Source organism: Sphingomonas aerolata, assembly GCF_003046295.1.
Classification (GTDB): domain Bacteria; phylum Pseudomonadota; class Alphaproteobacteria; order Sphingomonadales; family Sphingomonadaceae; genus Sphingomonas; species Sphingomonas aerolata.
Genome location: NZ_PZZN01000003.1, coordinates 171,926 through 229,596, shown reverse-complemented (window position 1 = coordinate 229,596; position 57,671 = coordinate 171,926). Strand labels below are relative to the sequence as shown.

At 67.9% G+C, this 57,671-nt stretch carries 37 protein-coding genes, 1 tRNA gene and 1 pseudogene (2 of these 39 running past the window's edge); 30 read left to right on the top strand and 9 right to left on the bottom strand.

Annotated features, from left to right (window positions below):
• The 3 genes from acs to C8J24_RS13555 form a co-directional block, all read left to right on the top strand.
• On the top strand, nucleotides 1–583 hold the end of the coding sequence (gene acs, locus C8J24_RS13565; protein WP_107933171.1) for an acetate--CoA ligase. Its footprint begins 1,373 nt before the window's first position; the window shows 583 of its 1,956 coding nt (coding positions 1,374–1,956); its start codon lies off the left edge, out of view; it ends in the stop codon at nucleotides 581–583.
• Complete coding sequence (locus tag C8J24_RS13560; protein ID WP_107933169.1) at nucleotides 580–1,206, top strand: response regulator transcription factor; 627 nt, start codon at nucleotides 580–582, stop codon at nucleotides 1,204–1,206. Before acs ends, C8J24_RS13560 begins: the two co-directional genes overlap by 4 nt.
• Before the next feature lie 82 nt (nucleotides 1,207–1,288).
• A complete protein-coding gene (locus C8J24_RS13555; protein ID WP_107045886.1) occupies nucleotides 1,289–2,077 on the top strand; it encodes a hypothetical protein in 789 nt (262 codons plus the stop codon).
• A gap of 18 nt (nucleotides 2,078–2,095) precedes the next feature.
• Here C8J24_RS13555 and C8J24_RS13550 read toward each other — a convergent pair whose 3' ends face one another.
• On the bottom strand, nucleotides 2,096–5,419 hold the full coding sequence (locus C8J24_RS13550; protein WP_107933167.1) for a hybrid sensor histidine kinase/response regulator: 3,324 nt from the start codon (nucleotides 5,417–5,419) through the stop codon (nucleotides 2,096–2,098).
• Between the two features lie 155 nt (nucleotides 5,420–5,574).
• Here C8J24_RS13550 and C8J24_RS13545 point away from each other — a divergent pair, with 155 nt between their 5' ends.
• The 12 genes from C8J24_RS13545 to C8J24_RS13490 all read left to right on the top strand — a co-directional run bounded on the left by C8J24_RS13545 (nucleotide 5,575) and on the right by C8J24_RS13490 (nucleotide 20,241).
• Nucleotides 5,575–7,209, top strand: a complete 1,635-nt coding sequence (locus C8J24_RS13545) for an NAD(P)/FAD-dependent oxidoreductase (RefSeq protein WP_107933165.1) — start codon at nucleotides 5,575–5,577, stop codon at nucleotides 7,207–7,209.
• Between the two features lie 60 nt (nucleotides 7,210–7,269).
• The gene (locus C8J24_RS13540) at nucleotides 7,270–8,250 is read left to right on the top strand and encodes a cell wall hydrolase (RefSeq protein WP_107933163.1); all 981 of its coding nucleotides are present in this window, start codon (nucleotides 7,270–7,272) and stop codon (nucleotides 8,248–8,250) included.
• Nucleotides 8,251–8,344: 94 nt separating this feature from the next.
• On the top strand, nucleotides 8,345–8,572 hold the full coding sequence (locus C8J24_RS13535) for a hypothetical protein (protein WP_051916613.1): 228 nt from the start codon (nucleotides 8,345–8,347) through the stop codon (nucleotides 8,570–8,572).
• 110 nt (nucleotides 8,573–8,682) lie between these two features.
• Nucleotides 8,683–9,975, top strand: coding sequence for a dicarboxylate/amino acid:cation symporter (locus C8J24_RS13530; protein WP_107933161.1), 1,293 nt, complete (start codon nucleotides 8,683–8,685; stop codon nucleotides 9,973–9,975).
• Nucleotides 9,976–10,119: 144 nt separating this feature from the next.
• Complete coding sequence (locus C8J24_RS13525) at nucleotides 10,120–11,715, top strand: isocitrate lyase (protein WP_107933159.1); 1,596 nt, start codon at nucleotides 10,120–10,122, stop codon at nucleotides 11,713–11,715.
• A gap of 397 nt (nucleotides 11,716–12,112) precedes the next feature.
• Nucleotides 12,113–12,790, top strand: a complete 678-nt coding sequence (locus C8J24_RS13520) for an ABC transporter ATP-binding protein (protein ID WP_107933156.1) — start codon at nucleotides 12,113–12,115, stop codon at nucleotides 12,788–12,790.
• Nucleotides 12,787–15,297, top strand: a complete 2,511-nt coding sequence (locus C8J24_RS13515; protein ID WP_107933154.1) for an FtsX-like permease family protein — start codon at nucleotides 12,787–12,789, stop codon at nucleotides 15,295–15,297. The genes C8J24_RS13520 and C8J24_RS13515 overlap by 4 nt, the downstream gene beginning before the upstream one ends.
• Nucleotides 15,297–16,358, top strand: coding sequence for a lipocalin-like domain-containing protein (locus tag C8J24_RS13510; protein WP_107933152.1), 1,062 nt, complete (start codon nucleotides 15,297–15,299; stop codon nucleotides 16,356–16,358). Before C8J24_RS13515 ends, C8J24_RS13510 begins: the two co-directional genes overlap by 1 nt.
• 96 nt (nucleotides 16,359–16,454) lie before the next feature.
• Nucleotides 16,455–17,480: a sulfate ABC transporter substrate-binding protein gene (locus tag C8J24_RS13505; RefSeq protein ID WP_107933150.1), complete on the top strand. Its 1,026-nt coding sequence runs from the start codon at nucleotides 16,455–16,457 to the stop codon at nucleotides 17,478–17,480.
• A 30-nt stretch (nucleotides 17,481–17,510) separates the two neighbouring features.
• Nucleotides 17,511–18,377 (top strand): sulfate ABC transporter permease subunit CysT, encoded by an 867-nt coding sequence (gene cysT / locus C8J24_RS13500; RefSeq protein WP_244180717.1) that lies wholly within the window; start codon nucleotides 17,511–17,513, stop codon nucleotides 18,375–18,377.
• A complete protein-coding gene (gene cysW, locus C8J24_RS13495) occupies nucleotides 18,374–19,213 on the top strand; it encodes a sulfate ABC transporter permease subunit CysW (protein ID WP_031395573.1) in 840 nt (279 codons plus the stop codon). The genes cysT and cysW overlap by 4 nt, the downstream gene beginning before the upstream one ends.
• A complete protein-coding gene (locus tag C8J24_RS13490; protein WP_244180716.1) occupies nucleotides 19,210–20,241 on the top strand; it encodes a sulfate/molybdate ABC transporter ATP-binding protein in 1,032 nt (343 codons plus the stop codon). Before cysW ends, C8J24_RS13490 begins: the two co-directional genes overlap by 4 nt.
• A 53-nt stretch (nucleotides 20,242–20,294) precedes the next feature.
• Here the strand turns inward: C8J24_RS13490 and C8J24_RS13485 are convergent.
• Together C8J24_RS13485 and C8J24_RS13480 are read right to left on the bottom strand one after the other, a co-directional pair.
• Nucleotides 20,295–20,379 (bottom strand) — tRNA-Leu (locus C8J24_RS13485).
• A 154-nt stretch (nucleotides 20,380–20,533) separates the two neighbouring features.
• Nucleotides 20,534–23,602, bottom strand: a complete 3,069-nt coding sequence (locus tag C8J24_RS13480; protein WP_107933144.1) for a TonB-dependent receptor domain-containing protein — start codon at nucleotides 23,600–23,602, stop codon at nucleotides 20,534–20,536.
• A 203-nt stretch (nucleotides 23,603–23,805) separates the two neighbouring features.
• On the opposite strand from C8J24_RS13480, the gene C8J24_RS13475 reads away from it, so the two are divergent.
• From C8J24_RS13475 to nagE, 6 genes are all read left to right on the top strand, one after another.
• A complete protein-coding gene (locus tag C8J24_RS13475) occupies nucleotides 23,806–24,819 on the top strand; it encodes a glycosylasparaginase (protein ID WP_107933142.1) in 1,014 nt (337 codons plus the stop codon).
• A gap of 4 nt (nucleotides 24,820–24,823) precedes the next feature.
• Complete coding sequence (locus C8J24_RS13470; protein ID WP_107933140.1) at nucleotides 24,824–25,591, top strand: copper homeostasis protein CutC; 768 nt, start codon at nucleotides 24,824–24,826, stop codon at nucleotides 25,589–25,591.
• A gap of 85 nt (nucleotides 25,592–25,676) precedes the next feature.
• Nucleotides 25,677–26,747, top strand: coding sequence for an SIS domain-containing protein (locus C8J24_RS13465; protein ID WP_107933138.1), 1,071 nt, complete (start codon nucleotides 25,677–25,679; stop codon nucleotides 26,745–26,747).
• Entirely contained in the window at nucleotides 26,744–27,886 is a 1,143-nt protein-coding gene (gene nagA / locus C8J24_RS13460) for an N-acetylglucosamine-6-phosphate deacetylase (RefSeq protein WP_107933136.1), read from the top strand. Before C8J24_RS13465 ends, nagA begins: the two co-directional genes overlap by 4 nt.
• A gap of 43 nt (nucleotides 27,887–27,929) precedes the next feature.
• Nucleotides 27,930–30,431, top strand: coding sequence for a phosphoenolpyruvate--protein phosphotransferase (gene ptsP / locus C8J24_RS13455; RefSeq protein ID WP_107933134.1), 2,502 nt, complete (start codon nucleotides 27,930–27,932; stop codon nucleotides 30,429–30,431).
• Nucleotides 30,428–32,161 carry an N-acetylglucosamine-specific PTS transporter subunit IIBC gene (gene nagE, locus C8J24_RS13450; RefSeq protein ID WP_107933131.1) on the top strand — a complete coding sequence of 578 codons (1,734 nt, stop codon included), beginning with the start codon at nucleotides 30,428–30,430 and terminating at the stop codon, nucleotides 32,159–32,161. The genes ptsP and nagE overlap by 4 nt, the downstream gene beginning before the upstream one ends.
• 62 nt (nucleotides 32,162–32,223) lie before the next feature.
• Here the strand turns inward: nagE and galA are convergent, their stop codons facing one another.
• Nucleotides 32,224–35,145, bottom strand: a complete 2,922-nt coding sequence (gene galA, locus C8J24_RS13445; RefSeq protein ID WP_107933129.1) for a beta-galactosidase GalA — start codon at nucleotides 35,143–35,145, stop codon at nucleotides 32,224–32,226.
• Between the two features lie 22 nt (nucleotides 35,146–35,167).
• Nucleotides 35,168–35,905, bottom strand: a complete 738-nt coding sequence (locus C8J24_RS13440) for a GntR family transcriptional regulator (RefSeq protein WP_031396151.1) — start codon at nucleotides 35,903–35,905, stop codon at nucleotides 35,168–35,170.
• Nucleotides 35,906–36,190: 285 nt separating this feature from the next.
• Here C8J24_RS13440 and C8J24_RS13435 point away from each other — a divergent pair, with 285 nt between their 5' ends.
• The 8 genes from C8J24_RS13435 to C8J24_RS13400 all read left to right on the top strand — a co-directional run bounded on the left by C8J24_RS13435 (nucleotide 36,191) and on the right by C8J24_RS13400 (nucleotide 51,805).
• A complete protein-coding gene (locus C8J24_RS13435; protein ID WP_107933127.1) occupies nucleotides 36,191–38,506 on the top strand; it encodes a beta-N-acetylhexosaminidase in 2,316 nt (771 codons plus the stop codon).
• Nucleotides 38,506–41,091 (top strand): beta-mannosidase, encoded by a 2,586-nt coding sequence (locus C8J24_RS13430; RefSeq protein ID WP_107933125.1) that lies wholly within the window; start codon nucleotides 38,506–38,508, stop codon nucleotides 41,089–41,091. The genes C8J24_RS13435 and C8J24_RS13430 overlap by 1 nt, the downstream gene beginning before the upstream one ends.
• Nucleotides 41,088–43,625, top strand: a complete 2,538-nt coding sequence (locus tag C8J24_RS13425; RefSeq protein WP_107933123.1) for a glycoside hydrolase family 3 C-terminal domain-containing protein — start codon at nucleotides 41,088–41,090, stop codon at nucleotides 43,623–43,625. Before C8J24_RS13430 ends, C8J24_RS13425 begins: the two co-directional genes overlap by 4 nt.
• Entirely contained in the window at nucleotides 43,622–45,043 is a 1,422-nt protein-coding gene (locus C8J24_RS13420; protein WP_107933121.1) for a glycoside hydrolase family 125 protein, read from the top strand. Before C8J24_RS13425 ends, C8J24_RS13420 begins: the two co-directional genes overlap by 4 nt.
• Nucleotides 45,040–47,337 carry a GH92 family glycosyl hydrolase gene (locus C8J24_RS13415; protein WP_107933119.1) on the top strand — a complete coding sequence of 766 codons (2,298 nt, stop codon included), beginning with the start codon at nucleotides 45,040–45,042 and terminating at the stop codon, nucleotides 47,335–47,337. Before C8J24_RS13420 ends, C8J24_RS13415 begins: the two co-directional genes overlap by 4 nt.
• A gap of 18 nt (nucleotides 47,338–47,355) precedes the next feature.
• Nucleotides 47,356–49,272, top strand: a complete 1,917-nt coding sequence (locus tag C8J24_RS13410; RefSeq protein ID WP_107934204.1) for an alpha-L-fucosidase — start codon at nucleotides 47,356–47,358, stop codon at nucleotides 49,270–49,272.
• A 98-nt stretch (nucleotides 49,273–49,370) separates the two neighbouring features.
• Nucleotides 49,371–49,634: a hypothetical protein gene (locus tag C8J24_RS13405; protein ID WP_146163686.1), complete on the top strand. Its 264-nt coding sequence runs from the start codon at nucleotides 49,371–49,373 to the stop codon at nucleotides 49,632–49,634.
• 104 nt (nucleotides 49,635–49,738) lie between these two features.
• Nucleotides 49,739–51,805: a catalase gene (locus C8J24_RS13400; RefSeq protein WP_107933115.1), complete on the top strand. Its 2,067-nt coding sequence runs from the start codon at nucleotides 49,739–49,741 to the stop codon at nucleotides 51,803–51,805.
• A 125-nt stretch (nucleotides 51,806–51,930) separates the two neighbouring features.
• Here the strand turns inward: C8J24_RS13400 and C8J24_RS13395 are convergent, their stop codons facing one another.
• The 4 genes and pseudogenes from C8J24_RS13395 to C8J24_RS13380 all read right to left on the bottom strand — a co-directional run bounded on the left by C8J24_RS13395 (nucleotide 51,931) and on the right by C8J24_RS13380 (nucleotide 56,877).
• A complete protein-coding gene (locus C8J24_RS13395; RefSeq protein ID WP_031439260.1) occupies nucleotides 51,931–52,182 on the bottom strand; it encodes a hypothetical protein in 252 nt (83 codons plus the stop codon).
• A gap of 7 nt (nucleotides 52,183–52,189) precedes the next feature.
• Nucleotides 52,190–52,984: pseudogene (locus C8J24_RS13390) on the bottom strand (formate/nitrite transporter family protein).
• Nucleotides 52,981–55,341 (bottom strand): FdhF/YdeP family oxidoreductase, encoded by a 2,361-nt coding sequence (locus C8J24_RS13385; RefSeq protein ID WP_107933113.1) that lies wholly within the window; start codon nucleotides 55,339–55,341, stop codon nucleotides 52,981–52,983. The pseudogene C8J24_RS13390 and the gene C8J24_RS13385 overlap by 4 nt, the downstream one beginning before the upstream one ends.
• Nucleotides 55,342–55,497: 156 nt before the next feature.
• Nucleotides 55,498–56,877, bottom strand: a complete 1,380-nt coding sequence (locus C8J24_RS13380; RefSeq protein WP_107933111.1) for an ABC1 kinase family protein — start codon at nucleotides 56,875–56,877, stop codon at nucleotides 55,498–55,500.
• A gap of 108 nt (nucleotides 56,878–56,985) precedes the next feature.
• Between C8J24_RS13380 and C8J24_RS13375 the strand changes: the two genes are divergently transcribed.
• Nucleotides 56,986–57,671, top strand: partial view of a lactonase family protein gene (locus C8J24_RS13375; RefSeq protein WP_107933109.1) — the 5' portion only. 442 nt of this gene lie beyond the right edge of the window; only the first 686 of its 1,128 coding nucleotides appear in the window; the start codon lies at nucleotides 56,986–56,988; its stop codon lies beyond the right edge, outside the window.

Here is a 57,671-nt window from a genome sequence, read left to right as displayed (position 1 = left end):
CGAGGGCAATCTCGTGATCGCCGACAGCTGGCCAGGGCAGATGCGGACCGTGTGGAACGATCATGCGCGCTTCTTCCAGACCTATTTCTCGACCTATCCGGGCAAGTATTTCACCGGTGACGGCTGCCGCCGCGACGCGGATGGGTATTACTGGATCACCGGCCGCGTCGACGACGTGATCAACGTCAGCGGCCACCGCATGGGCACCGCCGAGGTCGAGAGCGCGCTGGTCGCGCATTCGAAGGTCGCCGAAGCCGCGGTCGTCGGCATGCCGCACGACGTGAAGGGCCAGGGCATCTATGCCTATGTCATGCTCAACGCGAATGCCGAACCCAGCGAGGAGCTGCGCAAGGAACTCGTCCAATGGGTCCGCCGCGAGATCGGTCCGATCGCAACGCCCGACGTCCTGCAGTTCGCCCGCGGCCTGCCCAAGACGCGCTCGGGCAAGATCATGCGCCGGATCCTGCGCAAGATCGCCGAGAACCAGCTCGACGGTCTGGGCGATACCTCGACGCTCGCCGATCCGACGGTCGTCGACGCGCTGATCACGGGTCGCGAAAAGGCCACCGCCGCCTTCGCATGACCGCGCGCACGATCCTGATCGCCGACGACCATCCGCTTTTCCGCCAGGCGCTGAAGCTGGCGGTTGGTCGCGCGGCCCCCGATGCGACGATCCTCGAGGCGGGGCAGCTCGGCGAGGCGATCGAGGCGGCGCGGGGCGCCGCCCGCCTCGATCTCGTCCTGCTCGACCTGCGGATGCCGGGGTCGGAGGGCTTTGCGGGTGTCGCCCTGCTGCATGCCGAGCGTCCCGACACGCCGATCGTCGTCATCTCGTCCGCCGACGAGGCGGAGGCCGCGCCGCGCGCGCGCGCCTATGGCGCGGTCGGCTTCGTGTCGAAGACCGCCGATCTCGCCACGCTCGAAAATGCGGTCGCGCGCGCGCTGGCGGGCGACCGCGATGCCCCCGTCGCCGCCCTGCCGGCCGATGACATCTCCAATCGCGTCGCCAGCCTGACCCCGACCGAATTGAAAGTATTGCTCGGCGTTCTCGCGGGGCGACTCAACAAGCAGATCGCGTTCGACCTCGGCGTTTCGGAGGCGACCGTAAAGGGCCACATGACCGCGATCCTGCGCAAGCTCGGCGTCCAGAACCGCACCCAGGCGGTGCTTGCCGCGCGCGCGCTCGACATTCGCTTCGCCGACTAGCCGACCGCCTCCCACTTGCGAGACGAGCCGCACGGCAATCGACGTCTTGCGACACCACCTTGCGCGGTCTAGGCGACCATCAATGGCTTCGACGTCCTACCTGTCCGCGTCGAACCGATCGCGCCAGCCGCTCTGGCGGCGCGCGCGTTCATTCCTGCTGGCGATCGCCGCGCATGTCGTCGTCATTCTCCTGCTGCTGCGGCTCGCGCCAACGCCGACCAAGCCCGAGCCGACGCCACCGCCCAGCAGCTTCCGCCTGTTACCCGACCGCGAGACGAAACCCGAGACCCCGCAACGCCCGGTGATCGAAAAGGCGAAGAAGGTCGCCGGCGGCGCCTCGCCCAGATCGCCCCGCCCGCCATCGACCGCGCCGGCGTCGGACCCGCGCCCCGTCACCCCTGCCCCGGCCTTCCCCAAGATGCTGGCGGGCGGCATGGAGTTGTTCGATTCGGCGGACATATCCAAGATCCCGTCGCACCCGGGCGATCGCCAGGCGGGCGGCTCCGACACCGATGGCGCGGGCGCTGGCAAGGACAGCGGCTCTGCCTACGGCCCGGGCGAAGGTCCAAGTGGCGAGCGGCTCTACAATGCCGAATGGTATACCGAACCGAGCCATGCCGAACTTGCGGGCTATGTTCCCAATGGCGCACCCCCGGGCAGCTGGGCACTGATCGCCTGCCGGACCGCGGAGAATTACAGGGTCGAGAATTGCCGGTCGCTCGGCGAATCCCCGGTCGGCTCGGGGCTGGCCCGCGCAATGCGGCAGGCCGCATGGCAGTTCCGCGTGCTGCCGCCCCGGGTCGGCGGCAAGAAGATGATCGGCGCCTGGGTCCGCATCAAGATCGACTTCACGAGCGCCCCGGCCAAATAATCACGCGGAGTTAGCGCCTCATACCGCCGCCGCGGCCGCGGATGCGCGTTCGAGGAATGCCCATAGCTCGCGTGGCACCACCGGCTTGTTCAGCACGGTGATCCCCGCACAGCGCGGATCGTCCGCCGCGCTGCGGTCCGCGGTCACCAGCGCGATCGCGGGCGCCGGCGCCATCGCCGACAAGCGTTCGGCAACGTCCAGTCCGTCCTGCGCCACCTCGAGATGGAAATCGATCAGTGCGACGTCGGGCTCCTCGTCCGCCGCCAGCGTCATCGCCTCCTCGATCGTCGCCGCCAGCAGCGGGACGCAGCGCCGCGACCGGAGCGCCGCGTCGAGCGCGGCGAGAATGGCGGCATCATTGTCGAGGCACAGGACGCGCAGCCCCGGCGGCAGGTCGCGCAGGACCGGGGCCGTCCTGGCACGATCGGGCAGCGTCGCATGCGCCGCCAGCGGAACGCGAACGGCGAAGGTCGACCCCGCACCCGGCTGCGACCGCAATTCGATCCGCAGGTCGAGCAGTTGCGCGATCCGCTGGACGATCGCCAGCCCCAGCCCGACACCGCCGCCCGCGCTGCCCTTGCTCTCCACCCGCTCGAACTCGGCAAAGATCCGTTCACGGTCACCCGCCGCGATGCCCGGCCCGCTGTCCCGCACCTCGACCAGGACGTCACCGCCGCGCCGCCGCGCGCCGATCCAGATCCGCCCCGACGGGGTATAACGCACCGCATTCGACAGGAAGTTCTGCAGGATCGAGCGCAGCAGCGATCGGTCGGTGGCGACGATGTGCGTCCCCGGGTGCGAGGCGAGGATCAACGCGCGTTCGCCGGCAAGCGGCCGGAACTCGGCGGCCAGTTCCTCGATCAGGTCCCCGAGCACGAACTGCTCGATCTTCGGCACGACCCCGCCCGCGTCAAGCCGCGACACGTCGAGCAAGGCCCGCAGCAGCGTATCCGCCGACCCGATCGCGCCATCGATCGCGCGGACCAGGTCGGCCTGGTGCGGCGCCTTGCCCTCGTCGAGTGCGGCGCAGAACAACCGGGCGGCATGAAGCGGCTGGAGCAGGTCATGGCTTGCCGCGGCAAGGAACCGGGTCTTGTCGCGCGTCGCGGTCTCGGCATGCCGCCGCGCCTCGTCGAGCATCGTGTTCGTTTGGGCCAGATCATGCGTCCGCGCCTCGACCCGGGCCTCGAGTTCCGCCTGCGCGGTCTTCTCCGCTGTGATGTCGGTGAAGCTCTGGACATAGCCGCCGCCCGGCATGGCCTGACCCACTGTCTTGATCCACCGCCCCGACGGTCGAAGCCGCTCGAAACTGTGCGGAAGCCCGCGTTCGAGATGCGCGAGCCTGCGCGACACATGCGCTTCGACGCCGCCCGGGCCGCATTCGCCGCGTTCGGCATTGTAGCGGATAAGGTCGGCAATCGGCCGCCCGGCGATCACATAGTCCTCGGGATAGTCGAACATCTCGACATAGCGCGGATTCCACGCGACGAGCCTCAGATTGGCGTCGATCACGCTGACGCCCGGGTCGATCGTCTCGAGCGTTGCCGACAGCAGCGACCGCGAGAAGCGCAGGCTGCGTCCCCGCTGGTCGAGCAGCCGGACGACGTCGCCTACTTCCATCGCCGAACCCGCCAGGCTCGACGTCACGATCAGCCGCGCCGAGGGTGCGCCGATCACGCCCGCGATCAGCCGTTCCGCCTGACGGGCGGCGCGTCCGTCGATCGGCGCGCCCGGATCGCGTGACAGCGGGTCCAGCCCCTCTGCGGCTTCGGCATCGCCGACGAACCGCGCGACCAGAATCTTGAGTTCGCCAAAGGTCGTGACGTGATCCAGCACGCTGTGCCGTCCCCCGAAGACCCGCCGCCGCGCCGCGTACAGGTGCAGCCCCGCCATCAGCGCGATATTCACGCCCAGGCTCCAGATCGTGCCGTTGACCAGTGGGGACCCGAGCGCGACCCGCATCAGCGCATCGGGATCGAGCAGTCCGCCGCTCGCCTTTGCGAGACTGGCGCCGAAACCACCCAATACCGAGGGCATCAACAGGCAATAGGCCCAGACGACGACGCCGCCGATCAATCCTCCGCGCGCTGCGCGGGTATCGGCGAAGCCCCAGCCGACGGTTGCGATCAGCGCGGGCGCGAACTGCGCGACGCCGGCAAACGCGATCAGCCCGATCGATGCGAGCGACAGCTCGTCGCCGATGCTCGTGCCGTACCACAAAGCAGCGGCGACGATCGCGGCGATGATCACGCGCCGGACACGCAGCAGCCGCCGCCCCAGATCGCCCTCCCCGCCATCGGTCTGCCGCCGCAGCAGCAATGGGGCCAGCAGGTCGTTGGTCGCCATCGTCGACAGCGCGATCGTCTCGGCGACGACCATCGCGGTCGCGGCGGAAAACCCGCCGATGAACGCGAGCAGCGCCATCGGATCATTGTCGCGCGCCAGCGGGACCGCCAGCACATAGAGGTCGGGTCGCGTATCGGCGGGCAGCACCGCCAGCCCCGCGAGCACGAGCGGCAGGACCATCACCGAGATCACCGCGAGATAGGCGATGAACGGCCAGCGCGCGCGCCGCACCGCCGCCGGGCCGCTCGCTTCAAGGATCCCGACATAGAATTGACGCGGCAGGCAGAGTATCGCGCAGGCGGATAGCAGCGTGCGGACGAAGAAATCGGGGGTCAGCGCGCCGGGTGCGAAACCCTCGACGAACCCGGTCAGCGGCGGCGCGATCCGCGCGGCCGGCATCGTCGCAAGCAGCGTCAGCGCGAATCCGCCGAGCGCCACGAAGCAGAGCAGCTTGATCAGCGACTCCGCCGCGATCGCCGCGACCACGCCGGTATTGCCCCCCGCCACTTCATAGCGTCGCGCGCCAAAGCTGATCGCGAACGTCGCCAGCAGCAGCGCGACGAGCGGCCCGACCAGCACCGATCCGCCGATCCCGACCAGCGCGCCGAAGCTGAGCGTCACCGAGCGCAGCTGCAGCGCGATATAGGGTATCGACGCGACCAGCGCGGTCCCCGCGACGATCGCCGCGGTACTCCGGCTGCGACCATAACGCGCCGAGATGAAGTCGGCGATCGAGCTCGACCCTTCGTCGCGCGCCAGCCGGACGAGCTTGGTCAGGAATCCCGGCGCGAGCAGGAACACCAGCGCCGGGCCGAGGTAGATCGACAGATAATCCCAGCCGCGCGTCGCCGCGGTGCCGACGCCGCCGAAGAACGTCCAGCTGCTGCAATAGACGGCCAGCGACAAGGGATAGGCGATCCGTGCCATGCGCGGCGAAAGCCCGCGCCGATCGACGACCCAGGCGATCCCGAACAACGCGGTGCCATAGGCAAGCATCGCAGCAATGACGACGGCGCTGTTGATCGGCTAGCTCCCTTGTTCCCGGATGCCGATACCGTGCAGTCCGGGCCGCCCCAGGGCAAGGCCTGCACGGTCTGCGCTTCGATACCACAGCTCATGGCGAAACCCCGCGGCCCGCGTTACAGGGCCCCATGCTCCGCATCACCGAACTCAAGCTGCCGCTCAACCATGCCGACGAAGCGATCCCCGCCGCGGTCTGCAAGCGGCTGCGCATCACCCCCCGCGAACTGATCCGCTATACCGTCGCGCGGCGCGCGCACGACGCGCGCGACAAGATGGATATCCAGCTCGTCTATTCGATCGACGTCTCTGCCAAGAACGAGGCGGCGATCCTCGCGCGGTTCCGCAAGGATCGTCACGTCAACACGACCCCCGATACCGGCTACCGCCACGTCGCCAAGGCACCCGAGACGCCGGGCGCGCGTCGCCCGGTCGTCGTGGGGACAGGGCCGTGCGGCCTTTTCGCCGGCCTCATCCTCGCGCAGATGGGGTTCCGCCCGATCATCCTCGACCGCGGCAAGCTGGTCCGCGAGCGGACCAAGGACACCTGGGGTCTGTGGCGCCGCAGCGTCCTCAACCCCGAGTCCAACGTCCAGTTCGGTGAGGGCGGCGCGGGCACCTTCTCCGACGGCAAGCTGTGGAGCCAGATCAAGGATCCCCGCCATCTCGGCCGCAAGGTCATCACCGAGTTCGTCAAGGCGGGCGCTCCCCCCGAGATCCTGACCGAGGCGCATCCGCATATCGGCACGTTCCGGCTGGTGACGATGGTCGAGGCGATGCGCGCGACGATCGAGTCGCTCGGCGGCGAATATCGCTTCGAACACCGCGTCGACGATCTCGACATCGCTGTCGATGCGGACGGCACGCGCCGCATCCGCGGGCTACACCTGCATACCGGCGACTATCTCGAGGCGGATCATGTCGTGCTCGCGGTGGGGCATAGTGCGCGCGACACCTTCCACATGCTGCACGATCGCGGCGTATTCCTCGAGGCGAAGCCCTTCTCGATCGGCGTGCGCATCGAACATCCGCAATCCTGGATCGACGAGGCGCGGTTCGGCCCCTGTGCCGGCCACCCCGATCTCGGCGCAGCGGCGTACAGCCTGTCGCATCACTGCACGAACGGGCGCACCGTCTACAGCTTCTGCATGTGCCCGGGCGGTACCGTCGTCGCGGCGACGTCCGAGGAAGGCCGCGTCGCCACCAACGGCATGAGCCAATATTCGCGCAACGAGCGCAACGCAAATTCGGGACTCGTCGTCGGCATCGACCCTGCGCGTGACTATCCCGGCAATCCACTGGCGGGCATCGAGTTGCAGCGCCATTGGGAGTCGCGCGCCTATGTCGCGGGTGGTTCGGACTATAAGGCCCCCGCGCAGCGCCTCGGTGATTTCCTCGCCGGCCGCCCGTCGAGCGCGCTCGGCACGGTCATCCCGTCCTACCGCCCCGGCGTCCACCTCACCGACCTCGCCGAATGCCTTCCCGAATTCGCGGTCACCGCGATGCGCGAGGCGCTGCCGGTATTTGGTCGCGACATTCCCGGCTATGATCACCCCGACGCGGTCCTCACCGGCGTAGAGACGCGTACCTCGTCCCCGGTCCGGATCACGCGCGGCGACGATTTTCAGAGCCTCAACACGGTCGGCCTGTTCCCCGCCGGCGAGGGCGCGGGCTATGCGGGCGGGATCCTGTCGGCCGGCGTCGACGGCATCAAGGTTGCGGAAGCCGTTGGGCTGAGCCTCGTCGGCGCCACGCCGGGGGCTTAACCACTATCTAACATCCGGGTGGTACGCGCAGGCTTCCAGTCACGACGCGCGACCTACCTTATGCTCAAGAGAACAGTGCTCGGTTTCGCGGCGATCGCCGCCAGCACCTCGTGCGTTCCCCCGTCGACGCGCGTGGCTGCACCGACGGCTGGCGTCCCGGTCCGCGACGCAGCAGAAGCGCGTAGCCTGCTCGCCGGGCTCGCGCTCGAGGCGCCCGCCGAACCGCTCGACCGCGCCTTTGCCGCCTCGACCGACGACACCCCGCGCACCCTCGCCGCCGCGCCCGCTTTTCTCGGCGCCGCGCAAAGTGACGACGACCGCCAGCGCGCCATCGCCTGCCTGACCGCCGCGGTCTATTATGAGGCACGCTCCGAACCGACCGATGGCCAGCGCGCGGTCGCACAGGTGGTGCTCAACCGCGTGCGCGATCGCGCCTTTCCGCACAGCGTCTGCGGGGTCGTCTATCAGGGGTCGACCCGGCGCACCGGCTGCCAGTTCAGCTTCACCTGCGACGGTTCGATGAACCACCCCCGCGACGGTGCCGCCTGGGCAAGGGCCGCATCGGTCGCGCGCGCCGCGTTCGACGGCAGCGTCTTCGCCCCGGTCGGCGCGTCGACCTCCTACCACGCCGCTTCGATCCTGCCCTGGTGGGCGCCAAGCCTCAGCCGGGTCGGCGCAGTCGGTGCGCACATCTTCTATCGCTGGCGCGGCGCGATGGAGCGCGCGCTCAGCTTCCGCCAGACCTATGCGGGCGTCGAACCGACCCGCGTTGCGGCGCCCGATACGATCCTCGCCGCGTCCCCGTCCACCTCTACCGAACCCGGTACGGCGGGATCCGGCGTCACCGTCCATCGCGGCCGGACCATGCCGGGGGTGGAGACTGCGATGTCGGCACCATCTGAGTCCTCCGCCGCAACACCACGCGTGCATCTGGCGTCGGGTGTCCGCATTCATATCGGTTCGGCACATGCCGGCCCGGTCCTTGGCGGGGGCGCCCCGCTGCCGGTCGTTTCGATTTCCGAGGAAAGCGATCCGACCTGATCGCCCTTTGGGGGGTGCCACATCGCGACGGGCGCGGTATCGCCGGCCCCATGCTGCTCCACATGCCCTGCCCAATGACCCGTTTCGGACCCCGATGCTGACCGCCAGCGAATTGCGCGATCGGCTCGTGACCGTGCTGACCCGCGACCATCTCGGCGACCGGCGTCGCTGGCGCATGGCGGTCGGCGAGGTCCGGGTCTATTCGACCGACACGCACGCGCATTGCAACTGGTCGGTCACGCCCTCGGGCAGCGCTGAGGACATCGACCGGATCGAGACGCTCGTCGACCGGTTTCGCGAGGAATTCCCGATCATCCGCTGATTGGCGCGCCGCGCGACCGACAAGCTCGGCTATCCCGGCACGGACAGCGTCTTCGTTGCACCGCACCATGCAGAAGCTGTATTTCGTCCGGTTCATACGGGACAGCGGCCATGCAGACATTACGGCGATCGTTCGGATTACAGGTTCTGATCGGGATGATCGCCGGGCTCGCGCTCGGCTTCGTCGCGCGCGGGACCGGCGCGGGATCTGGCCTGGCGGAAACGCTGCGCATCGTCGGCGAGATCTTCGTTCAGTTGCTGAAAACTCTTGTCGTCCCGCTCGTCTTCACCGCGATCATCGCGTCGATCGCCGCGCTGCGCGATCTCGACAATGCGCGCCGGCTGGTCATCAGCACGCTCGCCTGGTTCGCGATCACCGCGCTGATCGCGGTGTCGATCGGCATCGTCCTCGCGCTGGTAATCCAGCCCGGCGTGACCGCGGGGGTCAGTGCCGCCAGCGCGGTCGCGCCGACGACCGCCGGGTCGTGGCTCGACTTCCTGCGCGGGCTCGTCCCTGCGAATATCCTCGGGCTCGAGGCGTCGACCAAGCTGACCGACGACACCGCGCGGACCGCGCTGTCGTTCAACGTCCTGCAGATCATCGTCATCGCGATCACGATCGGGATTGCCGCGGTCCGGATCGGCGATGCGGGCGCGCCGTTCCTCGCCTTCAATGCATCGGCGCTTGCGCTTTTCCGCCGCATCCTGCGCTGGGTCATACGGTTGACGCCGATCGGTACGGGGGCGCTGCTCGGCAACGCGATCGTGCGCTATGGCTGGCAGTCGCTCTCGGCGCTCGGCGCGTTCAGCATCGCGGTCTATGCCGGGCTCGCGATCGTACTGTTCGTGGTCTACCCGCTGCTCCTGCTCGCCAACGGGCTCAGCCCGCGGCGGTTCTTCGCCGCCGCCTGGCCCGCGATCCAGCTCGGCTTCGTGTCGCGCTCGTCGATCGCCGCGCTGCCGGTGACCGAGGATGTCGTCGAACGCGGCCTCGGCGTCCCACGTACCTATGCCGCCTTCGCCGTGCCGCTCGCCGCCACGACCAAGATGGACGGGTGCGCCGCTATCTACCCCGCGGTCTCGGCGATCTTCGTCGCGCAATATTACGGCATCCCGCTGCATGCCGCCGACTATGTGCTGATCGTGCTCGTGTCGGTGCTAGGGTCCTCCGCCACCGCAGGGCTGACCGGCGCGGTCGTCATGCTGACGCTCACGCTGTCGACGCTCGGCCTCCCGCTCGAGGGCGCAGGCCTGCTGCTCGCGATCGACCCGATCCTCGACATGGGCCGCACCGCGGTCAACGTCGCCGGGCAGGCGCTCGTCCCGACGATCGTCGCCAAGCGGCAGGGCTTGCTCGATCCGGCACTGCAAGACGCCGGGACGGCGCAGGCCGCCACGGCATAACTGCGCGCTGTCACAAACGTGACAAGAAGACTCAGGCACGCGCAGCAGTTTGACAGCGCGACGCTGTAGCTGCCCCCTAGCCCCAGGCGATTCGTTGTCATGTTGTGTACCGATCCGTCATCAAACGCGGAACGAGGATGCAGCATGACCTTCCAGACCGACCTTACTCAGATCGACCAGCTGATTGCCGCGCGGAACGGCACCTGGGACGGAATTTCCGCCGAATCGGTTGCCCGGATGCGCTCGCAGAATCGCTTTCGCTCGGGTCTCGACATCGCCCGCTACACCGCGGGGATCATGCGCCGCGACATGGCCGCCTATGACGCCGATCCATCAAACTACACGCAATCGCTCGGCTGCTGGCACGGATTCATCGCGCAGCAGAAGATGATCAGCATCAAGAAGCATTTCGGCACGACGGACCGGCGCTACCTATACCTCTCGGGCTGGATGGTCGCCGCGCTCCGCAGCGAATTCGGCCCCCTTCCCGACCAGTCGATGCACGAGAAGACGAGCGTCCCTGCGCTGATAGAGGAACTTTACACCTTCCTGCGCCAAGCCGATGCGCGCGAGCTCGGCATGCTGTTCCGCGACGTCGATACGGCACGCGCGGCGGGCAACGCGATCGAGGAGAAGCGCCTGCTCAACGCGATCGAGAACCACCAGACGCACGTCGTCCCCGTCATCGCCGATATCGACGCGGGCTTCGGCAATGCCGAGGCGACATACCTGCTCGCGCGCAAGATGATCGAAGCGGGCGCCTGCGCGCTCCAGATCGAGAACCAGGTCAGCGACGAGAAGCAGTGCGGGCATCAGGACGGCAAGGTCACTGTTCCGCACGAGGACTTTCTCGCCAAGGTCCGTGCTTGCCGCTACGCCTTCCTCGAGCTCGGCGTCGAGGACGGCATCATCGTCACGCGCACCGACTCGCTCGGTGCTGGCCTCACCAAGCAGATCGCGGTCAGCAAGACGCCCGGCGATCTCGGTGACCAGTATAACTCCTATCTGGACTGCGAGGAGATCGACCCCGCGACCGCGCACAATGGCGACGTCATCCTCAACCGCGACGGCAAGCTGCTCCGCCCGAAGCGCCTGCCCTCCAACCTGTTCCAGTTCCGCGCCGGCAGCGGCGAGGATCGCTGCGTGATGGACTGTATCGCAAGCCTGCAGAACGGCGCCGACCTGCTCTGGATCGAGACCGAGAAGCCGCACATCGAACAGATTGCGGGCATGGTCGACCGCATCCGCGAGGTCGTGCCAAATGCGAAGCTCGTCTACAACAACTCACCCAGCTTCAACTGGACGCTGAACTTCCGCCAGCAGGTGTTTGATGCGTGGACCGAAGCGGGTCGCGACGTGTCGGCCTATGACCGGACGCGCCTGATGAGCGTCGACTATGACGGCACGCCGCTTGGCGACGAGGCGGACGAGCGCATCCGCACCTTCCAGGCGGATTCGGCAAAGCGCGCCGGTATCTTCCATCACCTGATCACGCTGCCGACCTATCACACCGCGGCGCTCTCGACCGACAATCTCGCCAAGGAGTATTTCGGCGATGCAGGGATGCTCGGCTATGTGAAGGGCGTCCAGCGCAAGGAAATCCGCGAGGGTATCGCCTGCGTGAAGCACCAGAACATGTCGGGCTCCGACCTAGGCGACGATCACAAGGAGTATTTCGCGGGCGAGGCGGCGCTGAAGGCCGGCGGCGTCCACAACACGATGAACCAGTTCGCGGCCTGACGCCCAAGCCGGAGCGCAAGCTCCGGCGCGGACCAGCGTCAGGCCCGGCCGGCGGGGCCAAAAGCCCCGTCCGACGCCGCGGCCTTGCCGCGGCGCTGGCCTGTTCCAACGTCAGTAAAGACGCGCATGCCTACCCAAAGACACCTCCCCGGCGAAGGCCGGGGCCCAGTTGGGGGACGGTCATGGCAGGCGTCGCCCTTCGTTACTCCCACCTCTCCAACTGGACCCCGGCCTTCGCCGGGGAGGCGCTATTGAGGGCGCCGCGGGAGCACGCGGTATCGGCCAACCCAAAGCTCACCCCTTCGCAGCCACACCCCCACAAAAACCCGCCCCCAAAACAACCCATGGCAACACCGCCGCGCTGTCCCCCGGCCGCGCACCGTGGCATGAGCCCCCCATGCAAGACCGCGCCCTGCTCCGCGTCACCGCGCTCGAAAAGTCGGTCCCCGGCGGCCGCCAGCTCTTCCGCGGGCTCGACCTGACCGCGCGTGCCGGCCAGCTTATCGCGATCGTCGGCGAAAGCGGCGTCGGCAAATCGACGCTCCTTAACATCCTCGCCGGGCTCGATGCGCCCGATGCGGGGCATGTCGCGATCGAGGACACGATCCTCGACACACTCGACGAGGCCGCGCTGACCCGGCTGCGCGCGACGCGGATCGGGTTCGTGTTCCAAGCCTTTCATGTCCTGCCCTATCTGACCCTTCGCCAGAACGTCGCGCTCCCGCTCGCGCTGGTGTCTAACGACCGCCGCGCGATCGCGGACCAGGCGCAGGCGATGCTCGCGCGGGTCGGGCTCGGCACCCGCGGCGACGGCTATGCCCGCGATCTTTCGGGCGGCGAATTGCAGCGCGTCGCGATCGCCCGCGCGCTCGTCCACCGCCCCGCGCTGATCCTCGCGGACGAGCCAACGGGCAATCTCGACCCCGACACCGCCGCGAAGATCCTGACGCTGTTTTCCGACGCGGTTCGCGAACAGGGCGTCGCCGCGATCATCGTCACCCATTCGGCGGCGGCCGCCGCGATCGCCGACGATGTTCTGACGCTGACCGCAAGCGGGCTGGAACGCGCGCGATGAGCATCCTGTCGGCGCGGCTCGCGCTGGGCTGGATGATCGGTGGCGAGTGGCGCGCCCATCCCGCGCGGCTCGCCCTCACCGCGATCGCGATCGCCATCGGTGTCGCCCTCGGCTTCGCGGTCCACCTCGTCAACGGATCGGCGCTGTCGTCGTTCGAAGGCGCATTGCGCACCGTCAAGGGTAGCGCGGACCTTCAGGTCAACGCGACCAGCCCGCTCGGCTTCGACGAAGCGCTCTATCCCAGGGTTGCGACCGCAGCCGGCGTCGCGGACGCAAGCCCGGTCGTCATCCTGCGCGCGACGATCGGGAGGCGGCCCGTCACCCTGCTCGGCCTCGACGTGATCCGTGCGGCACAGGTCACGCCGTCGCTGGTCGGTGTCGCCCCCGCCGGGATCGACCGGCGGGGCGACGCGGCGTTCGACGACGCCGCGCTCTATCTGTCCGCCGCGGCGATGCGCAACGTGAATGCCCGTCCCGGCGCGATGCTCGTCGTCACCGCAAACGGGCGCACCGCGACGATGCGCGTCGCCGGCCGGTTGCCGGGAGTGGCCGAGGGCGAGGCGATCGGCGTGATCGACATTGCCGCGGCGCAGTGGCGCTTCGACCGGCTCGGCCGCCTCGACCGGATCGACGTGAAGCAGCAGGACGGCGCCGCCCCTCCACGCCTTGCCACCATCCTCCCGCGCGATGCGACGATCGGCAGCGACGCCAGCGATGCGACGCGCAGCGACGCGCTGTCCCGCGCGTACCGCGTCAATCTTGACATGCTCGCGCTGGTCGCATTGCTGACCGGCGGGTTCCTCGTCTTTTCCGCGCAGTCGCTGTCGGTGGCCCGCCGGTTGCGGGCCTTTGCGCTCGTCCGCACGCTGGGCCTGCCGCGCAACGGGATCGTCGCGACCGTCGCGCTGGAGGGGCTGGCGATCGGCGTGATCGGCGCCACGCTCGGGCTGCTGCTCGGCTATGCGCTGGCCTATGCCGCGCTCGCCCGGTTCGGCGCGGACCTTGGCGCAGGCTATTTCGCCGATGGCCGCGTCCGGCTGACCTTCGCGCCCGCGGCCGCGATCGGATTCTTCGCGCTCGGCCTGCTGGCTGCGGTCGCGGGCAGCGTCCTGCCGGCGCGGATCGCGGCGCGTGCCCCCCCCGCCGCGGCACTGCGCAACGCCGGCGACGTCATCGACCCCCGGACCCCCATGCCCGTCCGCCCCGCCGCCATCCTGATGCTGCTCGGTGGCGGCGCGGCGCTGCTCCCGGCGATCGGCGGCCTGCCGCTGTTCGGGTTTTCGAGCATGGCGCTGATTCTGGCAGGCGGCATCGCCGGCATGCCCTGGCTCGCGCGCACGCTGCTCGCGCCGCTCAGCCGCGGTGCCGGGCGGTCCGTCCCCGTCGACCTCGCGATCCGCCACCTCCACGGTGCCCCCGCCCAGGCCGCCACCGCGCTGTGCGGGATCGTCGCGAGCACCGCGCTGATGATTGCGATGGCGGTGATGGTCACCAGCTTTCGCGGCGCGGTCGACGAATGGCTGGGTCAGGTCCTCTCGGACGATCTCTATCTTCGGGTCGAGGGTGGCGCCGGGCTCGATCCCGCGGCGCAGGCTCGGTTGCGCACAGTGCCCGGCATCACAGCGATCGCGTATAGCCGGCAGATCCCGTTGACGCTCGCGCCGGACCGGCCGCCCGTCTCGCTGATCGCACGCCCGGTTGTGACCGATGGCCCCGACCCCAGCCTCGTGCTGCTCGAAAGCGGACGCGCCCGCCCCGCCGGCACCGCTCCGATCTGGATCTCGGAGCCCGCCGCGCGGCTCTATGGCTGGACGGTCGGCGACAGCGTCACGCTGCCGATCGCCGGCCGGTACGTCGTCGCAGGGATCTGGCGCGACTATGCCCGCCAGCAGGGCGCGATCATCGTCCGCGACACCGACTATACGCGCGCCACCGGCGACCGCACGCGGACCGAGGCGGCCATCACGCTCGCCCGCGGCGCGGATCCCCGCACCGTCGAACGCGCGCTGACCGCGGCGGCGCCCCCGGCGCTCGCCGGCCTCGTCGCGATCGCGCGCCCGGCCACGCTGCGCCGCTATGCCCTCGAACTCTTCGATCGCAGTTTCGCCGTCACCTATCTGCTCGAGGGGGTCGCGATCCTCGTCGGGCTGGCCGGCGTCGCCGCCACGATGTCCGCGCAGACGATCGCCCGCACGCGCGAATTCGGCATGCTCCGCCATATCGGCGTCGCAAAGCGGCAGATCGTCACGATGTTGGCGACCGAGGGGGCGTTGCTCGGGCTCGTCGGTGGCATCGCCGGGATCACGCTCGGCGGAGTGATGGCGCAGGTGCTTGTCCATGTGATCAATCCGCAGTCGTTCAACTGGACCATGGCAACGCGCATACCCTGGGGTAGCGTCGGCGAAGTCGCGCTTGCGCTGATCGTTGCGGCGGCGGGTACCGCGGTGCTTGCCGGCCGGCGCGCGATCGCCGCCGATGCGGTCCGCATGGTCAGGGAGGACTGGTGATGCGCCCCGTGTTGACGTTCGCAGCGCTGGCGCTGACCGCCGCGACGCCGGCCGCGACCGGCTATCCCGTCGTCCGTCCGGGCGCCTCCTTCACCTTTCCGCGCGAACACGGTGCGCATCCGGCCTTCCGCACCGAATGGTGGTATGTCACCGGTCTGCTGAAGACGCAGGACGGTCGCGACCTCGGGTTCCAGATCACCTTCTTCCGGACCACCCCGGGCACCGACGCGGCGAACCCCAGCCGCTTCGCCCCCAAGCAAATCCTGTTCGCGCATGCGGCCCTCTCCGACCCGAAGCTCGGCCATCTGCTGCACGGGGAGCGGGCGGCGCGAGCGGGGTTCGGCCTGGCCCAGGCGCGCATCGGCGATACCGACGTCACGCTCAAAGACTGGCATATCCGCAGGCGACCCGACGGCCGGTTCACGACCACCGTCACCACCGGCGATTTCGCGCTGACGCTGACACTGACACCGCGCCAGCCGCCCCTGCTGCAGGGCAAGGCCGGTTACAGCCAGAAGGGTCCGCGGCCCGAACAGGCGAGCTATTACTACTCGATCCCGCATCTCGCGGTGGCGGGGCAGCTGGTGCGGCACGGCGCACCGCAACGCGTCACCGGACAGGCGTGGCTCGACCGGGAATGGTCCTCCGACTATCTGGGCGGCGGCGCGGTCGGCTGGGACTGGACCGGGCTCAATCTCGATGACGGGGGGGCGCTGATGGCGTTCCGCATACGTGGCCGCGAGGGCAAGCCGCTCTGGGCTGGGGGATCGCTGCGCCGCGCGGATGGCCGCGTCGTCCGGTTCGCGCCCGCCGACGTCCGGTTCGATCCGCTCCGGCAATGGCGTTCGCCGCGCACGGGGGCGCTCTACCCCGTGACGCAACGCCTCACCGTCCGCCTCCCCGAAGGCGTCCGCCGCTTCCGCCTCGATCCGCTGTTCGCCGATCAGGAGCTCGACGCGCGGCGCAGCGGCATGCCGGTCTATTGGGAAGGTGCGGTCCGCACGGCGGGCGGCAGCGGCTATCTTGAGCTCACCGGCTATGCCGATCCGCTGCAGATGTGACGCCTGCCGGATACCCAGGCTTTGGCATGGCCAAGCTTTGCGGCTATTCCCCACCACTACCGACGCGATAGGGATTACGCGAACCGGAGGGACTGGATGAGACTGAACCGCACGCATATCGGCCTGGCACTTGCTGCGATCGTCGCGGGCTGCTCGTCGCCCTCGAGCACGGGCAAGGATGGATCGGTCGAGTTGCTCAACGTCAGCTACGATCCGACCCGCGAACTCTACAAGGCCGTGAACACCGCGTTCGCCGCCAAGTGGAAGCAGGACACCGGCCAGACGGTGCGGTTCAACATGAGCCATGGCGGATCGGGCAAGCAGTCGCGCGCGGTGATCGACGGCCTGGGCGCCGACGTCGTCACGCTGGCGCTCGCCTATGACGTCGATGCGATTGCCGAGCGTGCGAAGCTGCTGCCCGCCAACTGGGAAACGCGCCTGCCCGACAACAGCGCGCCCTATACGTCGACGATCGTGTTCCTGGTCCGCAAGGGCAATCCCAAGCAGATTCGCGACTGGAGCGATCTGGTCAAACCCGGCGTCCAGGTGATCACGCCCAACCCCAAGACCAGCGGCGGTGCACGCTGGAACTTCCTCGCGGCCTGGGCCTATGGGAAGAAGGCCGGGGGCGGATCCGACGCCGCCGCGCAGGCCTATGTCTCGCAGCTCTACGGCCATGTCCCGGTCCTCGATTCGGGCGCACGCGGCGCCACCACCACCTTCGTCGAGCGCGGACTCGGCGACGTGCTGATCGCCTGGGAGAACGAGGCGTTCCTGTCCGAAAAGGAACTCGGCACCGGCAAGTTCGACATCGTCGTGCCGTCGATCTCGGTGCTTGCCGAACCGTCGGTCGCGGTCGTCGATGCCAATGCCAAGGCGCACGGTACCGAGAAGGTCGCTGAGGCCTATCTCCGGTTCCTCTACACGCCCGAGGGCCAGGATATCGTCGCCAAGAACTATTATCGCCCCCGCGATCCTGCGGTGCTGGCGCGCTATGCGACGCTGTTCCCGAAGATCGAGATGCGCACCATCCGCGATTTCGGCGGGTGGAAGGTTGCGCAGGCCCGCTTCTTTGCAGACGGCGGCGTGTTCGACCGGATCTATTCGGGTCCGAAGCGCTGATCGGGAATGCGATCGTCCGGATCCCCACCAGTGGCTGACGTCGCGCGCCTCGGCGCCAGGCCCAACCGAGCGCGCCGCGCGCGACGGTCGGTCATTCCCGGGTTCGGGCTGACGATGGGGCTGACGATCGTCTGGCTATGCCTGATCGTGCTCATCCCGCTGTCGACGATCTTCCTGCGCGCGGCAGGGCTTGGCTGGGACGGGTTCGTCGCAGTCGGTCTCTCGGCGCGCGCGCTGTCGGCCTACAAGCTCAGCTTCGGTACCGCGCTGCTCGCCGCGTCGGTCAACGCGGTGTTCGGCCTGCTGATCGCCTGGATCCTCGCGCGCTACGAGTTTCCGGGCAAAAAGTTCGTCGACGCCGCGGTCGACCTGCCCTTTGCGTTGCCGACTGCGGTCGCGGGCATCGCGCTGGTGTCGCTCTATGCCGAAAACGGCTGGATCGGGTCGCTGCTGGCGCCGCTTGGCATCCGCGTCGCCTACACCCCGCTCGGCGTTGTCGTCGCGCTCATCTTCATCGGCCTGCCGTTCATCGTGCGCTCGGTCCAGCCCGTGCTCGCCGACCTCGGCGCGGATGTCGAGGAAGCCGCAGCGACGCTCGGGGCGACCCGGTGGCAGACGTTCAGCCGGGTCATCCTGCCCGCCATCGCACCCGCGCTGCTGACCGGCTTCGCGCTCGCCTTTGCGCGCGGCGTCGGCGAATATGGCTCGGTCATCTTCATCGCGGGCAACATGCCGTACAAGTCGGAGATCGCGCCGTTGCTGATCGTCACCCAGCTCGAACAGTTCGACTATCCCGGCGCGACCGCGATCGCGTGCGTCATGCTGGTCGCCTCCTTCTCGATGCTGCTGCTGGTCAATCTGCTCCAGGCGTGGCGTGCGAAGCGGAGCGCGAAATGACCCGCGCTGCGTCCAGCGAAAGCCCCGTCGCCCGGCGGATCCTGATCGGCGTCGGTCTCCTCTTCCTCGCACTCTTCCTCGCGCTGCCGCTCGTCGTCGTGTTCGTTCAGGCCTTTGCCAAGGGCTGGCCGATGTTCGTCGACGCGATCGGCCAGCCGGATGCGCGCGCGGCGATCCGGCTGACCCTGCTGGTCGCGGCGATCTCGGTGCCGCTCAACTGCGTGTTCGGCGTTGTCGCGTCCTGGGCGATCACCAAATTCGACTTCCGCGGCAAGAGCCTGCTGATCTCGCTCATCGACCTGCCCTTCTCGGTGTCGCCCGTCGTCGCCGGCCTGATCTTCGTGCTGATGTTCGGCGCACAGGGCTGGTTCGGGCCGTGGCTGATCGCGCACAACTGGAAGGTCATCTTCGCGGTGCCGGGCATCGTCCTCGCCACCGTGTTCGTCACCTTCCCGTTCGTCGCGCGCGAGATCATCCCGCTGATGGCGGAACAGGGTCGCGACGACGAGGAGGCCGCGGTGTCGCTCGGTGCGTCGGGGTGGCAGACCTTCTGGCACGTCACCCTGCCCAATATCCGCTGGGGCCTGCTCTACGGCGTGCTGCTCTGCAACGCGCGCGCGATGGGGGAGTTCGGCGCGGTGTCGGTGGTGTCGGGTCATATCCGCGGCCTGACCAACACCATGCCGCTCCACGTCGAGATCCTGTACAACGAATATGACTTCGTCGGCGCGTTTGCGGTGGCATCGCTGCTCGCGTCGCTCGCGCTCGTCACGCTCGTGTTGAAGAGCCTGCTCGAATGGCGGTTCGGCTATCACCAGGCAAGGAGTGCGCATTGAGTATCGTCATCGACGCCGTATCCAAACGGTTCGGCCAGTTCGCCGCGCTGAACGACGTCAGCCTGGAAGCGCGTCCGGGCGAGTTCCTCGCGCTGCTTGGACCGTCAGGCTCGGGCAAGACGACGCTGCTCCGCATGATCGCGGGGCTCGACTTCCCCGATAGCGGTCATGTCCTGTTCGACGGTGCGGACATGACCGGGACGCCTGCGGCCGAACGCCAGATCGGCTTCGTGTTCCAGAACTACGCGCTGTTCCGTCACATGACCGTCGCCGACAACATCGCGTTCGGCCTGACCGTGCGTGCCCGCCGCGATCGTCCGGCCAAGGCAGACATCCGTGCGCGCGTCGCCGAGCTGCTCGACCTGATCCAGCTGCCCGATCTGGGCCATCGCTATCCTGCACAGCTCTCGGGCGGTCAGCGCCAGCGTGTCGCGCTGGCGCGGGCGCTCGCGGTTGAGCCCCGCCTGCTGCTGCTTGACGAACCCTTTGGCGCGCTCGATGCCAAGGTCCGCAAGGACCTGCGCCGGTGGCTGCGCGAACTGCACGACCGGCTCGGCCTGACCTCGGTGTTCGTCACGCATGATCAGGAGGAGGCGCTCGAGCTTGCCGACCGCGTCGTCATCATGAACCGCGGTGTCATCGAACAGATCGGGACCCCGCGCGAAGTCTATGACATGCCCGCCACGCCGTTCGTCTCCGAATTCGTCGGCGAGACCAACCGCATCCCGGTGACGGTCGCCGATGGCCGCGTCCTGCATCACGGACAGGCGCTCGACGTTTCTCCGAAGGCGCTCGCCAACGGACCGGCCGAACTGCATTTCCGCCCGCACGAGGCGCTATTGGGGGATGACGCTCCCGGTGCGCTGCCGATCGTCGTCGGCGCCGTGCACAAGCGGGGTGGTACGTGGCGCGTCGAGGCGCGTGTCGACGACATCGCCGTAGAGATCGACACGAGCGGTCCCTTGCCCGAGCGTGGCGCTCGTGCGGGGCTTCGCTTCGACGATGTTCAGATTTTTCCGGCTTTGTAGCCGTGGAACCGGGCCGACTGGTTTCGGTCGCCCGGGCTCTTGAACAGTAAAGGTGGTGCGGGTGGCCGGGGTCGAACCGGCACTCCTTTCGGAACAGGATTTTGAGTCCAGCGCGTCTACCAATTCCACCACACCCGCACGACCACCCTGCAGGCTTCAAGCCCCGGGCAGCGGCGGTTTCGCTAGACCATGCGATCCACGCCCGCAAGCAGGAACCCGCCTCTCCATCGCCGAACGCGCGCATAAAAAAAGGCCCGCCGTTTCCGGCGGGCCTTGAGGTGGGGGTACGGGATCAGAACCTGACGGTGGCACCAACCGCCAGATTGCGACCAAGCGAGTCGTAGCGCTGCGGGATCGTGTTGGTCCGTGCGAGCGCGACATTGTAGGAGTCGGGAACGATCGGCGCGCTCATGTCGAGCAGGTTGTTCGCGATCAGGCGCAGCGAGAACGCCTTGTCGATCGCGAAGTTGAGCGCGAGATCGAAATAGCTCTTCGGCGAGACGCGGAAATAGCTGGTCCGCTCACGCTCGGGCGTGCCGCCGATCGCCGGATCACCCGAATTGTCCGCATTCGTCAGCGAACCGACATAGCGCCAGTTGAACGACGCGCTGAACCCCTTGTCGACCGTCGTATAGGTCGCGCGCAGGCCGTGCGACCATTTCGGGATCAGCTGACCGCAGCCATTGCCGTAATAGCCTGCGCAGTTGCGGGTCGGCTGGACCGGTGAGTCCTGCCCGCCGGCAAAGGTCGTCAGCGAGCCGTTGAGGTTCCAGTCAATCTTGCCGACGCTGGCAAGATCGAGCGTGTACTGCGCCTGGAAGTCATAGCCGCGGGCGATCGACTTGTAGAAGTTGGTCGTACCCTGGCGGATGAAGCCGGTCGTCGGGTTACTGGCCGCGTTCGAGTAGAGCGTGCCGGTGCCGGGATTGCGGACGATGCCCTGACAGAAGAACGCGTCGCCGTTCGAACGCTGACAGCCATCGGTGTAATAGCTGAAATCGTTATAGCCGAGCGAGTCGTCGATCTTGATCTTGTAGCGATCGACCGAGAAGACCAGGCCGGGAACGAAGCGCGGCTTCACGATCAGGCCATAGGTCTGGGTATAAGCCGTTTCGGGATCGGCTTCGAAACCGCCCGAGCGAACCGTACACCCGGTCGCCCCCGTCGATGCATCCCCCGGACAGATCAGCGTCGGGCTGCCGTACAGCGCGTCCGACAGGCCGGTCGCGCGGCAGACCTCACGCGAGGCGACCGGCGTGCCATAGGTCACGCCGCCAGCGGCGTTGGTCGTCACGGTCGGTGCGCAGAAATCGTTGAACGTGCCAGATCCGCCACGGGCGAAATCGACATTGGTCGCCTGCCGGATCTCGGTCACGGTCGGCGCGCGCTGCGCCTTGTTGAACGAGGCGCGGAACGTCAGGTCGCTGACCGGGGCGTAGATGCCCTCGATCTTCCACGTGTTGAAGCTGCTCGAATTGCTGCTGTACTTCGAAACGCGATAGCCACCATTGGCCTGCAACAGTTCGGCGAACGGCTTGTGCTCGATCAGCGGCGCCTGGACCTCGATATTGGCCTCCCAGACGTCCTGCTTGAGATAGGTGTCAACGCCACCAAGCCCGGCGCGGTACACGCTGTCGGCAGTCGATTTCAGCGTATCCTTGCGATATTCCGTGCCGAGCGCGATTGCGACGCCCTGCTCGGCGAACGGCGAGGTGACACCGTACTTGCCGAGATCGCCGGTGATGTTCGCCTGCACGTCATACAGCGTACCGATCGTGGTCGACGTGCCGCGGTCGTAGAGATAGTCGATCAGCGCCGGATTGGTGTTGCCCGCGCTGAACGCATCGAACGGCACGCAGGCGGCGTCGGTGGTCCCTGCGCAGGTCGGTGCCGCGAGCGTCCCGCCCACGTTCAGCGAATTCCGCAGATTGGCCGCGTTGACGAAGCTCGGCGTGTAGTCCTGCTTGTTGCGCGCATAGACGCCGCCGATGTCATAGGTCCATGCATCGCCGGCCTTGCCGCGCAGACCGCCGGTCAGGCGCAGACCGGTGTTCAGATAGCTGTCCGGCTGGTCGTTGCCCTCGCCGAGGCGATAGCGGATGTCGATCGGCGCAAACGCCGCGGTACCCGCTGCCGCACCGCAGATCGTGCTGGCCTGTGAAGCCGACAGGAACGGATTGTTGCAGTTCACCTGGACGTTGCCGCCCGCGATCGCCGGGTAGTTGTTGTACGACTTGTCGCGGAACCAGATGCCCGATGCATAGACTTCGGCGTCCGGCGCGACGTCGAGGCTGACGAAGCCACCCGCGTTCACGCGCTCGGATGGGCGCTGATAGGCGTAGTTGCTGAAATAGTTCGACGCATTGCCCGCGCCGGTGCCGAACGGCACGAAGGTGCGCGTGCCATTGGGGTTGTTGACATACTGCCCCGTCGCAACGCCCTTGCTGTCGAGCGGCGAAATCAGGCCGCTGGTCGAGCTGCTCGGCGTCAGGCCGCACGAGATCGGCGCGTTGAGGCTCGTCTGCGTGAGGTAGCAGCCCGAATTCGACCGCTCGGACAGCAGGACTTCGTCGGTATGCTTGTAGTTGACGAAGCCGTTGATCCGCAGCGCACCGTCGAAGAACTTCTTGCCCGCGGTCAGCGTGACGTCGGCGCGGCCGCCATCGTTGGTCAGGCCGCGCGGGCTGTTGAAGCCGGCTGCGCGTGCCAGCGACGAGACGACCGTGTCCTTGTTGTTGTGGTTGTAGAAATTATAGTTGCCGTCGAGCTGGATGCCTTCGAAATCCTTCTTCAGGACGAAGTTGACGACGCCAGCGACGGCATCGGACCCGTAGACCGACGACGCACCACCGGTGAGGACGTCGACCCGCTCGAGCAACGACGGCGGGATGATGCCCACGTCCTGCCCGTTCTGCGTGCCGAGGCGCTTGCCGTCGATCAGCACGAGCGTCCGCTCGAAGCCGAGGCTGCGCAACTTGATCCGCTGCCGGCCGTCCGAATCATTATAGGTCTGCTGGCTGTCGGGCGCGACCTGCGGGAGGCGGTTGAGCACGTCCTCGACATTGACCGCAGCTTGGGCGCGGATGTCCTGCGAGGTGACCGAGGTTATCGGTGCGGCGGAGGTCATGTTCGGACGCTGGATGCGCGATCCGGTCACGACGATGTCGCCCCCGCCAGCGCGGTCTTCGGCGGGCGGCGCGTCGACGGCGCTGGTCGCGGTCGCCGCATCCGCCTCGACCTTGGCCTCCGCGGGCGTGGTAGCCTCGGCCTGTGCCGGCGTGACCTGTCCAATCGCCGGGGTCGCGGACACCATCAGTGCCCCCGCAAGCGCCATATAAGACGCCGAATTACGCACGTTCATACTAAAAACCCTTGTTTGGGCCAGCGTTGTCGCCTGCCCCCGTCTCCTTCGTAAGGTTTTGGTCATAATCGGGTCTCAGTCAATACCTTAGTAAGACCACTGTGTAACGTTTCGGACCGGATGTTGTAAAATGGCCATACGACTGGTCGACCGCCGTGACTTGCGATACGACTGGGCGCCAGGGTGACAACAGGGGGCTGCTGATGAAGACGAGACGATCGTTGCTGACCGCGTTTGGTGGTATTGGAGCGGCCCTGCCCTTTGTTGTGCCGATCGCCCGCGCGCGCGCCGCAACCGGCGGCGCAGCGCCCGCGCTGATCGTGTCGACCTGGGATTTCGGTGCTGCAGCCAATGCCGCGGCTTTTGCCCGCAGGAGCGCCGGCGGATCGCTGATCGATTCGGTCGAGGCCGGGGCGATGGTCCCCGAAGCTGATCCGGACAATCACAGCGTCGGCTATTCTGGCTATCCCGACCGCGACGGCCATGTCACGCTCGATGCTGTCATCATGGATGATGCAGGTGGCGTCGGCGCAGTCGCAGCGCTCGAGAACACGATGCACGCGATCTCCGTCGCGCGGCGGGTGATGGAGCGGACACCGCACACCATGCTCGTCGGCGAAGGCGCGACGCGGTTCGCGCGTGACCAGGGCTTTAAGCAACAGTCGCTGCTGACGCCCGAGGCGGAAAAGGCGTGGCGCGACTGGCTGAAGACCGCGGATTATCGCCCCGAAGCCAATAGCGAGAACCGCATCACGCGGACGCCCGGTGGCGCGCTCGACCATGACACGATCGGCCTGCTGATGCGCGACCCGACGGGGCGGATGGCCGGCGCCTGCACCACATCGGGCATGGCGTTCAAGATGCGCGGCCGGGTCGGCGATTCGCCGCAGGTCGGATCGGGACTCTATGTCGAGGCAGGCGTCGGCGGCGCGACCTCGACCGGGCTGGGCGAGGAGGTCACGCGTGTCGCAGGGTCGGCGCGCGTCGTCGCATCGATGCGCGCGGGCGCGTCACCGCAACAAGCCTGCGAAGAGGTGGTCCGCCATATCGCGCGGCTGCGCGGCGACGCGATACGCGGCGTGCAGGTCGGCTTCCTCGCGCTCGATACGAAGGGCGCGGTCGGGGCATTCTGCCTGCTGCCGGGCTTTACCTACGCCGTCACCGACGCGCGCGGCAGCACCACGGTGCTTAAGGCGCGCAGCTTGTTCGCGAGCTGACCGCATGATGCGCGACGCCATGACGCTCGAAGTCTGTGTCGAGGATCTCGACGGCATCGATGCCGCGGTGGAGGGCGGCGCCGACCGGATCGAGCTGTGCGCCGCACTCGCGGTCGGTGGCTTGACGCCGCCTGCGTCGCTGATCCGCGCGGCGGCGCAGGCGCCCCTCCCCGCGCACCTGCTCGTACGCCCGCGTGAGGGCGGTTTCGCCTACACCCCGCGTGAGATCGCGCTGATCGCCGACGATATCGTCACCGCTGCGCACGCCGGCCTCGCGGGCATCGTGATCGGCGCTACCCTGGCCGACCACCGGCTCGACGCGGCAACTCTGGCCAAGCTGATCGCGCACGCACGGACGCTCGGCAGCGAGCGCGGCAGACCGCTGTCGCTGACGCTGCACCGCGCCTTCGACGTGTGTTCCGATCTTGGCGCCGCCCTCGACACGGCAATCGAACTCGGCTTCGACCGGGTTCTCACCTCGGGTGGGACGCCCAAGGCGATCGACGGGGTCGAGGCAGTGGCTGACCTGCATCGCCAAGCCGCCGGACGCGTCATCATACTTGCGGGCAGCGGCGTGTCCCCGCAATCACTGCCCGCGCTGCTGCGCACCGGCATCACCGAAGTCCACGCGTCGTGCCGTCAGCCGATCGCCGGCGGTGCCGACCCGGTTGACGTGCGATTCGGTTTCGCTGCGCCGAACCGCACCGCGACCAGTACGGACCGCATCCGCCAGCTGTCACATATGCTTACGCAGAAACACACGCTTGAATAAGACCAATCTATAACTTACGCTTGGCACAATCCAACGACGAAGGCCGCCATACGGTCACCGTGCAAGATCCTGAGAGCGAGCTGTCATGACCAACGCCCCCCCCGCCCCCTTGGCGGCACGCGACCCGGAAGCCACGCTGATGTTCAGCGAAGCGGCGGAATCGGGTGCCGCGGTTGCCCGGCTGCTCGCGGCCAATGCCGAAGCCTTCACGACACTCGGCGCAAAGCTGCGGTCCGCACCGCCCGCGGTGGTCGTGACCTGCGCCCGCGGATCGTCCGATCACGCTGCGGTTTACGGCAAATACCTGATCTGGACGAAGACCGGCATCCCGGTCGCGGCCGCCGCCCCCTCGGTCGTGTCGTTGTATGACGCAGAGCTTTCCGCGCAGACGACGCTTTGCATCGCCATCTCGCAAAGCGGCCGCAGCCCCGATCTGCTCGCAACCGTCGCTTCGATGAAAGCGGGCGGCGCGCATGTCGTCGCGCTGGTCAATGACGAGACGTCGCCGCTCGCCGCTGCCGCCGACACGCTGATCGCGCTCAAGGCCGGTCCCGAGCGCTCGGTCGCTGCGACCAAATCCTATATCTGCGCGCTCGCGGCACTGGCGGCACTCACCGCGGAATGGGCCGACGACGATGCGTTGCGCGGCGCGGTGGCGGCACTTCCCGCCGATCTGGAGCGCGCCTGGGCGCTCGACTGGTCCAGCGCGATCGAGCCGTTGCGCACTGCTACCAACCTCTTCGTCATCGCGCGCGGCCCGGGCTTCGGCATCGCCAATGAGGCGGCGCTGAAGATGAAGGAAACCTGCGCGCTTCACGCCGAAAGCTTCAGCTCGGCCGAGGTGCGCCACGGCCCGATGCAGCTCGTCGAGGACGGTTTTCCCCTGCTCGCGCTGGCGACGTCCGACGCGGCCGGCGACGGCGTGCGCGATGCCGCGGCCGAATTTGCGGGGCGCGGCGCCTGCGTCCTGCTGGCCGATGCCGCACGCGACGCGCAGGCCGGCGACGCGACGCTGCCCGCGCTCACCGCGCATCCGGCGATCGAGCCGGTCCTGATGATCCAGAGCTTCTACAAGCTCGTCAACGCCCTTTCCGTGGCGCGCGGGTTCGATCCCGACGCGCCCTCGCATCTTGCCAAGGTCACGCGCACGCTATGACGACTTTCCGGTTTTCCAACGGCCATATCGTCACGCCGGCCGCTGTCCTCACCGACGCGACGCTGGTCGTCGAAGACGGCCGGATCGTCAGCCTCGACGCGGCGCCCGTCGCGGACACCGTGGCGGAGACGATCGACCTCGACGGGGGCTGGATCATGCCCGGCTTCGTCGACACACAGGTCAATGGCGGCGGCGGCGTGCTGTTCAACGATGCCACCACGGTCGAGGGGATCGCCGCCATCGGTGCGGCGCATGCCCGTTACGGCACGACCGCGTTCATGGTGACGCTGATCAGCGACACGCCCGACGTGATCGCGCGCGCGCTCGATGCGGTTGACGCCGCGATCGACGCCGGCGTGCCGGGCGTGGTCGGCATTCATGTCGAGGGTCCGGTCATCAGTGCGGCCCGCAAGGGCATTCATGATGCGTCGCGCTTCCAGGATCTCGACGACGATCTGATGGAATTGATGACGCGTCCCCGTCGCGGCCGAGTCATGCTGACGCTCGCGCCCGAACGCGTCACCGCCGATCAGGTCGCCGCACTCACCGCCGCCGGAGTGCTGGTCAGCATCGGTCACAGCGATGCGAGCTATGCAACCGCCGCCGCGGGCATCGCTGCGGGCATCACCGGCGTCACCCATCTGTTCAACGCGATGTCGCCGCTGATCCACCGCGCGCCCGGCGTGGTCGGCGCAGCGCTCGACGACCAGTCGGTCTATTGCGGGATCATCGTCGACGGCTTTCACGTCGATGACGCCGCGTTGCGGATCGCATTGCGCAGCCGCCCGCATGACCGGTTCATGCTCGTCTCGGACGCGATGCCCTGTGTCGGCGCGGCGGACAAGTCCTTCACGATCCAGGGGCGGCCGATCCATGTCGAGGATGGCCGCTGCGTCGGCGCGGACGGGACGCTGGCAGGGTCGGACCTCGACATGACCGGTGCTGTTCGCAATGCGGTCGCACGGCTCGACCTCGCGCCCGAAGTCGCCGCCGCGATGGCATCGACCTATCCGGCTGCGTTTCTCGGCCTGTCGGACACGCGCGGGGAGCTTGCCCCCGGGCAGCGCGCCGACTGGGTGCGGCTGACGCACGATCTCCACCCCCTGGGCACCTGGTTCGGCGGCGTTCCGTCCGCCTGACCGCGCCCCGCTTTACCCCCCTTACGGCACCAAGGACGATCCCATGGCTCCCATCCTCCTGAGCGCGCCGATGCAGGGTTGGGCGCTGCCCATCGACCAGGTCCCCGACGCGGTCTTCGCCGACCGCATGCTGGGCGACGGCGTCGCGATCGATCCGACCGGCGACGGGCTCTACGCGCCCTGTGACGCGACCGTGCTGACGCTGCTCGACAGCGGCCATGCGATCACGCTGCGCACGGCGGAAGGCGCGGAGATCCTGATCCATATCGGGCTCGATACCGTCGCGCTCGGTGGTCGGGGCTTCTCGCCCTGCGTCGCGGTCGGCGACAGGGTCGTCACGGGCGCGCCACTGATCCGCTTCGATCTCGACCTGCTCGTCCGCGAGGCACGCGCCGTCGTTACGCCGATCATCGTCGTCAACCCCGACCGGTTCGCCATTACCCAGTGCACGACCGACCGGGAGGTCGCGCTCGGCGACCCGCTGATGACGATCGAACCGATTGCCGACATCCGGCCCGACGCCGCCGCAGGTGGCGCGGACGCGGGCGACATCCTGACGCGGACGATCACCGTGCCGCTCGCACACGGGATCCACGCGCGCCCCGCCGCGCGGCTCGGGGCGCTCGCGAAACGCTATACCGCCGACGTCACGGTCACGCGCGATGCGAACACGTCCAGCATCCTCAGCCCGATCGGGTTGCTCGCGCTCGGGGTGCGGTACAATGACCCGATCACGCTGGGTGCGAGGGGCCCCGACGCCGCCGACGCGCTCGACGCGATTGCCGCGCTGATCCTCAGCGGCATGGGCGAGACCACTCCCGCACCCGCCCCGGCCCCGGCAGCACCCAGCCCGGTGCGTGCGGCGATCGACGGCGCGTTGCTCGGCGTGACCGCTGCACCGGGTCTCGCGGTCGGCAAGGCGCGCTGGTTCCGCCATGCCGAGATCGCGGTTCCCGAACAGGGCCAGGGCATCGCCGTCGAGAATGAGCGGTTCGCGAGCGCGATCAGGACGCTTGCCGCGCGGCTCGCCGAGCAGACCCGCCATAGCGCGGGCGCGCAGAAGGCGATCGTCGAGGCGCATGCGGCGATGCTCGACGATCCCGTGCTCCGCGACGGGACGGAGGCGCAGATCGCCGCGGGCAAGAGCGCGGGCCACGCCTGGCGCGCCACGATCCGTCCGCTTGCCGACGCGTTGCGAGCCGGCACCGATGCACGGCTCGCCGAGCGCGCGGACGACATGCTCGACCTCGAACGCCAACTGCTGGCGGTCCTCGAAGGCGTCGAGACGACCGTCCCGGTCTTTCCGCCTGAGACGATCCTGCTCGCCGACGACCTGCTGCCATCCGACATTCTCGCGCTCGACCGCGCGACGGTCATCGGCCTGTGCGTCGCGCGCGGTGGGCCGACGTCGCATGTCGCCATCCTCGCCGCGACGATCGGCCTGCCCGCTCTGGTCGCGGTCGGCCCCGCGCTTGCCCCGCTGGCGGACGGCACGCCCGTCATCCTCGAGGCGAGCGAAGGGCTCATGCGCGTCGATCCCGACGCGGACACGCTTGTCGCCGCACAGGTCCGGCTTGCGCAGGCCGAGATGCGCCGCGCCGACATGCTCGCGCGCGCCGGCGAACTCTGCCGCATGGCCGACGGGACGCGGATCGAGGCGTTCGCCAATCTCGGATCGATCGGCGATGCCCGTCTCGCGCGCGACAACGGTGCGGAGGGCTCCGGCCTTCTCCGCACCGAATTCCTGTTCCTCGAACGCGAGTCCGCGCCGAGCGTTGCCGAACAGACCGCCGACTATCAGGCGATCGCCGACGCGCTCGACGGTCGCCCGCTGATCGTCCGGCTGCTCGATATCGGCGGCGACAAGCCCGCGCCCTATCTGCCGATGGATGCCGAGGAAAACCCAGCGCTGGGCCTGCGCGGCATCCGCGTCGGGCTCGCCTATCCGCAGATGCTCGAGGATCAGGTCCGCGCGATCCTGTCAGTCCGTCCGACGGGTCAGTGCCGGATCATGGTGCCGATGATCGCCAGCCTCGACGAGCTGCGCGCAGTCCGTGCCGCGGTCGACCGGATTGCCGCCGAACTCGATCTGCCCGATCGCGTCCCGGTCGGCGTCATGATCGAGACCCCCGCCGCGGCGGTGACCGCGGATCTGATCGCCAGCGAGGCGGACTTCCTGTCGGTCGGCACCAATGATCTGACCCAATATACGCTGGCGATGGACCGTGGAAATCCGGCGGTCGCGCCGGGTATCGACGGGCTCCACCCCGCCGTCCTCCGCCTCATCGCGCAGACCTGCAAGGGTGGCGCGGTCCATGGGCGCTGGACCGGCGTATGCGGGGGGCTGGCCTCCGAACCGCTTGCCGTGCCGATCCTGATCGGCCTCGGCGTCACCGAACTCTCCTGCGCACCGGCGATCATTCCGGAGATCAAGGCGCTGGTCGCCACGCTCGGCATGGAGGCCTGCCGCGAGCATGCGACCGCGTGTCTCGCCTGCACCTCCGCCGCCCAAGTCCGAACGCTCGCCCGGGAGTTTGCCGCATGAAGTCGATACTCGAAGCCCTGCAGCCGCTCGGCCGTGCGCTCATGCTGCCGATCGCGGTGCTGCCGATCGCCGGCCTGTTGCTGCGTCTCGGCCAGCCCGACCTGCTCGACATCGCGTTCCTGAGCGCCGCCGGTGACGCGATCTTCTCGCATCTCGGGCTGTTGTTCGCGATCGGTGTCGCGACCGGCTTCGCACGCGACGGCAATGGGGCGGCCTGTCTCGCGGGTGTCGTGTGCTTCCTCGTCGCGACCGAAGCGGGCAAGGTGTTCCTCGCCGTCCCCGCCGACGTTGTCGCGGGGACAGCGACCCCGACGCTCGAGATTGTCGCCGCAGCGTGGAAGGCCAAGGCGATAGCGCGGCTCGACGTGCCGATCGGGATCCTGTCCGGGCTCGCTGGCGGGCTGCTCTACAATCGATTCTCGGCGATCAAACTGCCGGAATATCTCGCCTTTTTCGGCGGACGTCGGTTCGTTCCGATCGTCAGCGGGGTCGCAGGGCTCGTCTTTGCGGTGATCTTCGGAGCGGGCTTCGGCATCCTCAACGCGGGCGTCGATCAGCTCAGCCTGGCGGTCAGCGGCAGCGGTGCGATCGGCCTGTTCCTCTTCGGCCTGTTCAACCGGCTGCTGCTCGTCACCGGGCTGCATCATCTGGTCAACAACATCGTCTGGTTCGTCGCGGGCGACTATCACGGCACGACCGGCGATCTGCGGCGCTTCTTCGCGGGCGATCCGAATGCCGGCGCGTTCATGGCGGGGTTCTTCCCGGTCATGATGTTCGGCCTCCCCGCCGCCTGCCTCGCCATGTACCACGCAGCGCTTCCTGAGCGTCGCAAGGCCGTCGGCGGCATGTTGTTCAGCCTCGCGCTGACCTCCGCGCTGACCGGCGTGACCGAGCCGATCGAGTTCAGCTTCATGTTCCTCGCACCGCTTCTATATGCGGTCCATGCGGTGCTGACCGGGCTGTCGATGGCGTTGATGAACGCGCTGGGCGTGAAGCTCGGCTTCGGCTTCTCGGCGGGGCTGCTCGATTATGTCCTCAACTATGGCAAGGCGACACGGCCGCTGCTGCTGCTGCCCGTCGGTGCGGTCTATTTCGCGCTCTATTACGGGCTGTTCCGCTTCTTCATCCGCAGGTTCGACCTCGCCACGCCGGGCCGGGAAGCAGAGGCGAGCGTTGTCGCTGCGGCGCCCGTCGCGGGTGGCCGTGGTGCGGCATTCGCACAGGCGCTTGGCGGCGGCGCGAACCTGACCACGGTCAGCGCCTGCACCACGCGGCTGCGTCTGATCGTCGTCGATCAGTCCGCGGTCGACGACGCCGCTCTGAAGGCGCTCGGTGCACGTGGTATCCTGCGCCCGTCAAACGCCGCGTTGCAGGTGGTGCTTGGCCCGATTGCGGATGTGGTCGCGGTCGAGATCCGCGATGCGCTCGCCCTGGGCGGTCCTGCAGTTGTCGCCCGCGCTGCGCCCGTCGCGACCATCGCAGCAGTGCCCGACACCAGCGCGGTGCGGCTTTCGGACGCGGCCTTTGCCGCACTCGGGGGCGAGGACAATATCGTCACCGCGAGCCGCCACCCCGGTCGGGTGCGGATCGAACTGGCCGACGATGCGGCGATCGACGAACCGCGTCTCGCACGTCTCGGGCTCCGCGCCACCGCACGCCCCGCTGCCGGTCAGTTGCACCTGCTCGGGACCGACGCGACGCTCGCGACGTTGATCCACACGCCCGCCTGACGTCTATTCCGCCCGTCCCTTCGGCATCGGCCGAGGGACGGGCGGCACGGCACAGCCCCGTGTTATCTTGCGCGCGGCTCCAGCGTCACGCCGCCGACGAGCCCGGACGCGACGCCCGGCGCCGCCTCGACCAGCACCGCGATCGTCCGCACGCCGCCGCCCGGCGGCACCGCCGCCTCGAACGGTCCGACCGATGCGGCGTCCTTGACCGCGACCCGCGTGCCGTCGACCCATAGCTCCGCACGCCCGGCGATCGCCGCAAAGCGGATCACGCCCCCCTCCTGCGCAACCCGCCGCCACGGCGTGACCGTCGTGCGGTAGATCCGCCAGCGGCCCGCGCGATCGGAATCGACCGCCGTCCCGCTGCGCACGAACGCCCAGCTGTTATTGTCGCCATCGACCGGCGCCAACGCAGGATCGGGTCGCGTCGCCATCGCCGGCGAGCGCCGCCACTCGCGGATCGCCATCGTCGCGGGCGTCACAGTGACCTGCGCAGGCGGCGCAAGACCCGCGCGATCGATCGTCAGCCGCGCCGGCTTCAGGCCCGGCGCGGTCGCGGTCATCACGATCCGCCCCCGTCCCTCGCCTGCCTGGACGATGACTTGCGCGAGGCCGTTGAACAGCGATCGGGCATTGCCCTTCTCGCTCTCATGGCTGTTCGGATCGCCATTGCCGATCCCGATGATCGCCGCCCCCTCGACCGCGAACCGCGTCGGCAGGTTGGCGGTCGGCACGTGGCGTCCTGCCGCATCGACCGCATCGATCGTCACCGGCTGCGCATCCTCGCCATCACCCGCCATCACCGTCCGCGCCGGCGTCAGCCGCAGCGCGACCGGCGGCCCGGCGGTCTCGTGCGCCGCGCGCACTACCGGCGAACCGCCGCGCCGCGCGATCACCTCGATCCGCCCGGGCGCATAGGGCACGACGAATTCATTCCCCATGATCCGGTCGACCACCGCCTCCCCGACCACCCGGCCGTTCAGCCGGACCTCGACGCGCTCGGCATTGCTCATCACCAGCAGCGTGACCGGCTGTCCTTCCCGCCCCGGCCAGGTCCAGTGCGGGGTGATGCTCACCACCGGCGCGGCGTCGACCCAGTGCGCGCGGTGGATATCGAACGCGGTCTTGGGAAAACCGCACAGGTCGAGGATCCCGAAGAAGCTCGAGATCGTCGGCCATTCATGCGGGGTCGGCTCGCCATGATAGTCGAACCCCGTCCACACGAAGCCGCCCGCGACGAACGGCCGCTCGGCGATCTTCTTCCAGGTGCCGCGGTGCGTATCCCCCCAGCTCGCCGCCTCGACGTCATAGGACGACTGGACATGCCGCGCCGGATCGCTGGCAAAGGCCCCACGCGTCTCATAGGCGCTCGTATCCTCCGAACTCGTGATCGGCTTGGTCGGGTTTAACTGATGGAAGCGATCATAATCGCCCTGATAATAGTTGAACCCCGTGACATCGATTTCGCTCGAGACGTTGACGGGATCGAAGAAGGCGCCGTTCATCGCCGCGGTCACCGGCCGGCTGTCGTCGAGCGCATGCGTCGCATGGACCATCCGCCGGAGCATCTCGACGCCGGCCTCCGTCCCCTGCATCGGCTCCTCGTTGAACACCGACCACAGGATCACGCTCGGATGGTTGCGATCGCGCCGCACCATCCATTCGAGCTGCGCCATATAGTCGGGCGCGGGATTGAACTGGCGGTTCTCGTCCATCACGACGAACCCCATCTCGTCGCACAGGTCGAGCAGCTCGGCCGCCGGGGCATTGTGCGAACAGCGGATCGCGTTGCACCCCATCGCCTTCAGCCGCTCGAGGCGCCAGCGGACCAGCGCGTCGGGAATCGCGGTCCCGACGCCCGCATGATCCTGATGCAGGCACACGCCCTTCAGCTTCACCGGTCGAGCGTTCAGGAAGAAGCCCCGGTCCGCATCGAAGCGGATCGTCCGGAACCCCACGCGTGTCCGCCGCTCGTCAATGACGCTGCCATCGCGCATCACGCGCGTCAGAACGGTGTAAAGAGTCGGGGTCTCGATCGACCACAAGCGGGGCGCTGTCACCGGCATCATCAGCGTCGTCACCACCGGATCGAGCGGCGCGACGGTCGCCGCCGCGCGTGCCGTCGCAACCGGCTTGCCGTCCAGGTCGAGCAGGATCGTCTCGATCGTCACGCCGACCGCAGCGCGGCCGATGCTGCCGATCGTCACCGCGACCGGCACATGCCACCCCCCCGCCGGGTCGCGTCGCGGATCGCAGTGCACGCCGTCGGTGACGATCGCGACCGGCGCGCGTCGGATCAGCCAGACATGCCGGTACAGGCCGGCGCCTTCATACCACCAGCCTTCCATCGCGGTGGCGTCGACGCGCACGACGATCATGTTCAGGTCGTCGCCGAACCGCGCGAACGGGGTCAGGTCGATCTCGACGCTGTTATAGGCGGACCAGTTGTGCGCGACGACGCTGCCATTGACCCAGATCGTCGCGTTGCTCGCGATCCCGTCGAACCGCAGAGCGATCGTCTTGCCGCGATCGTCCGCCTCCAGCCGCAACGTCCGCCGGTACCAGCCGATCCCGCGCCGGCGATAGCCCTGCGAGATGTTCGCGTCGCGCTCGAACGGCTGCGCCGACGCCCAGTCATGCGGCAACCGGACCGGCGCCCAGTCCGAATCGTCGAACGTCATGGCCGCGGCACCAAGCGCATTGCCCGCCTTCACGCTCAGATAGGTCGCATTATGCCCCTCGGGCGCGGGCGTCGCGACATCGCCTTCATGAAACACCCAGCCGCGTTCGATCCGGGTGCAGGACGGGTCCTGAACATGCATCGCAGGCGGCAGGGTCCGCGATGGCGCGGGCATCGGCAACGCGCCGGCCTCGCCTGCCTGCCGACCCGGGCCAGCCCCGGCAGCGGCAAAGGCGTCGGTCGGGCGGACGACGACGCCGACACCGGCGCCCGCCGTGCCGATGAGGAGCTGGCGTCGGTTCATGGCAGTCTTTCGGTGTGACGGATCAGATGTCGGCCAGTTCGGCGACGAAGTCATAGGCGTCGCCGCGGTAATAAGAGCGCGTGAACTCGGCCGCACGTCCGTCGCGCAGGAAGCCGCGGCGTTCGATCAGCAGCCCGGCATGACCGGCATCGACCCCCAGCATCCGCGCATGCTCGCCCCCGAACGGCACCGCCCGCAGCCGCTGCAGCGCGCGCACCGGTCGGCTCCCCGCCGCTTCGAGCGCCGCATAGAGCGAATCCGTCACGCCATCGACCGACGTCAGGCAATAGCCCGCGATGGTCGAGAATTCGAGCGCCATAGCCTCCTCGTCGGCATAGCGGATGCGGTTGAAGCGGAACACCGGCGCCCCCGGCGACAGGCCGAGCGCCATCGCCTCTTCGGGGTTCACCTGGCCCGCCGATCGCGAGATCCAGGTGCTGCTCGATGTCCGGCCGCGTGCCGCCATGTCCTCGCTGAACGAAGACAGTTTCGAGAAGCTCTTTTCGACGCGACCGGCGACGAACGTGCCCGCCCCCCGGCGCCGGGTCAGCAGCCCTTCCTCGACAAGCCCGCCGATCGCCTTGCGCACGGTGATGCGCGAGACGTCATATTCGATCGCCAGATCGCGTTCGGCAGGGATCGCATTGCCCTGGACGAGCAGCTTCTCGCCGATCGCGTTGCGGATCAGATCCTGCAACTGAAGATAGAGCGGCGACGGATTGCCCTTGCGAAAGCGTCCGATATCATCGGAAAACGCCATGTACCCCCCTTTGACTGGCAGCCCGAAGCGCGCCACACCCTGTCCTGGCGCGGGAGGATAGCCAAAGCACAGCCGCGCGGCAACCAGACCGACGCCAAGGATTATATTGGTATTTCCGTCCAAAACGGGTCGATGCTGCCAGATCGGCTGAAACACTGGCAAACTTTGCGGCGGCTCGGGACCTGCTTTCAGGACGCTGGCCAATCAACGGCTTGTGTCTGGACCTATATTGGTTACATTCCCCGACCAGCGGCCGTGAGGAGCCGGTTACCGGGAGCAGAAATCATGCGGTCAAACGCACCCCCCCGTTTCGGATGCGCGCTTATCGCGACCGGCATGATGCTCGGCACCACCGGCGTGGCCGATGCGCAGGACCGCCTGCCGCTCGTCCCGCAACCCGCAGCGATGACGCGCGGAACCGGCGCCGTGACGATCGCGACGGGCAGCACGGTGTCCGCCGATCCCGGCGATGCCGGCACCACCGCCGCCGCCCGTCTGCTCCTCGCCCATGTGAAGGTCGAACGCGGCCTGACGCTGGCAACCGGCGCGCGCGGCGTGATCCGCATCGATCGCGATCCGACGATCAAGGGTGCGGAAGCCTATCGCCTGACGGTCGATGCGTCCGGCGTGCGGATCGCGGCATCGGGCGATGCCGGGCTCGTCTATGGCGCGATGACGCTGGCGCAGCTGATCAGCCCCGATCACGCCTTCGGCCAGCCCGTCCGGATCCCAGCGGTCACGATCGACGATGCCCCCCGCTTCGGTTGGCGCGGGCTGATGATCGACACCGCACGGCATTTCCAGTCGCTGCCCTCGCTCTATGCGATCGTCGACCAGATGGCGTCGGTGAAGCTCAACACGCTCCATCTCCACCTCACCGACGATCAGGGCTGGCGGTTCGAGGTCAAGGCCTATCCCCGGCTGACCGCGATCGGCAGCGTTCGGACGTCCCCCTCGACCGGCGAGGCGCCCGGTACGCAGGTCGGCGGCTTCTACACGCAGGACGAGCTGCGCAAGCTCGTCGCCTATGCGACCGAGCGCGGCATCGTCGTCGTCCCCGAGATCGACCTGCCCGGCCACGCCCAGGCGCTCGTCGCGGCGTATCCGGACCTCGGCGTCCTTGGCGACACGCCGAAGGTCAGCAGCGACTGGGGCGTGAACCCCTATCTCTTCAACCCCGGGCCAAAGGGCATCGCCTTCGTCAAGACCGTGCTCGACGAGATCATGGCGGTATTCCCCGGCACCTATGTCCATCTCGGCGGCGACGAGGCGGTCAAGGATCAGTGGGAACGCAGCCCCGAAGTCCAGGCGCAGATGGTCAAGCTCGGGATCAAGGACGAGAATGGCCTGCAGAGCTGGATGATCGACCAGTTCGGCGAATATCTCGCCAGCAAGGGCCGCCGCCTGATCGGCTGGGACGAAATCCTCGAAGGCGGCCTCCCCGCCTCCGCATCGGTCATGTCGTGGCGTGGCGAAAAGGGCGCGGTCGAGGCCGCGAACCAGAACCACGACGTCGTCCTCTCGCCTGCACCGACGCTCTACCTCAACAGCCTGCAAAGCGATCGCAGCGACGAACCGCCGGGCCGGATCGACATCCAGTCGCTCGAGACCGTGTACGAGTATGAGCCGATGCCCGCGGGGATCCCCGCCGACAAGGCGCATCACGTGCTCGGCGCACAGGGCAATCTGTGGAGCGAATATATCGTCACGCCCTATCAGATGCAGCATCTGATCTTCCCACGCGCCGCCGCGCTCGCCGAGATCACCTGGTCGGGCAAGGACAAGCGCGACTTCGGCAGTTTCCTTGAGCGGGTCCAGCCGCAGATCGGCCGCTGGCGCACGTCCGGCATGCAGGTCGCGGACAGCGCGTTCGCGGTCGGTTATACGCTCGCTGGTACGCGCGGCGATGCGCTGCGCACCAAAAGCGCCAAGGTCGCGCTGGCGACGCAGGCGCCCTATGGCACGATCCGCTACACGCTCGACGGCACGGCCCCCGGCGCGCGGTCGCCCGCCTATACGGCACCGCTGTCGATCAAACCCGGGGTCAAGATCCGCGCCGCCGCGTTCGACGCCGCCGGTCAGCAGATCGCCGAGCCACGCCTGTTCGATACCGGCCGCGAGGCACTGCTGACGCGCACCGCGTCCGACATGGTCGCCTGTCCCAAGGGTTCGCTCGCGCTGCGCGTACCGCTGACGCCCGAGGCGCAGGCAAATGCACCGGTCTACAATATCGACCTGTTCGACCTGTGCACCGCCTATCCCGCCGCGCCGATGGATATCGCCAAGGGCTTCACGATCGATATCGCCCGCCTGCCGCGTCATTATGCGCTGGCGCATGAAGATACGAAGCTGCGCCGGCACTATAACGTCACCCCGCACGGCGAGCTGATCGTGCTCGTCGGCTGCACCGTGGCGGGTGCCAAGCCCGTCGTCGCCGGCACCTTCCCGCTCCCCGATCCGGCAACCGCCGCCACCCGGTTCAGCGTCAAAGGCCGCCTGCCGGCGCTGACCGGCGACCGCGACATCTGCCTGCAATTCACCTCCCCCACGTCCGATCCCTATTATGCGGTCGAGCGGATGCAACTCACGGAGACACGCTGATGCGTCGCTGGTTCCTACTCCCTCTCCTAGCACTCGCCTCGCCCGCGATCTCGGCCCCGAAGACGGTGGTCACGCTCGACCGCGACTGGCAGGTGCGGATCGATCCGACCGACACGAGCGCGGTCGCCGCGCACAAACGTGAGGCGAAATGGCTCGCGGCCACCGTGCCGGGCTCGGTCCAGCAGGACCTGATCGCCGCGCGCCGCGTCCCCGATCCCTACAAGGGCATGAACGAGGCGGCGATCCAGTGGGCCGGGCTGACCCGTTGGCAGTTCCGCCGCGTGCTCGACGTCACGCCGGCGATGCTCGCGCGCGACCATCTCGATCTCGTATTCGACGGTCTCGACACTTTTGCGACCGTCACCGTCAACGGCACATCGCTGCTCAAGACCGACAACGCGCACCGTCGCTGGCGGGTGGACGCGAAATCGGCGTTGAAGGCCGGCCGCAACGAGGTGCTGGTGACGATCGCCTCGCCGATCCGCACGCTTCAGCCGATGGTGCTCGCCGAAAAGCATCCGCTTCCCGGCGAATATGACAGCGCGTTCGGCGACGAGCCCAAGGGCAAGCAGACCTCGCCTTATATTCGCAAACCCAAATATCATTACAGCTGGGACTGGGGTCCCCGGATCGTCAATATCGGCATCTGGCGCCCGGTCCGTCTCGAAATCTGGGACGAGGCGCGGATCGAGACGTTCCGGGTCGAGCAGGAGGATCTGAGCGACGCCGAGGCGCGGATCGCGGCGAAGCTCGACATCGTCGCCGACACGCCCGGTCGCACGACTGTGCACGCCGTTGTCACGGGTCCCGACGGCAAGGCCGTCACGGTCGACCGTAGCGTCACGCTCGCCGCCGGCAGCAACAGCGTCTCGCTCCCGCTGACGATCGCCGCGCCGCAGCGCTGGCAGCCGATCGGCTATGGCGCGCAGCCGCTCTACACCGTCACCGCCTCGCTCGCGGGCGCGCAAGCGACCGCCGAGGACAGTGTCACGCGGCGGATCGGCCTGCGCACGGTCGAACTGATCCGCAAGGACGGCAGCTTCGGCTTCAAGGTCAACGGCACGCCGATCTTCGCCAAGGGCGCGAACCTCATCCCGTTCGACATGTTCCCGTCGCGCGTCACCCCCGCCTATATGCAGACGATCCTGAAGGGCGCGGCGGACGCCAACATGAACATGATCCGCGTCTGGGGCGGCGGCTATTATCTCGACGACGCGTTTTACGACATGGCCGACCGCATGGGGCTGATGGTGTGGCAGGACTTCATGTTCGGCGGCAGCGTCACGCCGCCGGACGCCGCATTCCGCGAGAATGTCCGGATCGAGGCCGAGCAGCAGGTCGCGCGGATCGGATCGCATCCGTCGGTCGTGATCTGGGCAGGCGGCAACGAAGTGCTATCGGGCTGGGAGAACTGGTCCGATCGCAAGGCGTTCAAGAAGGCGGTCGGCGCGGATGAGCAGGAGCGGATCGGGGCGGGCATGGCGGTTCTGTTCGACCGCGTGCTGCGCCAGGCGGTGACGAAATATTCGCCCGGCACGCCCTATTGGCCGGGCTCCCCCTCGACCGATTATGAGGGCCCGACCGACACCGACAAGAACGGCGATCGCCATTTCTGGGATGTCTGGTCCGGATCGAAACCGGTCGAACGCTATCTCGACAGCTGCCCGCGCTTCATGTCCGAATATGGCTTCCAGGCGATGCCCGATCTCGCGACGATCCGCGCCTTCGCGGGCAAGGGCCCGCTGGCGGCCGACAGCCCGGTGATGAAGGCGCATCAGAAGTTCCTCGCCGGCGAGGGCAATGAGCGCCTGCTGATGTATCTGCGCGATCGCCTGCGCCCGGCGAAGGATTTCGCCGATCTCGTCTATCTGACGCAGGTCAACCAGGCCGAGGCGATCCGCATCGCCGCATTGCATCACCGTACGTGCCGCCCGGTGACGATGGGATCGCTCTACTGGCAGCTGAACGACGTCTGGCCCTCGATCAGCTGGGCGAGCATCGATCATGACGGCCAGTGGAAGCTGCTGAACTATGCCGCGCGCCGCTTCTTCGCACCCCAGGCGATCGCCGCGGAGCACAAGGATGGCGCGACGCGGATCTCACTGATCTCCGACGCGACCACGCCGATCGCCGCGCGCTGGCGGGTGCGCGCGATGGACATGGCGGGCGCCGTGCTGAACGACACCACCACGCCCGCGACGCTGCCGCCGCTCTCGTCGACGCTCGCCGCGACGCTCCCCGACGCGACGCTGTTCGGCAGTGCCGCGCCGGGGGCCAGCTATGCGGTTGCCGAACTGATCGTCGGTGACGCGGTTGCCAGCCGGGCGATCATCGAACGCGCGTTGCCCAAGGACATGGCCTATCCCGATCCGGGCCTGAGCGTCACCTGGTCGGGCTCGACCGCAACGATCACCGCCAGCCGCTTCGCCCGCGCGGTCATGCTCGATTTCGGCGATGTGGCGGCGCAGCCCGCCGATGACGGGTTCGATCTTCTGCCGGGCGAGACGCGAACCGTCGCCGTTGCGTCGGACGCGTCGCCTGCCACACTGCGCAAAGCGCTCACCTTGAGGACCGTTGCCCGATGATCTGGCTCCTGCTCGCCTCCGCCGATCCCGTCGCCACCGCGGTCGCCACCATGTCGATGGAGGAAAAGGCTGCACAGTTGCAGAGCACCGCGCCCGCCGATGCGAAGCTCGGCCTGCCCGCCTATGACTGGTGGAACGAGGGACTGCACGGTCTCGCGCGCAACGGTCATGCGACCGTGTTCCCGCAGGCGATCGGCATGGCCGCGACCTGGGATCCGGTGCTCGTCCGCAAGATCGGCGACGTCGTCGCAACCGAGGCACGCGCGCGCTTCAATGCGAAGCCCGCCAATGCCGATCGCCGCATCTATGAAGGGCTGACGATCTGGTCGCCCAACATCAACATCTTCCGGGATCCCCGCTGGGGGCGCGGGCAGGAAACCTATGGCGAGGATCCGTATCTGACCGGGCGGCTCGGCGTCGCGTTCATCGGCGGCCTTCAGGGCCCCGACCCGCTCCACCCAAAAGTCGTCGCCACGCCGAAGCATTTCGCGGTGCACAGCGGCCCCGAGGCCGGGCGCGACAGCTTCGACGTCGACCCCAGCCCGCAGGATCTGGAAGCAACCTACCTGCCCGCCTTCCGCCAGGCGGTGACCGAGGGCAAGGCGCTCTCGCTGATGTGCGCGTACAACTCGATCCACGGCGTGCCCGCCTGCGCGTCGTCGCCGCTGATGGTCGACCGGCTGCGGCGCGACTGGGGCTTTACCGGCTTCACCGTCTCGGATTGCGACGCGGTCGGCAACATCAGCACCTATCACCACTATCGGCTCGACACGCCCGGCGCAGCGGCAGCGGCAATCAGGGGCGGCACCGATCTCAATTGCGGCACCGCCTATGCCGGCCTCCCCGCCGCAGTTCGCCAGGGCCTGGTGAGCGAGGCCGAGGTCGACACCGCGCTGACGCGCGCCTTCCGCGCCCGCCGCGCGCTGGGCATCGCGTTCGGCGGCGACAGCCCGTGGAGCAAGATCGGCACCGATCAGGTCGATACCCCCGCGCACCGTGCGCTCGCGCTCGAGGCGGCGCGCAAGTCGATCGTGCTGCTCAAGAACGATGCCAGCCGCCTGCCGCTCAAGACCGGCAGCCGGATCGCGGTGATCGGCACCAATGCCGACGATATCGGCGTGCTTCAGGGCAATTACCACGGCACCGCGGTCGCCCCGGTCACCCCGCTCGACGGTATCCGCAAGCAGTTCGGCGCCGCCAATGTCCGCTATGCCCAGGGTTCGGTGCTCGCCGACGGCGCGCCGGTGGTGGTGCCCGAAACCGTCTTCCCACAGGGTCTGAAGGCGGAGTATTTCGCAGGTACCGGGACGACCAGCGGCACGCCGGTGCTGACGCGGACCGAACGCCGCATCGATGCGAACCTCAACCGCGTCAGTCCGGCGCCCGGGCTTGGCCGCAGCTTTGGCGTCCGCTGGTCGGGTGTCTTCACCCCGCCCGCCGCGGGTGACTATACGCTGGTGATCGACGTCCCGGCGTGCTGGAAAGACTGTTCGGTCCATGACGTCGCACGCCTCTGGATCGGCGACCGCCAGCTCACCGCCGGCGAGATCAAGAAGGGCCGCGTCGAGATCCCGGTCTCCAGCGACGCCAAACCCGCCGTCTTCCGCCTCGAACTCGATCACCGCAGCGACGACGAGGGTATCCGCCTGCTCTGGACGCCGCCCGCCGCGCCGATGCTCGCCGCCGCTGTCGCCGCCGCGAACGCTTCAGACGTCGTCGTCGCGGTGATGGGCCTGTCGCCCGATCTCGAGGGCGAGGCGCTGTCGGTCAGCGTACCCGGCTTCGTCGGCGGCGACCGCACCGACATCGGGCTTCCGCTCGCGCAACAGGCGCTGCTCAAAGCACTGCGCGCGACCGGCAAACCCGTCATCCTCGTCCTGACCAGCGGCAGCGCGGTGACGGTCGATCCGTCGCTCGCCGACGCGATCCTGACCGCCTGGTATCCGGGCCAGGCCGGCGGCACCGCGATCGCCGAGACGCTCGCGGGGCTCAACAACCCTTCGGGTCGCCTCCCCGTCACCGTCTACAAGTCCGCCAGCGACCTGCCCGCCTTCATCGACTATACGATGAAGGAGCGCACCTATCGCTACTTCACCGGCAAGCCGCTCTGGGGCTTCGGCCACGGGCTGAGCTATACCAGTTTCGGCTATGCCGCGGCAAAACCCAGCCTCACCGTCGCGGCCGGCCAGCCTCTCACGCTCGCGGCGAAGGTCTCGAACACCGGCGCGCGCGCGGGCGAAGAGGTCGTTCAGGCCTATCTCGTCCCGACCGCGACCACCGGCGGCGGAGCGACCACCGCGGTGCTCCAGCGCCAGCTCGTCGGCTTCGACCGCGTCGCGCTCAAGCCCGGCCAGTCGCGCACCGTCTCGTTCGCGCTCGATCCCCGCTCGATGAGCAGCGTCGCGCGCGACGGCACGCGGACGATCCAGCCCGGCGCCTATCGCCTCTATGTCGGCGGCGGCCAGCCCGGCGACGGCGAGGGGCAATGGACCGACCTGACGATCACCGGCGCTGCGGTGGGGCTGCCCAAATGATCGATCGCCGTTCGTTGATCGCCGGCGGGCTCGCGCTCGTCGGCACCCCTGCCTTTGCCGCCCGCCCGAACCTGCCCTCCAAGCGCCCCGCCGTCGCCGACCGTCTGTTCAAGAGCCGGGCGGTGGAACGCGAGATCGCCCGCGTCTCGGCCCGGATCGCCGATCCGAAGCTGCGCTGGATGTTCGGCAACTGCTATCCCAACACGCTCGACACGACCGTGCGGATGTGGACAATCGCGGGCGCGCCCGATGCCTTCGTCATCACCGGCGACATTCCCTGCCTGTGGCTACGCGACAGCTCGGCGCAGCTCCGCCCCTATCTCCACCTCGTCCGCAACGATCCCGCGCTGCGCACCGTGTTCCGCGGGTTGATCGCCCGCCAGTCGCGCTCGATCCTGCTCGATCCCTATGCCAACGCATTTCTCGAGGATCCCGCCGGGAAGACCGAGCTGAGCTGGGCGTTGCACGACCAGACCGAGATGAAACCGGGTGTTGCCGAGCGCAAATGGGAGATCGACTCACTCTGTTACCCGATGCGTCTCGCTTATGGCTATTGGCAGGCGACGCGCGACGCGGCCCCGTTCGACGCGACCTGGGCGGAGGCAGCACGCGCCAGCCTGCGCACCTATCGTGAGCAGCAGCGCAAGGACGGTCGTGGACCCTATAGCTTCCTGCGCGCCTCGAACCGCAGTACCGAGACGATGGCGCTCGAGGGCTGGGGCAATCCCGCCAAGCCCAACGGCCTGATCCAGTGTGGTTTTCGTCCGTCCGACGATGCCTGCCTTTATCCCTATCTGATCCCGGCCAATCACTTCGCGGTGACGACGCTGCGCGAAATGGCCGTCGTCGCGAAGGAAGCGCGCAACGATACCGCGCTCGCCGCCGATGCCACCGCGCTCGCGGCCGAGGTCGAGACCGCGCTCAACGCGCATGGCAAGATGCGGCTGCGCGACGGCCGCGAGGTCTGGGCCTATGAGGTCGACGGATTCGGCAACGCGGTCTTCATGGACGACGCCAACGTGCCGTCGCTGTCCGCGCTCGCCTATATGGGCTGCGTTCCCGCCACCGACCCGCTGTGGCGCCGCACCGCCGACGCGGCATGGAGCGACGCCAATCCCTATTTCTTCAAGGGCACCAAGGCGGAGGGGATCGGCGGCCCGCATGTCGGGCTCGGCCAGATCTGGCCGATGTCGCTGATCATCCGCGCGCTTGCCGGCGCCGACGACGCGACCGTCCGCAGCTGCCTCAGAATGCTGCGCGATACGGATGCCGACACCGGCTTCATGCACGAGGCGTTCGACAAGGACGATCCCACCAAGTTCACGCGCAGCTGGTTCGCCTGGACGAACGGACTGTTCGGGGAACTGCTCGTCCATCTTGCCGATACCCGCCCCGCGCTGCTGGCGGCGCCGTTATGAGGCTCACGCGACGTACAGTGCTCGGCTCGACCGGTGCGTTGGCGCTGAGCGGCGCGATGCCGGCCTTTGCCGGCCGGTCGCGCGCGGTGCCCGATCTGTGGATCGGGACCGGCGGCGACGGCCATACCTATCCCGGCGCGACCGTGCCGTTCGGCATGGTCCAGGTCAGTCCCGACACGGATACGGAGAACTGGGCGAACTGCTCGGGCTATCATCGCGGTGACCCGTCGATCATGGGCTTTTCGCACACGCATCTGTCGGGCACCGGCATCGCCGACATGATGGACGTGCTCGTCGTGCCTGCCCGCGGCCCGGTCAAGCTGCGCCCCGGCGCACCCGACAAGCCCGGCGAAGGCTATCGCCAGACCTATGCACAGGAGAGTGCCGAGCCCGGCTATTATGCCTGCACGCTCGGCAATGGCGTTCGCTCCGAACTCACCGCCGAAGCGCGCGTCGGCTGGCAGCGGCACCGCTTTCCCGCCGGCCCCGGGCATCTCCTGATCGACCTCGGCAATTACCGCGACAGCCGCCCGGGCGAAGGCCCGCTGATCGACGACAGCCGGATCGAGCTCGAATCGGACGGCATCCTGATCGGCAGCCGCCGCACCTTCCGCTGGGCCAAGGGGCGCCGCATCCACTTCGCGATGCAGGTCTCGCGCAAGCCGGACCGGATCACGCTCCATGCGGGCGACCAGGTCGTCAACGGCGCGATCGCGACCGCCGACCGCGTGCGCGCGGTATTGCACTACGACGATGCGGGCTCCGCCCCGATCGTCGTGCGCACTGCGGTCTCCGCGGTCGACATGGCGGGCGCACGGACCAACCTCGCCGCCTCGGCCTCGCGCGACTTCGATGCCGCGCGGCGCCAGGCCATCGGCGACTGGGCCGACGCGCTCAAGACCGTGAAGATCGACGGTGGCAGCGACGACCAGCGCGTCGTCATGGCCACCGCGCTCTATCATGCGATGCTCGCGCCGACGCTCTTTTCGGATGTCGACGACCGCTATATCGGGCTCGACCGGCTGGTCCACAGCGTGCCCAAGGGCGAACAGGCCTACAGCACCTATTCGACCTGGGACACCTATCGGACGCTCCACCCGCTGCTGACGCTGGTCGCGCCCGATCGCGCGCGGTCACTCGTCCGTGACCTGGTCCGCCAGACGCAGCAGAGCGCCTATGGCCCGCCCTGCTGGCCGCTCCAGGGGGTCGAGACCGGCACGATGATCGGCTGGCATTCGGTCGCGATCATGGCGGAGGCCGCGGCCAAGGGCATCGACGCCGACTATGCCGCCGCCTGGCCCGCGATCCGCACGCGCGCGTTCGACGCCAAGGCCCCCGACCTCGTCAACAGCCGCGCGCGGGGCACCTATATCGCGCGTGGCTATCTGCCCGCCGATCAGGTCGACGAGTCGGTCAGCCGGACGCAGGAATATGCCTATGACGACTGGGCGATGGCCGCCCTCGCCGCGAAGGCCGGGGCGACCGACGACGCCGCCCGCCTGCGCGAACGCAGCCGGAACTATCGCAACGTGCTCGACCCGACGATTGGGCTTGCACGGCCTAAGCTTGCCGATGGGAGCTGGCTGACACCCTATGACCCGATCCAGCTCGGCCATATCAAGCGCTACCACGACTTCACCGAAGCCAATGGCTGGCAGACGACCTTCCTCAACCAGCATGACCTCTACGGCCAGATCGCGCATTTCGGCGGCGATGCGAAGTTCGCTGCGCGCCTCGACGCGCTGTTCGCCGCGCCTTCGACGCTGCCCAAGGACGCGCCGCCCGACATTTCGGGGCTGATCGGCCAATATGCGCACGGCAACGAACCCGATCAGCACGTGCCCTATCTCTACGCCTATGTCGGCCAGCCCTGGAAGACGCAGGCGCTGGTCCGCAAGATCCTGACGACGATGTACAAGCGCGCGCCCGACGGGATCATCGGCAATGACGATTGCGGCCAGATGAGCGCATGGTTCGTGATGTCCGCGCTCGGCCTCTACCCGGTCGATCCGGTCGCGGCGGTCTATGTGTTCGGCTCGCCGCTCTTCACCCGCGCCGAACTCAAGGTCGGGGGCAAGCGCAAGGTCGTGATCGAGGCGCCGGGCAACCGCGTCGATACGCCCTATGTCACCGCGGTCACCTGGAACGGCAAGCCCTGGACGAAGAGCTGGATCGCGCATGACGACCTCGTCGCCGGCGGTACGCTGCGCTTCACCATGTCCGCCACCCCCGATCCGGCATTCGGCGCGAAGCTCGCTGACCGCCCCCCCTCGTTCGGCCGCCCCGCCGCCTGAATTCCCACGGAGACGATGATGACCGAAGTTTCCCGCCGCCTCCTGCTCGCCTCGGGCCTGGCCGCAACCGCGACGCCCGCGCTCGCCGCGACCCGCGCGGCCGCCCCCAAGCCATGGGGTGCGACGCCGTCGAAACGCCAGCTCGCCTGGCATGCGCGCGAGCAATATGCCTTTGTCCATTTCTCGATCAACACCTTCACCGATCGCGAATGGGGCTATGGCGACGAGGATCCCAAGCTCTTCGATCCGACCGATTTCGACCCCGACCAGATCGTTGCGGCGGCCAAGGCAGGCGGCATGCGCGGCATCATCCTGACCGCCAAGCATCATGACGGGTTCTGCCTGTGGCCAACGATGCTGACCGAGCATTGCATCCGCAACAGCCCGTACAAGAACGGCAAGGGCGATGTCGTCGGCGAGATGGAGCGCGCGACCAGGCGGGCCGGGCTCGATTTCGGCCTCTACCTCTCGCCCTGGGATCGCAATCACGCGGAATATGGCCGCCCGGCCTATGTCGAGTATTTTCGCAAGCAGGTGGTCGAGCTCTGCACGCGCTATGGCACCCTGTTCGAATTCTGGTTCGACGGCGCCAATGGCGGCGACGGCTATTATGGCGGCGCGCGCGACACGCGGAAGATCGATGCGCCGAAATACTACAACTGGCCGTCGATCGTCGCGCTGGTCCATCAGCATCAGCCGATGGCCTGCACCTTCGATCCTTTGGGCGCCGACGTGCGCTGGGTCGGCAATGAGGACGGCGTCGCGGGCGATCCCTGCTGGCCGACCATGCCGAACCATCCCTATGTCCAGAGCGAGGGCAATTCGGGCGTGCGCGGTGCACCGCTCTGGTGGCCGGCCGAGACCGACGTCTCGATCCGGCCGGGCTGGTTCTATCACGCGGACGAGGATGCGAAGGTCAAGACGCCTGCGCGGCTGGTAAAGCTGTACGACGAGTCGGTCGGCCGCGGCACCAACCTCAACCTCAACCTGCCGCCCGACCGGCGCGGCCGCCTCGCCGATATCGACGTCGCCGTACTGAAATCCTTCGGCACCGCGCAGGCCGCCACCTTCGCGCGCGACCTCGCCCAGGGCGCGGTCGCGACCGCCAGCCACAGTCGCGGCGTAGGCTTTTCGCCGGCAAACGTCCTCGACGGTCGCGCCGACAGCTATTGGTCGACCGCCGACGGGATCACGACTCCCAGTCTCGTGCTCGACCTTCCCCCCGGCCGAACTTTCGACCTTATCCGCCTGCGCGAATATCTCCCGCTCGGACTGCGCGTGACGCGGTTTGCGGTCGATGCCGAAGTGGACGGCCGGTGGCGTGAACTGGCGCAGCACGCCTGCATCGGCGCGCAGCGGATCATCCGCCTGCCCGCACCGGTCACGGCCCGCCGCCTGCGTCTGCGAATCCTCGAGGCCCCCGCCTGTCCCGCGATCCGCGAGATCGCGCTCTTCCGCCAGGTCGCGCCCGCCGCGGTCGCCACCGTCGTCGCGTCGGACCCGAGCATCGTCGCCACGACGCGCTGGTCGATCGCCGCCGCCTCCGCCCCGGGCGCGCAGGCACTGCTCGACAACGACACCGCGACGAGCTGGGCGCTGCCCGCCCCCAAACTCGGCGCCCCCGCCTCGGTGACGATCGACCTCGGCGCGACCGAGACGCTTGCCGGGTTCAGCCTGACGCCGTCGCGCGCGGTGATGGCGGACACCGCGCCGCCAAAGGGCTACCGGATCGAGACGAGCACCGACGGCACCGACTGGCAAGAGGCCGGCAAGGGCGAACTGCCTAACATCGCCTATGCGCTCGCGACTCAGCGCATCGCCTTTGCGACCCCGGTCACCGCCCGTCTGCTCCGCCTCAGCTTTGCCGAGACCGCGATCCCTGCCCGTCGCCTCGCAATCGCCGGGATCGGCGCGTTCCGGCCGCGCAGCGGGTGACGCAATGATACGGTCTGTCCCACGCGTGCAATAAATCGCGGGCATACCTCAGGTCGGATCCGGTGCCGCGACGGTGCCGGTCCGGCCGGGGACACGCCATGACAGCGATCGAAACCAGTGCAACGCCGATGACCAGCATGGCAGGGGCCGCCGCGGACGCCGCAGCGGCCGGGCCGGTGATACGATCGGCCTGGCTCGCACCAGGATTCTATCTCGCATTCCTGTTCGGTGCGCTGTTCCTGTTCGCGATCGGCCTGCTTCTGCTCTGGCGGTCGGCGAAAAAACTCCGGCGATTCCCGGCACCTGCTGGAAACGGACTCGGTTCGGCGTGGTCCGGGCAACATCCGTCGCCGACGACCTGATGCCCTAACATGAAGCAGGCCGATTCCTTGCCGCCTGCATGGACCCGGTCTGGTGGATCGCACGTTGAGCCCCCGAACTTCGTCCTCGACAGCAAGGATCCGCAATGAGCGACACCGAACAGCGCAACCCCGGCAACGGTGGTGAGACGCATCAGCAGGCCGGCGGCGACGTCCCCGTCCTGACCACCAACCACGGCGTGCCCGTGTCCGACAACCAGAACAGCCTGAAATCCGGCGCGCGTGGCCCCACGCTGCTCGAGGATTTCGTGCTGCGCGAGAAGATCTTCCATTTCGATCATGAGCGGATCCCCGAGCGGATCGTCCACGCACGCGGATCGGGCGCGCACGGCTATTTCGAGGCGACCGACGATATTTCCGACCTGACCAAGGCGGCGCTGTTCAAGAAGGGCACGAAGACCGAACTCTTCACGCGCTTCTCGACCGTCGCTGGCGGCGCCGGTTCGGTCGACACCCCGCGTGACGTGCGCGGCTTCGCGGTCAAGTTCTACACGACCGAGGGCAACTGGGATCTCGTCGGCAACAACATTCCGGTGTTCTTCATCCAGGACGCGATCAAGTTTCCCGACCTGATCCATTCGGTGAAGATGGAGGCCGATCGCGCCTATCCGCAGGCCGGTTCGGCGCACGACACCTTCTGGGATTGGGCGTCGCTGACCCCGGAATCGACGCACATGCAGATGTGGGCGATGTCCGACCGTACCCTGCCGCGTTCGCTGCGGATGATGGAAGGCTTCGGCGTTCACACGTTCCAGCTCGTGAACGAGGAAGGCAAGTCGAGCTTCGTGAAGTTCCACTGGAAGCCCAAGCTTGGCCTCCAGTCGACGATCTGGGACGAGACGCTCAAGCTCCAGGCCGCGGACAACGACTATCATCGTCGCGACCTGTGGGAAGCGATCGACACCGGCGACTTCCCCGAATGGGAGCTCGGCATCCAGGTGTTCGACAAGGCGTTTGCCGAGGCACAGCCTTATGACGTGCTCGATTCGACCAAGCTGATCCCCGAGGAGGACGTTCCCGTCCGGATCATCGGCCGGATGGTGCTCGACCGCAACGTCGACAACTTCTTCGCCGAGACCGAGCAGGTCGCGTTCCTGCCGACCAACATCGTCCCCGGGATCGATTTCTCAAACGATCCGCTGCTTCAGGGCCGGTTGTTCAGCTATCTCGACACGCAGAAGTCGCGTCTCGGCACGACCAACTTCCACCAGATCCCGGTCAACGCACCGCGCAGCCCCGCTGGCAATTTCCAGCGTGACGGCATGATGCAGACCAAGGTGCCCAAGGGGCGTGCCAATTACGAGCCGAACAGCCTGTCGGTTGTCGGCGAAGACGGTGGCCCGCGCGAATCGCCGAACGGCTTCGTGACGACCACCAACCCGACCGGTGCCGACGAGCAGGGCGAGAAGCTGCGGATGCGCGCCGAACTGTTCGGTGACCATTACAGCCAGGCACGGCTGTTCTGGGTGTCGGCGACCGACAATGAGAAGGCGCATATCGCGTCGGCGTTCACCTTCGAGCTGTCGAAGGTCGGTCTCGCGCATGTTCAGGAGCGCACCGTCGCAAACCTGCGCAACGTGAACGAGGAACTGGCGACGCGCGTTGCCGATGGTCTCGGCATCCCCCTGCCGGCCGCCAATCCGGCGTTCCGTGCGCCGGTCGACATGCCACCGAGCCCGGCACTGTCGATCCAGAAGAACATGAAGGAGACGCTCGAGGGCCGTCAGGTCGGGATCCTGATCGCCGACGGGTCGGATGGCGCGGAGATTGACGCGGTCGTTGCAGCGGTCGAGGGTGCAGGCGGCAAGCCGGTGCTCGTCGCCCCCAAGGTCGGCGGCGCCAAGCTCGCCGACGGCAGCATGAAGAAGGCACAGGGCCAGCTTGCCGGCAGCCCGTCGCAGATCTTCGACGCGGTGGCGGTCGTCCTGTCGGCCGACGGGTGCAAGATGCTCCTGAAGGAAGGCGCGGCGGTCCAGTGGGTCATGGATGCGTTCGGTCATCTGAAGGCGATCGGCGCCAGCGATGCGGCCAAGCCGCTTCTCGACAAGGCCGGCGTAGAGCCCGATGCGGGTGTGGTGGCGCTGGCCGACATCGCGACCGCAGGTGCAAAGCGCTATTGGGATCGTGAACCCGGCGTCCGCACGCTCGCCTGATCGGCGGAAGAATGAGACCACGCCATTCGCGCGTGGTCTCATTCGTCGGATAGAAGAACGGCCGCCCTGCACATCATGTGCGGGGCGGCCGTTTCGCGTCTGGCCCAGCTGTACGCGTGGACGGTCTAGGAGCGAACGAGTTCGACGATTTCGAAAGCGTGCGATCGCCAGCCGCGCTGGATCGCCGCCTCCTCGGCCGCGACGCGCTTCTTCTTCGCTTCGGCCAGCGACTTGCTGTGCCCCCAGAACACCTCGGTCTTCCCATTCTCCAGCACCGCGACGATCCGCCAGTAATGCGTGAACGCCGTCGCCGTGGGCCCGATCGTCTTCACATAGCCATCGGGCAGCGTCGCGGTGAGATAATGCTTCCGGGCCAAGTGCGCGTCAGTCTGCCGCTGGCGCGGCCGCGGCGTCCGTCCGGGCCGCGAGCATGTACCCGAAGACGACGAAGACCAGCCCGCCGACGGTGTTTCCCGCCGTCACAACAACGAGATTATGCACCGTGCCCGCCAGATCGATAACCGGATGCGGAGCCATGAGGCCAAGCGTGAGCGCGGTCATGTTGGCGACCGAATGCTCGAAACCAGCAGCAACGAAAGCGAGCAGGATCCAGGCCATCGCAATGCACTTGGCCGCATCGCCTTTCATCCGCGCCGCCGTCCAGATCGCGAGACAGACGAGCCAGTTGCACAGGATCGCCCGCGCGAACAACGCGATACCGTCCGCCTCGACCTTGTGCTGGACATAGGCGTTGAACATCGTGTCGGCATTGGCGAACACGGCGCCGCCCCCGCCGATTGCGAAGATTGCCGATAGCAGGACGCCACCGACCAGATTGCCGAGCCAGACGACAGTCGCCAGCGTGATCGCCTAACCATAGCTGATGGTCCGCTTCGCCAGGCCGAAGCCGAGATACATGACATAGCCGGTGAACAGCTCGGCGCCGGCGAATACCGTCAGGATCAGGCCGATCCCGAACGTCGCGCCCATCACCAGTGGCCGGACGCCGGGAGGAAGCCCCGCCGCCGCGCTGATCGCCAGGATCATCGCGATCCCGATATAGGTTCCCGCCAGGATCGCGCCCGCAAAGAAGCCAACCGGCGAGCGACGCCACGCCGCGGCCTTGGCCGCCGCGAGCGTCGCATAGGTGTCGATCGTCGGCGCGTATCCCGCGCTCATGCCATAGCGGCCTGGCTCTGGCCGACGACCCCAGCGCGCGCCACGCCGCGCTCCGCACCGACATCCCCGCCGGCCCGCCGCACCGTGACCGGAACCGACTTGTAGGACGGGGTGAAGCTCTGCGGATCATGATCCTCGAGCGCGATCAGCGGCTGCGTCTCGGGATAATAGGACGCGATGCACCCGTCGGGCAGCGCATAGCGGACCAGGGTCAGCTTCTGCACGACGCGGTCGGGATGCGCATATTGCAACGCGGTGGCGACATCGACGACATCGCCCTCCGCATAGCCGAGCCGCGCCATGTCACGCTCGTTCATGAACAGGATGTCGCGACGGCCAAAGACCCCTCGATACCGGTCGTCGAGGCTGTAGACGGTCGTGTTATACTGATCATGCGCCCGCAATGTCGTCAGACGAAGCACGTCCGGCGCGTTCGCGGTCTCGTCTTCCTCGATCCCCTCGGCGACGATGAAGTTCGCCTTGCCGCTGCTCGTCTTCCAGATCCGCATCGCGGCGGAATTGGGCAGATGGAACCCGCCGGGCTTGCGGATGCGCGCGTTGTAATCGGCGAAATCGGGGAACACCGCCTCGATCTTGTCGCGGATCAGGTCGTAATTGGCGACATAGGCGTCCCAGTCGATGTCGCCCTTGCCCTTGAGCGTCGCCTTGGCGATCTCGCCGACGATCCAGATCTCGGACTTCACATTCTCGCCCGGCGGCATCAGGAAGCCGCGCGAGGCGTGGACCATCGACATCGAATCCTCGACAGTGACCGACTGCGGGCCACCTGCTTGGGTGTCGAGCTCGGTTCGACCCAGGCATGGCAGGATATAGGTATCCTTCGCCATCAACAGCATCGTGCGGTTGAGCTTGGTGGTGATGTGCACCGCCAGATCGAGATTGCGGAACCCTTCGGCGCACGCCTGCGGATCGGACGACGCGATGGCCAGGTTGCCGCCGAGGCAGACGATCGCCTTGGCCTTGCCGTCGCGCATTGCGGCGATGCTCTCGACCACCGAATGGCCATGCTCGCGCGGCGGTTCGAAGTTGAAGACCTTCTTCATCTGGTCGAGCAGCAGCGGCATCGGGCGTTCGGTGATGCCGACCGTCCGGTCGCCCTGCACGTTGCTATGCCCGCGCAGAGGACAGATCCCGGCGCCGGGGCGGCCCATATTGCCGCGCAGCAGCAACAGGTTCGCAAGCTGCTGGACGTTGCTGGTACCGGTGCGGTGCTGGGTGATCCCCATGCCGTAACAGGCGATCGTCGCCTTGGACGACGCATAGATCCGCGCGACATCCTCGAGATCCGCCCGGCGCAAACCACTGGCCTGTTCGATATCGGCCCAATCGGTCCGTGCGAGATCGGCGATATAGGGTTCGAGCCCGTCGGTATGCTCGGCGATGAACGCATGGTCGAGCGCGGGTTCGCCGCCGCTCGCGCGCGCCGCCTCGTCGAGCGCCACGAGTGCCTTGGCGATACCCTTGAGCGCCGCGGCGTCGCCGCCGACCTTCACCTGCAGATAGGAGCTGGCGATCTGGGTCGCCGACATCGTCGCCATCTCGACCACCGACTGCGGCGATTCGAAGCGTTCGAGCGAGCGCTCCTTGAGCGGGTTGAACACGATGATCTTGCCACCGCGGCGCGACACCTCGCGCAGCGTCGCCATCATCCGCGGGTGGTTGGTCCCCGGATTATGGCCGATCGACAGGATCAGGTCGGCATGGTCGAAATCCTCGAGACTGACGGTGCCCTTGCCGATCCCGATCGACTTGGGGAGGCCGACCGACGTCGCCTCGTGGCACATGTTCGAACAGTCAGGGAAATTGTTGGTCCCGTACAGCCGGACGAACAGCTGATAGAGGAACGCCGCCTCGTTCGAGCAGCGGCCCGAGGTATAGAATTCGGCCTGATTCGGATCCGGCACCGCGGCAAGACCCGCACCGATCGCCGACATCGCCTCCGCCCAGGTCACGACCTCGTAATGGTCGGTCGCGGCGTTGTAGCGCAGCGGTTCGGTGACGCGACCCTGATCCTCGATCCAGTGATCGCTCTGCTTCCAGATCTCGGCGACGCTGTGCTTGGCGAAGAAGTCGGCGCCGATCAGCTTCGCCGTGGATTCCCACGCCACCGCCTTGGCGCCATTTTCGCAGAATTCGAACGACGAGGTATGCTTGGGGTCGGGCCAGGCGCAGCTCGGACAGTCGAACCCGTCGGGCTGGTTGGATTTGAGCAGCGTCTGCCCGCCGCGCACCACGATCTGTTGCGCCTTCAGCGACGTCGCGACCGCCTTGAGCGCACCCCAGCCACCGGCCGGGCCGGTATAGTCGACGATCCCGTCGGGACGTTTGTTACGCATACTGGTATCTCCAAATCAGGTCCGTCGCCGCGAAAAACGCGAGGCTCCGTGCGGCGTTAACGTTTGGAGTCGCGATACCGCGCCGCAGCATAAGCGGCAAAACAGGAAAATCGCAGCCGGTGATCGGCTTTATAGGTCAGTACGGCTTTCATTTGACTAGCAATAAGGTTCGACCATCGCCCGCACGTCCACGCGCGCCTTCAGCCGTGCGGCGAGCAGCGCGGTACCGCTGATCTTGCGCTGCACGAACAGCATGTCGGCCGATGGGATATGCCAGGTCGACCGGTCGCGTGCGATCGCCGCTCCCTCGTCCCGCAATACCGAGACGAAGCTGCGATCGCCGAAGTCGAACGGCCCCGTCCGGTTCATCTCTGCCAGGATCACGTCGATCATGCGGTCGATCTGCGCGCGATGCCCCACGACCGCGGCCTCGCCCAGAAAGCCCGCCTGAATGGCGGCGTCGCGGACCGCGTCGCGCTGTCCGGCGAGCCCCGCGGCCAGCAGCCGGCGATACCCGTCTGCCACGACCTGCGGCACCGCACGCGCGGCACCGAAGTCGAGCAGGACGATGCGTCCCGTCTCGGCCTGCCAGCGATAATTCGCGAAATTGGGGTCGGTCTGCATCAGCCGCCAGTCGAGCAGTTCGTGCAGCGTGAGCCTGATCAGCCGCTCCATCGCCGCATCGCGTACGTCCTGGGGTGCTGTCTCGAGGCTCTCGATCGGCGTACAGTCGATATACTCCATCGCCAGCACGCGCGGGGTCGACAATGTCGGCTCGAGTTGCGGGACGACCAGCCCCGCATCGTCGCCCACCAGCGCGCGATAGCGTTCCAGCATCTCGCCCTCGCGGATATAATCCGCCTCGTCGTGCAATTGCTGTTTCGCGTCACCGAGCAGCCGCGTGATGTCGAGCTCCTTGGGCAACAGCCCGGACACGCGCAGCAGCGTCGCGACATTGTCGACGTCCGCGTCGATGCTGTCCTTCACGCCCGGATATTGCACCTTGATCGCCAGCACGCGTCCGTCGGGAAGCCGGGCCCGGTGCACCTGGCCGATCGATGCGGCCGCGACCGGATGCGCCTGGAAATGCGCGAAGCGGCGGCGCCAGTCTTTCCCCCATTCGGCCGTGAGCACCCGGTCGAGCTGCACGGGCGGCATGTGGTGCGCATCGTTGCGCAGCCTGGCGAGGATCGTCGCCAGCTCGGGCGGCAGCATGTCGCCCGCGTCCATCGACACCATCTGGCCAAGCTTCATCGCCGCACCGCGCAGATGCGAAAGCTGGTCCGCGACCCGCACCGCGTTGGCGGGGGTCAGCAGCAGGTCCGACATGCGCGGACGCTCGCCGCTCGCGAGGCGCCGGGCCCCCTCGGCGACCACCCCGCCCGCGACGCCGCCGGCAAGCCGCCCGAACACGCCCAGCCGCGACAGCCGGCCCCGCGGGATTGACCGCCCGCCACGCGATTGCGATTCGGCGTTGAAGCCGGAATCGTTATCAGCGTGTGGATTTTGCTCGGCGCCCGGCTCCGTACCGGGCATGACAGGTTCTTCGCTCGTCGGTCTATCCTCGGTCTGGAGAGCCCCTTGCACGAGACCGCTTCTTAGATGGTAAGCTGGGGTGGAGGATCAACCATCGGACCGCCATCCATGACGTCACCTGTTTTCAATAGCATCACCCGCCGCACATTGCTCTGCGGCATGGCGACCGCGACGCTCGCCACCGGTCTGCGCGCCGCGCCGACATCGCCGCGCGACGCCCGCGTGCTCGTCGGCACCTATGTGCGTGAGGGCGGCAAGGGCCTGTACACGCTGTCGCATGACCGGGCGCGCAATCGCTGGCAGGTCGAGGCGCCGGTCGCCGGGATCGACGACGCGTCGTTCGCGGTGCGGGCACCCCGCACCGGGCTATGGTATGTCCTGCGCGAGCAGGCGAAAGGGTCGGTGACCGGCTTCACGCCCGACTGGAAAGCCCGCGGCACGATGCCGTCGGGTGGCGCCGATCCCTGCCATGCTGCGTTCGACGACGCGTCCGGCTGCCTCGCCATCGCCAATTATTCGAGCGGCAGCGTCGGCTTCTACCGCATCGATCCCGCGACCGGTGCGCCGGGCGAGCCAACGATCTCCCGCCATGAGGGGACCGGCCCCGACAAGAGCCGTCAGGAGGGGCCGCATGCGCACTGGGTCGGGTTCAGCCTCGATCGGCACTGGCTGCATTCGGTCGACCTCGGCGCCGACACGATCTTCGCCTATCGGTTCGATCCGGGAGCGCGCAGCCTTTCCGCGCCGGTCCCGGCCTGGCGCGCGCCGCCGGGAACGGGACCGCGCCACCTCGT

Coding starts and splice junctions, on each gene's coding strand:
- C8J24_RS13430 (WP_107933125.1), top strand. CDS start 38,506: ATGCGTCGCTGGTTCCTACTCCCTCTCCTAGCACTCGCCTCGCCCGCG.
- C8J24_RS13530 (WP_107933161.1), top strand. CDS start 8,683: ATGCAGACATTACGGCGATCGTTCGGATTACAGGTTCTGATCGGGATG.
- C8J24_RS13470 (WP_107933140.1), top strand. CDS start 24,824: ATGATGCGCGACGCCATGACGCTCGAAGTCTGTGTCGAGGATCTCGAC.
- C8J24_RS13440 (WP_031396151.1), bottom strand. CDS start 35,905: ATGGCGTTTTCCGATGATATCGGACGCTTTCGCAAGGGCAATCCGTCG.
- C8J24_RS13510 (WP_107933152.1), top strand. CDS start 15,297: ATGCGCCCCGTGTTGACGTTCGCAGCGCTGGCGCTGACCGCCGCGACG.
- C8J24_RS13540 (WP_107933163.1), top strand. CDS start 7,270: ATGCTCAAGAGAACAGTGCTCGGTTTCGCGGCGATCGCCGCCAGCACC.
- C8J24_RS13555 (WP_107045886.1), top strand. CDS start 1,289: ATGGCTTCGACGTCCTACCTGTCCGCGTCGAACCGATCGCGCCAGCCG.
- C8J24_RS13420 (WP_107933121.1), top strand. CDS start 43,622: ATGATCGATCGCCGTTCGTTGATCGCCGGCGGGCTCGCGCTCGTCGGC.
- C8J24_RS13515 (WP_107933154.1), top strand. CDS start 12,787: ATGAGCATCCTGTCGGCGCGGCTCGCGCTGGGCTGGATGATCGGTGGC.
- C8J24_RS13535 (WP_051916613.1), top strand. CDS start 8,345: ATGCTGACCGCCAGCGAATTGCGCGATCGGCTCGTGACCGTGCTGACC.
- C8J24_RS13410 (WP_107934204.1), top strand. CDS start 47,356: ATGACCGAAGTTTCCCGCCGCCTCCTGCTCGCCTCGGGCCTGGCCGCA.
- C8J24_RS13435 (WP_107933127.1), top strand. CDS start 36,191: ATGCGGTCAAACGCACCCCCCCGTTTCGGATGCGCGCTTATCGCGACC.
- C8J24_RS13505 (WP_107933150.1), top strand. CDS start 16,455: ATGAGACTGAACCGCACGCATATCGGCCTGGCACTTGCTGCGATCGTC.
- C8J24_RS13380 (WP_107933111.1), bottom strand. CDS start 56,877: ATGCCCGGTACGGAGCCGGGCGCCGAGCAAAATCCACACGCTGATAAC.
- C8J24_RS13415 (WP_107933119.1), top strand. CDS start 45,040: ATGAGGCTCACGCGACGTACAGTGCTCGGCTCGACCGGTGCGTTGGCG.
- C8J24_RS13405 (WP_146163686.1), top strand. CDS start 49,371: ATGACAGCGATCGAAACCAGTGCAACGCCGATGACCAGCATGGCAGGG.
- ptsP (WP_107933134.1), top strand. CDS start 27,930: ATGGCTCCCATCCTCCTGAGCGCGCCGATGCAGGGTTGGGCGCTGCCC.
- C8J24_RS13400 (WP_107933115.1), top strand. CDS start 49,739: ATGAGCGACACCGAACAGCGCAACCCCGGCAACGGTGGTGAGACGCAT.
- C8J24_RS13550 (WP_107933167.1), bottom strand. CDS start 5,419: ATGCTTGCCTATGGCACCGCGTTGTTCGGGATCGCCTGGGTCGTCGAT.
- C8J24_RS13545 (WP_107933165.1), top strand. CDS start 5,575: ATGCTCCGCATCACCGAACTCAAGCTGCCGCTCAACCATGCCGACGAA.
- C8J24_RS13480 (WP_107933144.1), bottom strand. CDS start 23,602: ATGAACGTGCGTAATTCGGCGTCTTATATGGCGCTTGCGGGGGCACTG.
- nagA (WP_107933136.1), top strand. CDS start 26,744: ATGACGACTTTCCGGTTTTCCAACGGCCATATCGTCACGCCGGCCGCT.
- nagE (WP_107933131.1), top strand. CDS start 30,428: ATGAAGTCGATACTCGAAGCCCTGCAGCCGCTCGGCCGTGCGCTCATG.
- C8J24_RS13520 (WP_107933156.1), top strand. CDS start 12,113: ATGCAAGACCGCGCCCTGCTCCGCGTCACCGCGCTCGAAAAGTCGGTC.
- C8J24_RS13425 (WP_107933123.1), top strand. CDS start 41,088: ATGATCTGGCTCCTGCTCGCCTCCGCCGATCCCGTCGCCACCGCGGTC.
- C8J24_RS13525 (WP_107933159.1), top strand. CDS start 10,120: ATGACCTTCCAGACCGACCTTACTCAGATCGACCAGCTGATTGCCGCG.
- C8J24_RS13560 (WP_107933169.1), top strand. CDS start 580: ATGACCGCGCGCACGATCCTGATCGCCGACGACCATCCGCTTTTCCGC.
- galA (WP_107933129.1), bottom strand. CDS start 35,145: ATGAACCGACGCCAGCTCCTCATCGGCACGGCGGGCGCCGGTGTCGGC.
- cysW (WP_031395573.1), top strand. CDS start 18,374: ATGACCCGCGCTGCGTCCAGCGAAAGCCCCGTCGCCCGGCGGATCCTG.
- C8J24_RS13385 (WP_107933113.1), bottom strand. CDS start 55,341: ATGCGTAACAAACGTCCCGACGGGATCGTCGACTATACCGGCCCGGCC.
- C8J24_RS13475 (WP_107933142.1), top strand. CDS start 23,806: ATGAAGACGAGACGATCGTTGCTGACCGCGTTTGGTGGTATTGGAGCG.
- C8J24_RS13465 (WP_107933138.1), top strand. CDS start 25,677: ATGACCAACGCCCCCCCCGCCCCCTTGGCGGCACGCGACCCGGAAGCC.